The 56614-nt window shown below is 41.0% G+C and carries 62 protein-coding genes and 1 tRNA gene (2 of these 63 only partly in view); 25 read left to right on the top strand and 38 right to left on the bottom strand.

Features of this window, described 5'->3' with window-relative positions; all coding sequences use genetic code 11:
• A protein-coding gene (locus PFZ69_RS14025) for a hypothetical protein (RefSeq protein ID WP_270181693.1) crosses the window boundary here: on the top strand, nucleotides 1-56 show its 3' end. Its footprint begins 88 nt before the window's first position; 56 of the gene's 144 nt are visible here — the last part of the coding sequence; its start codon lies beyond the left edge, outside the window; it ends in the stop codon at nucleotides 54-56.
• A 66-nt stretch (nucleotides 57-122) separates the two neighbouring features.
• Here the strand turns inward: PFZ69_RS14025 and PFZ69_RS14020 are convergent, their stop codons facing one another.
• Together PFZ69_RS14020 and PFZ69_RS14015 are read right to left on the bottom strand one after the other, a co-directional pair.
• Complete coding sequence (locus PFZ69_RS14020; protein WP_270181692.1) at nucleotides 123-503, bottom strand: VOC family protein; 381 nt, start codon at nucleotides 501-503, stop codon at nucleotides 123-125.
• Nucleotides 496-2358, bottom strand: coding sequence for a PAS domain-containing sensor histidine kinase (locus tag PFZ69_RS14015; protein WP_270181691.1), 1863 nt, complete (start codon nucleotides 2356-2358; stop codon nucleotides 496-498). The genes PFZ69_RS14020 and PFZ69_RS14015 overlap by 8 nt, the downstream gene beginning before the upstream one ends.
• A gap of 123 nt (nucleotides 2359-2481) precedes the next feature.
• On the opposite strand from PFZ69_RS14015, the gene PFZ69_RS14010 reads away from it, so the two are divergent.
• Both PFZ69_RS14010 and PFZ69_RS14005 read left to right on the top strand, forming a co-directional pair.
• Nucleotides 2482-3285, top strand: coding sequence for a hypothetical protein (locus PFZ69_RS14010; RefSeq protein ID WP_270181690.1), 804 nt, complete (start codon nucleotides 2482-2484; stop codon nucleotides 3283-3285).
• Between the two features lie 15 nt (nucleotides 3286-3300).
• Entirely contained in the window at nucleotides 3301-3579 is a 279-nt protein-coding gene (locus PFZ69_RS14005; RefSeq protein ID WP_270181689.1) for a DUF3892 domain-containing protein, read from the top strand.
• A gap of 45 nt (nucleotides 3580-3624) precedes the next feature.
• On the opposite strand, the gene PFZ69_RS14000 is transcribed toward PFZ69_RS14005, so the two are convergent.
• Nucleotides 3625-3699 (bottom strand) — tRNA-Val (locus PFZ69_RS14000).
• A gap of 104 nt (nucleotides 3700-3803) precedes the next feature.
• A complete protein-coding gene (locus tag PFZ69_RS13995; RefSeq protein WP_270181688.1) occupies nucleotides 3804-4358 on the bottom strand; it encodes a phosphatidylglycerophosphatase A family protein in 555 nt (184 codons plus the stop codon).
• 115 nt (nucleotides 4359-4473) lie between these two features.
• Between PFZ69_RS13995 and PFZ69_RS13990 the strand changes: the two genes are divergently transcribed.
• From PFZ69_RS13990 to PFZ69_RS13975, 4 genes are all read left to right on the top strand, one after another.
• Nucleotides 4474-5196: an alpha/beta hydrolase gene (locus PFZ69_RS13990; RefSeq protein WP_270181687.1), complete on the top strand. Its 723-nt coding sequence runs from the start codon at nucleotides 4474-4476 to the stop codon at nucleotides 5194-5196.
• A 97-nt stretch (nucleotides 5197-5293) separates the two neighbouring features.
• Complete coding sequence (locus PFZ69_RS13985) at nucleotides 5294-5809, top strand: YjcG family protein (RefSeq protein ID WP_270181686.1); 516 nt, start codon at nucleotides 5294-5296, stop codon at nucleotides 5807-5809.
• Complete coding sequence (locus PFZ69_RS13980; RefSeq protein WP_270181685.1) at nucleotides 5809-6231, top strand: GNAT family N-acetyltransferase; 423 nt, start codon at nucleotides 5809-5811, stop codon at nucleotides 6229-6231. The genes PFZ69_RS13985 and PFZ69_RS13980 overlap by 1 nt, the downstream gene beginning before the upstream one ends.
• A 112-nt stretch (nucleotides 6232-6343) precedes the next feature.
• Nucleotides 6344-7033 (top strand): DUF421 domain-containing protein, encoded by a 690-nt coding sequence (locus PFZ69_RS13975; RefSeq protein ID WP_270181684.1) that lies wholly within the window; start codon nucleotides 6344-6346, stop codon nucleotides 7031-7033.
• 25 nt (nucleotides 7034-7058) lie between these two features.
• On the opposite strand, the gene PFZ69_RS13970 is transcribed toward PFZ69_RS13975, so the two are convergent.
• The 3 genes from PFZ69_RS13970 to PFZ69_RS13960 all read right to left on the bottom strand — a co-directional run bounded on the left by PFZ69_RS13970 (nucleotide 7059) and on the right by PFZ69_RS13960 (nucleotide 9702).
• Nucleotides 7059-7334 carry a hypothetical protein gene (locus PFZ69_RS13970; protein WP_270181683.1) on the bottom strand — a complete coding sequence of 92 codons (276 nt, stop codon included), beginning with the start codon at nucleotides 7332-7334 and terminating at the stop codon, nucleotides 7059-7061.
• A 95-nt stretch (nucleotides 7335-7429) separates the two neighbouring features.
• Nucleotides 7430-8428 (bottom strand): hypothetical protein, encoded by a 999-nt coding sequence (locus tag PFZ69_RS13965; RefSeq protein ID WP_270181682.1) that lies wholly within the window; start codon nucleotides 8426-8428, stop codon nucleotides 7430-7432.
• Between the two features lie 95 nt (nucleotides 8429-8523).
• The gene (locus PFZ69_RS13960; RefSeq protein ID WP_270181681.1) at nucleotides 8524-9702 is read right to left on the bottom strand and encodes a hypothetical protein; all 1179 of its coding nucleotides are present in this window, start codon (nucleotides 9700-9702) and stop codon (nucleotides 8524-8526) included.
• 146 nt (nucleotides 9703-9848) lie between these two features.
• On the opposite strand from PFZ69_RS13960, the gene PFZ69_RS13955 reads away from it, so the two are divergent.
• A complete protein-coding gene (locus PFZ69_RS13955; RefSeq protein WP_270181680.1) occupies nucleotides 9849-10667 on the top strand; it encodes a hypothetical protein in 819 nt (272 codons plus the stop codon).
• A gap of 74 nt (nucleotides 10668-10741) precedes the next feature.
• Nucleotides 10742-10873, top strand: a complete 132-nt coding sequence (locus PFZ69_RS13950) for a hypothetical protein (protein ID WP_270181679.1) — start codon at nucleotides 10742-10744, stop codon at nucleotides 10871-10873.
• 35 nt (nucleotides 10874-10908) lie between these two features.
• On the opposite strand, the gene PFZ69_RS13945 is transcribed toward PFZ69_RS13950, so the two are convergent.
• Together PFZ69_RS13945 and PFZ69_RS13940 are read right to left on the bottom strand one after the other, a co-directional pair.
• Nucleotides 10909-12174, bottom strand: a complete 1266-nt coding sequence (locus PFZ69_RS13945) for an SLC13 family permease (protein ID WP_270181678.1) — start codon at nucleotides 12172-12174, stop codon at nucleotides 10909-10911.
• A 34-nt stretch (nucleotides 12175-12208) separates the two neighbouring features.
• Nucleotides 12209-12931, bottom strand: coding sequence for a glycosyltransferase (locus PFZ69_RS13940; protein WP_270181677.1), 723 nt, complete (start codon nucleotides 12929-12931; stop codon nucleotides 12209-12211).
• Nucleotides 12932-13122: 191 nt separating this feature from the next.
• On the opposite strand from PFZ69_RS13940, the gene PFZ69_RS13935 reads away from it, so the two are divergent.
• Nucleotides 13123-13869 (top strand): sulfotransferase domain-containing protein, encoded by a 747-nt coding sequence (locus PFZ69_RS13935; protein WP_270181676.1) that lies wholly within the window; start codon nucleotides 13123-13125, stop codon nucleotides 13867-13869.
• Between the two features lie 38 nt (nucleotides 13870-13907).
• Here PFZ69_RS13935 and PFZ69_RS13930 read toward each other — a convergent pair whose 3' ends face one another.
• The 10 genes from PFZ69_RS13930 to PFZ69_RS13885 all read right to left on the bottom strand — a co-directional run bounded on the left by PFZ69_RS13930 (nucleotide 13908) and on the right by PFZ69_RS13885 (nucleotide 23149).
• Nucleotides 13908-14882, bottom strand: coding sequence for a glycosyltransferase (locus PFZ69_RS13930; RefSeq protein ID WP_270181675.1), 975 nt, complete (start codon nucleotides 14880-14882; stop codon nucleotides 13908-13910).
• A gap of 80 nt (nucleotides 14883-14962) precedes the next feature.
• Complete coding sequence (locus PFZ69_RS13925; RefSeq protein ID WP_270181674.1) at nucleotides 14963-16168, bottom strand: glycosyltransferase family 2 protein; 1206 nt, start codon at nucleotides 16166-16168, stop codon at nucleotides 14963-14965.
• A gap of 24 nt (nucleotides 16169-16192) precedes the next feature.
• The gene (locus tag PFZ69_RS13920; protein ID WP_270181673.1) at nucleotides 16193-16927 is read right to left on the bottom strand and encodes a glycosyltransferase; all 735 of its coding nucleotides are present in this window, start codon (nucleotides 16925-16927) and stop codon (nucleotides 16193-16195) included.
• 149 nt (nucleotides 16928-17076) lie between these two features.
• On the bottom strand, nucleotides 17077-17850 hold the full coding sequence (locus PFZ69_RS13915) for a sulfotransferase domain-containing protein (RefSeq protein WP_270181672.1): 774 nt from the start codon (nucleotides 17848-17850) through the stop codon (nucleotides 17077-17079).
• Nucleotides 17851-17887: 37 nt separating this feature from the next.
• Nucleotides 17888-18781 (bottom strand): NAD-dependent epimerase/dehydratase family protein, encoded by an 894-nt coding sequence (locus PFZ69_RS13910; RefSeq protein ID WP_270181671.1) that lies wholly within the window; start codon nucleotides 18779-18781, stop codon nucleotides 17888-17890.
• Nucleotides 18774-19598: a dTDP-4-dehydrorhamnose reductase family protein gene (locus PFZ69_RS13905; RefSeq protein ID WP_270181670.1), complete on the bottom strand. Its 825-nt coding sequence runs from the start codon at nucleotides 19596-19598 to the stop codon at nucleotides 18774-18776. Before PFZ69_RS13905 ends, PFZ69_RS13910 begins: the two co-directional genes overlap by 8 nt.
• Nucleotides 19595-20584 (bottom strand): polysaccharide biosynthesis protein, encoded by a 990-nt coding sequence (locus PFZ69_RS13900; RefSeq protein WP_270182050.1) that lies wholly within the window; start codon nucleotides 20582-20584, stop codon nucleotides 19595-19597. Before PFZ69_RS13900 ends, PFZ69_RS13905 begins: the two co-directional genes overlap by 4 nt.
• The gene (gene wecB / locus PFZ69_RS13895) at nucleotides 20571-21668 is read right to left on the bottom strand and encodes a non-hydrolyzing UDP-N-acetylglucosamine 2-epimerase (RefSeq protein ID WP_270181669.1); all 1098 of its coding nucleotides are present in this window, start codon (nucleotides 21666-21668) and stop codon (nucleotides 20571-20573) included. Before wecB ends, PFZ69_RS13900 begins: the two co-directional genes overlap by 14 nt.
• Nucleotides 21669-21912: 244 nt before the next feature.
• Complete coding sequence (locus PFZ69_RS13890) at nucleotides 21913-22851, bottom strand: glycosyltransferase (RefSeq protein WP_270181668.1); 939 nt, start codon at nucleotides 22849-22851, stop codon at nucleotides 21913-21915.
• 67 nt (nucleotides 22852-22918) lie between these two features.
• Entirely contained in the window at nucleotides 22919-23149 is a 231-nt protein-coding gene (locus PFZ69_RS13885) for a hypothetical protein (RefSeq protein WP_270181667.1), read from the bottom strand.
• A gap of 251 nt (nucleotides 23150-23400) precedes the next feature.
• Here PFZ69_RS13885 and PFZ69_RS13880 point away from each other — a divergent pair, with 251 nt between their 5' ends.
• The gene (locus PFZ69_RS13880) at nucleotides 23401-23739 is read left to right on the top strand and encodes a hypothetical protein (protein WP_270181666.1); all 339 of its coding nucleotides are present in this window, start codon (nucleotides 23401-23403) and stop codon (nucleotides 23737-23739) included.
• Nucleotides 23740-23837: 98 nt separating this feature from the next.
• Here the strand turns inward: PFZ69_RS13880 and PFZ69_RS13875 are convergent, their stop codons facing one another.
• A complete protein-coding gene (locus PFZ69_RS13875) occupies nucleotides 23838-24635 on the bottom strand; it encodes a UTP--glucose-1-phosphate uridylyltransferase (protein WP_270181665.1) in 798 nt (265 codons plus the stop codon).
• A 199-nt stretch (nucleotides 24636-24834) separates the two neighbouring features.
• Here PFZ69_RS13875 and PFZ69_RS13870 point away from each other — a divergent pair, with 199 nt between their 5' ends.
• The 3 genes from PFZ69_RS13870 to PFZ69_RS13860 are packed head-to-tail and all read left to right on the top strand — an operon-like array spanning nucleotide 24835 to nucleotide 28399.
• Entirely contained in the window at nucleotides 24835-26115 is a 1281-nt protein-coding gene (locus PFZ69_RS13870) for a UDP-glucose dehydrogenase family protein (RefSeq protein ID WP_270181664.1), read from the top strand.
• Nucleotides 26112-27059, top strand: coding sequence for an NAD-dependent epimerase/dehydratase family protein (locus PFZ69_RS13865; protein WP_270181663.1), 948 nt, complete (start codon nucleotides 26112-26114; stop codon nucleotides 27057-27059). Before PFZ69_RS13870 ends, PFZ69_RS13865 begins: the two co-directional genes overlap by 4 nt.
• A 5-nt stretch (nucleotides 27060-27064) precedes the next feature.
• Nucleotides 27065-28399, top strand: a complete 1335-nt coding sequence (locus PFZ69_RS13860) for a glycosyltransferase family 4 protein (RefSeq protein ID WP_270181662.1) — start codon at nucleotides 27065-27067, stop codon at nucleotides 28397-28399.
• A gap of 28 nt (nucleotides 28400-28427) precedes the next feature.
• Here PFZ69_RS13860 and PFZ69_RS13855 read toward each other — a convergent pair whose 3' ends face one another.
• The 4 genes from PFZ69_RS13855 to PFZ69_RS13840 form a co-directional block, all read right to left on the bottom strand.
• Entirely contained in the window at nucleotides 28428-28697 is a 270-nt protein-coding gene (locus PFZ69_RS13855) for a hypothetical protein (RefSeq protein WP_270181661.1), read from the bottom strand.
• Nucleotides 28698-28827: 130 nt separating this feature from the next.
• On the bottom strand, nucleotides 28828-29670 hold the full coding sequence (locus tag PFZ69_RS13850) for a hypothetical protein (protein WP_270181660.1): 843 nt from the start codon (nucleotides 29668-29670) through the stop codon (nucleotides 28828-28830).
• Entirely contained in the window at nucleotides 29636-30718 is a 1083-nt protein-coding gene (locus tag PFZ69_RS13845) for a CotS family spore coat protein (protein WP_442865186.1), read from the bottom strand. The genes PFZ69_RS13850 and PFZ69_RS13845 overlap by 35 nt, the downstream gene beginning before the upstream one ends.
• Nucleotides 30719-30888: 170 nt before the next feature.
• A complete protein-coding gene (locus tag PFZ69_RS13840; protein WP_270181658.1) occupies nucleotides 30889-32028 on the bottom strand; it encodes a glycosyltransferase family 4 protein in 1140 nt (379 codons plus the stop codon).
• A 415-nt stretch (nucleotides 32029-32443) separates the two neighbouring features.
• Between PFZ69_RS13840 and PFZ69_RS13835 the strand changes: the two genes are divergently transcribed.
• A complete protein-coding gene (locus tag PFZ69_RS13835) occupies nucleotides 32444-33502 on the top strand; it encodes a CotS family spore coat protein (protein ID WP_270182049.1) in 1059 nt (352 codons plus the stop codon).
• A gap of 33 nt (nucleotides 33503-33535) precedes the next feature.
• On the opposite strand, the gene fabI is transcribed toward PFZ69_RS13835, so the two are convergent.
• The 4 genes from fabI to mgtE form a co-directional block, all read right to left on the bottom strand.
• Nucleotides 33536-34312 carry an enoyl-ACP reductase FabI gene (gene fabI, locus PFZ69_RS13830; protein WP_270181657.1) on the bottom strand — a complete coding sequence of 259 codons (777 nt, stop codon included), beginning with the start codon at nucleotides 34310-34312 and terminating at the stop codon, nucleotides 33536-33538.
• Between the two features lie 92 nt (nucleotides 34313-34404).
• The gene (locus PFZ69_RS13825) at nucleotides 34405-34554 is read right to left on the bottom strand and encodes a hypothetical protein (RefSeq protein ID WP_270182071.1); all 150 of its coding nucleotides are present in this window, start codon (nucleotides 34552-34554) and stop codon (nucleotides 34405-34407) included.
• An 89-nt stretch (nucleotides 34555-34643) separates the two neighbouring features.
• Nucleotides 34644-36491, bottom strand: coding sequence for a monovalent cation:proton antiporter family protein (locus PFZ69_RS13820; protein WP_270181656.1), 1848 nt, complete (start codon nucleotides 36489-36491; stop codon nucleotides 34644-34646).
• 33 nt (nucleotides 36492-36524) lie between these two features.
• Entirely contained in the window at nucleotides 36525-37865 is a 1341-nt protein-coding gene (mgtE, locus tag PFZ69_RS13815; RefSeq protein ID WP_442865185.1) for a magnesium transporter, read from the bottom strand.
• Nucleotides 37866-38162: 297 nt separating this feature from the next.
• On the opposite strand from mgtE, the gene PFZ69_RS13810 reads away from it, so the two are divergent.
• Both PFZ69_RS13810 and prpE read left to right on the top strand, forming a co-directional pair.
• Nucleotides 38163-39347, top strand: coding sequence for an FtsW/RodA/SpoVE family cell cycle protein (locus PFZ69_RS13810; RefSeq protein WP_270181654.1), 1185 nt, complete (start codon nucleotides 38163-38165; stop codon nucleotides 39345-39347).
• A 91-nt stretch (nucleotides 39348-39438) separates the two neighbouring features.
• Complete coding sequence (gene prpE, locus PFZ69_RS13805) at nucleotides 39439-40173, top strand: bis(5'-nucleosyl)-tetraphosphatase PrpE (protein ID WP_270181653.1); 735 nt, start codon at nucleotides 39439-39441, stop codon at nucleotides 40171-40173.
• Here the strand turns inward: prpE and PFZ69_RS13800 are convergent.
• From PFZ69_RS13800 to PFZ69_RS13785, 4 genes are all read right to left on the bottom strand, one after another.
• Nucleotides 40145-41050: an RluA family pseudouridine synthase gene (locus tag PFZ69_RS13800; RefSeq protein WP_270181652.1), complete on the bottom strand. Its 906-nt coding sequence runs from the start codon at nucleotides 41048-41050 to the stop codon at nucleotides 40145-40147. The two genes, prpE and PFZ69_RS13800, sit on opposite strands and share 29 nt — an antisense overlap.
• Nucleotides 41051-41119: 69 nt before the next feature.
• On the bottom strand, nucleotides 41120-41917 hold the full coding sequence (locus PFZ69_RS13795) for an NAD kinase (protein ID WP_270181651.1): 798 nt from the start codon (nucleotides 41915-41917) through the stop codon (nucleotides 41120-41122).
• Between the two features lie 19 nt (nucleotides 41918-41936).
• Nucleotides 41937-42569 (bottom strand): GTP pyrophosphokinase, encoded by a 633-nt coding sequence (locus tag PFZ69_RS13790; RefSeq protein WP_270181650.1) that lies wholly within the window; start codon nucleotides 42567-42569, stop codon nucleotides 41937-41939.
• 23 nt (nucleotides 42570-42592) lie between these two features.
• Entirely contained in the window at nucleotides 42593-42976 is a 384-nt protein-coding gene (locus PFZ69_RS13785; RefSeq protein WP_270181649.1) for a hypothetical protein, read from the bottom strand.
• Nucleotides 42977-43122: 146 nt separating this feature from the next.
• Here PFZ69_RS13785 and PFZ69_RS13780 point away from each other — a divergent pair, with 146 nt between their 5' ends.
• The 4 genes from PFZ69_RS13780 (at nucleotide 43123) to PFZ69_RS13765 (ending at nucleotide 45383) form a co-directional block, all read left to right on the top strand.
• Nucleotides 43123-43701, top strand: a complete 579-nt coding sequence (locus tag PFZ69_RS13780; RefSeq protein ID WP_270181648.1) for a CYTH domain-containing protein — start codon at nucleotides 43123-43125, stop codon at nucleotides 43699-43701.
• Nucleotides 43702-43813: 112 nt separating this feature from the next.
• Nucleotides 43814-44209: a globin domain-containing protein gene (locus PFZ69_RS13775; RefSeq protein ID WP_270181647.1), complete on the top strand. Its 396-nt coding sequence runs from the start codon at nucleotides 43814-43816 to the stop codon at nucleotides 44207-44209.
• Between the two features lie 89 nt (nucleotides 44210-44298).
• Nucleotides 44299-45126 carry a ClpXP adapter SpxH family protein gene (locus tag PFZ69_RS13770; RefSeq protein WP_270182048.1) on the top strand — a complete coding sequence of 276 codons (828 nt, stop codon included), beginning with the start codon at nucleotides 44299-44301 and terminating at the stop codon, nucleotides 45124-45126.
• Between the two features lie 83 nt (nucleotides 45127-45209).
• A complete protein-coding gene (locus tag PFZ69_RS13765; protein WP_270181646.1) occupies nucleotides 45210-45383 on the top strand; it encodes a hypothetical protein in 174 nt (57 codons plus the stop codon).
• Between the two features lie 389 nt (nucleotides 45384-45772).
• Here PFZ69_RS13765 and pepF read toward each other — a convergent pair whose 3' ends face one another.
• The 3 genes from pepF to mecA form a co-directional block, all read right to left on the bottom strand.
• Nucleotides 45773-47587, bottom strand: coding sequence for an oligoendopeptidase F (gene pepF / locus PFZ69_RS13760; protein WP_270181645.1), 1815 nt, complete (start codon nucleotides 47585-47587; stop codon nucleotides 45773-45775).
• Between the two features lie 94 nt (nucleotides 47588-47681).
• Nucleotides 47682-48854 carry a competence protein CoiA gene (locus PFZ69_RS13755; RefSeq protein ID WP_270181644.1) on the bottom strand — a complete coding sequence of 391 codons (1173 nt, stop codon included), beginning with the start codon at nucleotides 48852-48854 and terminating at the stop codon, nucleotides 47682-47684.
• Nucleotides 48855-48963: 109 nt separating this feature from the next.
• Nucleotides 48964-49644 carry an adaptor protein MecA gene (gene mecA / locus PFZ69_RS13750; protein WP_270181643.1) on the bottom strand — a complete coding sequence of 227 codons (681 nt, stop codon included), beginning with the start codon at nucleotides 49642-49644 and terminating at the stop codon, nucleotides 48964-48966.
• Between the two features lie 268 nt (nucleotides 49645-49912).
• On the opposite strand from mecA, the gene PFZ69_RS13745 reads away from it, so the two are divergent.
• A complete protein-coding gene (locus tag PFZ69_RS13745) occupies nucleotides 49913-50587 on the top strand; it encodes a TerC family protein (protein WP_333489742.1) in 675 nt (224 codons plus the stop codon).
• A gap of 36 nt (nucleotides 50588-50623) precedes the next feature.
• On the opposite strand, the gene spxA is transcribed toward PFZ69_RS13745, so the two are convergent.
• A complete protein-coding gene (spxA, locus tag PFZ69_RS13740; protein WP_270181642.1) occupies nucleotides 50624-51022 on the bottom strand; it encodes a transcriptional regulator SpxA in 399 nt (132 codons plus the stop codon).
• A gap of 284 nt (nucleotides 51023-51306) precedes the next feature.
• Between spxA and PFZ69_RS13735 the strand changes: the two genes are divergently transcribed.
• On the top strand, nucleotides 51307-52509 hold the full coding sequence (locus PFZ69_RS13735; RefSeq protein ID WP_270181641.1) for an efflux RND transporter periplasmic adaptor subunit: 1203 nt from the start codon (nucleotides 51307-51309) through the stop codon (nucleotides 52507-52509).
• An 11-nt stretch (nucleotides 52510-52520) separates the two neighbouring features.
• Nucleotides 52521-55586, top strand: a complete 3066-nt coding sequence (locus tag PFZ69_RS13730) for an efflux RND transporter permease subunit (protein WP_270181640.1) — start codon at nucleotides 52521-52523, stop codon at nucleotides 55584-55586.
• A gap of 30 nt (nucleotides 55587-55616) precedes the next feature.
• Here PFZ69_RS13730 and PFZ69_RS13725 read toward each other — a convergent pair whose 3' ends face one another.
• Nucleotides 55617-55745 carry a hypothetical protein gene (locus tag PFZ69_RS13725; RefSeq protein WP_270181639.1) on the bottom strand — a complete coding sequence of 43 codons (129 nt, stop codon included), beginning with the start codon at nucleotides 55743-55745 and terminating at the stop codon, nucleotides 55617-55619.
• 32 nt (nucleotides 55746-55777) lie between these two features.
• Entirely contained in the window at nucleotides 55778-56341 is a 564-nt protein-coding gene (locus PFZ69_RS13720; RefSeq protein ID WP_270181638.1) for a GNAT family N-acetyltransferase, read from the bottom strand.
• A gap of 155 nt (nucleotides 56342-56496) precedes the next feature.
• On the opposite strand from PFZ69_RS13720, the gene PFZ69_RS13715 reads away from it, so the two are divergent.
• Nucleotides 56497-56614 carry the 5' portion of a hypothetical protein gene (locus tag PFZ69_RS13715; protein ID WP_270181637.1) on the top strand. Its footprint extends 59 nt past the window's final position, so 118 of the gene's 177 nt are visible here — the first part of the coding sequence; its start codon is at nucleotides 56497-56499; the stop codon falls past the right edge of the window.

The following is a 56614-nucleotide window of genomic DNA, read 5'->3' as shown; positions in this document are numbered from 1 at the left end:
AAGAAGCCCAAAAAGCAGCTAATCCTCAGCGAGAGCATAGCGAATTTAAAAAATAGTTTATCAATAAAAATAAGCCCTAGGTTTGGGAGCTTCTTATCGCTCCCAAACCTAGGGCTCTTTTTCTATTGCTCTGTATTTAGTTCAATTAAATTTCCATCAGGGTCTGCAACAAAAATCTGCGCGAATCCGCTTCTGCTCGTAGGATTTTCATAAAAAGGTACACTTTTCTTCTTCAACCATTCTACGCAAGCACTATAGTCTTTAACCCGTAGAGCAAAGTGACCTACTTTTGAATCGAGTTCACTCGAATGTCTGAGAGAACTCGAAGATGGATACTCAATTAAGTGAAGCTGTCGATCTCCTATCGCATACCATGCTCCTTTAAAACCAAAATCAGGACGATCAATCTCCTCTAGGCATAATATATCTTTATAAAACTCGTTAGCTTTCTCGAGGTTCGTAACAGATATGCTTACATGATGAATCGTTACCGCTTCAATCATAGTTTCTCTCCTTTTTCTGGCGTCGATCTTCTATTTCTTGTCGAGCTTGTTTGCTGTCTAAGGGCAAACCGATAACAAATCGAGTTCCGATATTATCTTTACTTGTAACCGTGATCGATCCACCGTGCTCTTCTATTACTTTGTAACTCACCATCAAACCTAGCCCCGTGCCTTTTTCGGCAGTGTTATAGTATGGTTCACCTAACTTATGAATGATTTGATGTGGAATTCCGGTTCCTTCATCAGCAACTTCAATCATGATGTCTTGATCCATGGAGAGCGTCACTAATAATGTTCCTCCATTCACCATGGATTCGATTCCATTTTCAATAATATTGTATAGGGCTTGTCTTATATGTGATTTGATACAAACACAATATATACTGGTATTTGTTCTCGTGATGATTTCAACATGATGTTCCATTGCCTTATTTGAAAGGCTGGAGATGATGCTATCTAGCAGATCGACCATATTTACTTCTTCGTATGAAACCAATTCACGTTTAGATAATAGAAGGAACTCATTGACGAACTCTTCTACTTCTTTCATCTCAGTTCCTACTACGTTTAGAAGATCTTGATTCACTGAATCGTTCCCTTTAAGTAGCTGTAAAAACGCTTTGATCGACGAAAGGGGATTACGTATTTCATGTGCGACTCCTGCTGCAAGTTCTGACAAGACATTGCTTGTTTCTGTCCTTTTCGCAATTTCTTCTGATCGTTTAATCTTTGTTACATCGCGCACGATAACGAGGTGGTGGTTCGGATAGATATTGTAACTCACTGTGAAGCTATAAGTATGGACGCTTTCTGTTACGGGGTTCCATCGCTTGCCTTCGCCATTCCGCCCATTAGCAGCATGATAGTCCCACGTAATATCACAGTCACCTCTTATATCGTCATAGTGAGAACCAACCACATCATCTTTTTCAAAGTTGGCCATTTCTACAAAAGCGCGATTCACATCTTTAATCAATCCACCATGATGGATGATCGCCATGCCGTCCATCGCCCCTTCAAACAGCCTGCGGAAGCGTTCTTCACTTTCCTTAATCTCCACAATCATTGCTTTCGTTTCAGTAATATCTCTATAGATAGTCATGTAAAGGTCACCATGAATACTTTTCTTTGAGGTGAACTCTAAAAACTTCTTTTCTCCACCAGCTATCGTAAATTCTAACTCCGCACGAATTTCTCCCTTTTCTTCAAGCTCCTGTTGAAACAATTTTCCTGTAGATACGCTTTTACCTTCTAGGAAATCGAAAATATTGTACTTCCTGATTGTTTCAGACGTTAAGTTAAACATCTTGCATGCAGCAGGGTTCGCATCAACGATCATGCGATCTTTATTCCAAATCAAGATGCCATCGAGGGCATGATCAAAAATACTATTGAACTTTTCTTTGTTTTCCATTAATTCTTCGAATAATGCACGTTCTGAAGATATGTCTCGAATGATCGATAAATTTAAATCCTTGTACGCGCTAGACGTTATCGAAAGTTCGATAAACTTCTCCTTGCCATTTCCCAAAACAATCGGAAACTGGCTTCTAACATATCCAAACCTTTTAAGGTCCGTCATCATCTTCTCAAAGTCATCTTTACATTCAGATCGAATATGATGACCGATCTTCATGTTTAAGATGTCTTCTCTCTCTAGTTCGAAAATGTCACAGCAAGCCTGATTAATTTCGACCAACCCATTATCCTGGTCGAATAACGTGATCCCATCTTTCGAAGAACTAAAAATATGAGATAGTTTTTTGCTCTTTTCAACTAACTCACTTCGAAGATCGCTTTCATTTTGAATCGAGTTTTCACTTGTACTTAGAAAAAACAAATCGTTTCGTCTCATAAGCGTTCCCCTTTTAGTATCTTTGCAACGATTATATCATGCTCCTCTAAAGAGTCGTATAAATAAAAGAATACTCTCCCACGTATTGTGCAAAATAATGGGGATTCGACAAGGGGGATGATTATGAAATTTCTTGTTTCGATGTTAATTTTATTAAGCCTCATTTTACACCCAATCGATCGAACATACGCTATCCCTCCGTTAGACAATAAAGTACAGCTCATCCCTTGGAAAGAAGTAGAGAAAATCATTCCTAGAAAGGCAGTATTTTCGATTACGGATGTAGAAACGGGTAAGTCTTTTGACGTTCAGCGCAGAGCTGGAAGTGATCACGCGGATGTACAACCGTTAACACATAAAGATACAAAGATCATGAAGGCGATTTATCGAAAATGGAGCTGGAAACGGAGAGCTGTCATCGTTACGATCGATGGGAAACAGATCGCTGGCTCAATGAACGGCATGCCTCATGGAGCTGGAGCATTGCAAAATGGATTCAACGGCCACTTCTGTTTACATTTCTTGAACAGTTCCACACACAGATCTTCAGAACCTGATCCAGCTCACCATCTTATGGTCTTAAAAGCAGCAGGTAAGATCGATGACTACCTCGGTAAAAAAAGTCCAGAAGAAATTGTTGATGTCGCGATGATCGCGATTAACAATACGGATAAAACGTTGTTAGAAAAGGTTGTTGTGAATGAGGACAGTAAGAAACTATTTAAGCTGTACGTTACGAATTGGAACATTGAATCGATACAAAAGAATAAGGGTAATCCATTCGTTCGTGAGATAAAAACAAAAGTTGAAGTATACATTTCGGATGCAGGTACAATCACAACAGTAATTAGTCTCAATGCTAAACGAGATCCGCTCACTAGCAAATGGAAGATCGATACGGAGCCTTTACTCAACATGATCGATTAGAAAGGAGAATGGCACATGGATCGTTACGAGAAAGCGTTTGAAACCTACAGGCAGCAAAATGCTGTAGAACAAACCGGAACATACATCTCAGCAGTAAGAAAGAATGAAGATGGTGATCTTATTGCTTTTAAAACCAATACTGGTGAGGAGTTAGATTATATACAAGCACTTGAGGCTGCGAAGAGCGGTAAGTTAAGCGGGGTTGATGTTTTTCATAAATACGGTCGGGATATTATACGCAGTGAGCCAGACGGAATTAAAGAAAACAATTTCGATAATCTACCAGAGTTTTAAGAAAAAAGCGCGACCTCTATGAGGTCGCGCTGGTTAGGTTATGTATGGTGATCCGTACTGGATTTGAACCAGTGACCCCTTGCCTGTCAAGCAAGTGCTCTCCCGCTGAGCTAACGGATCAGTTCTTTAAGGACATTTATTAATATACATGACTGAATAAAGAACTGTCAATACTTTCCGTGAATAAAAATTGGAGAAGTCCCACATTTGGGACTCCTCTAAAATCAACCGATCCGCTCTTCTTGATCTCTCTTCTCACGCTCTTCTTTGTCCAATGCTTCCTCTCGGTCACGAAGTCTGTGAGCGAGACGACTAGAAGCGTTTGAAGCGATGCTAGCCACTAGGTCATCCAAAAATGTATGAACTCCGTTTCCAGACTTTGTATCGAGCTTCTCAATAATTCCAATCTTTTGTTTATCTAAATGACCATAGGTCGTAACAGCGATACTTCCATATCCGAACACCGCACCTAGCGCGATTGTTTCATCGACTCCGAACAACCCTTCGTCCATTTCGACGATGGACTGCAAAGGCTCTGAAAGTTTCCCCTGTTCAGCAAGCTTATCGAGTTCGATGCCAACGAGTACAGCATGCTGAATTTCACGTTTCATCAGAACCGCTTCAACGCTCTCTATACAGTCTTCCATCGATAGATCATCTACATAAGGAGATTGCATTTTAAACACAATATCAGCAATATCCTGAATCGATACGCCACGCTCTTTTAATAATGCTCTTGTTGCAGCTTCTACTTCACGACTATGTATCCTTTTCTTCATGTTAGTTCTCCTCTCTATGTCCCCCAAAAGCAAGTATGTTAGAATCATTATATCACTACGAAAAATTAGAATGTCAAATAAAACTAACTTTCACTACTGCACAGGAGGCTTTGAAATGAACAGAGGAACATACCAGGACACTTCACTATATAGCGAACATTTACAAGAAGAAATCCCACTCCAAATTTATTTGCCATATAACTATTCTCCACTCTATAAATATTCGTTTTTGATCGCGAATGATGGTAGCGATTACTTTAAGCTAGGTCGCCTTGGTCGAACGGCAGATGAGCTGATCGAAAATGATGAAATCGAAGAACTGATCATTGTAGGAATTCCATACAAAAGCGTGGAAGACCGCAGAAAAAAATATCACCCAGATGGCGAACAAAGTGAAGCCTACCTACGCTTCTTAGTCAATGAATTAGTACCGTTTCTCGATGAAGAATACGCGACCTTCCACTTAGGTTATGGGCGTGCTTTAATAGGAGACTCGCTTGCTGCAACGGTTGCATTACGTGCCGGGCTCGAATATCCGAGAACGTTTGGTAAAGCGATTCTTCACTCGCCATACGTTGATGACGAATTGAAAGAGAAAGTCGCAACCTTTAAAGACCCTGAACTTCTTTCGATCTATCATGTGATTGGTACTGAAGAAACAGAAGTACCTACGACTGATGGACAGAAGAAAAATTTCATCGACCCAAACAGAGAATTGAGTAAAATCATTAAAGAAAAAGACTTTGACTATTTCTATGATGAATTCGAAGGTGGCCACCTTTGGAAACACTGGCAGCCAGATATGAAACGCGCGCTTCTTCATATGTTCAAGCTGTAAACGACATTACCATTTCTTATTTTTGAATTTTTGGTATAATTAACAGTGGAAATGAATAAGTCACGTCCAGAGCAAATTTAATGGGAGGGATTATACTATGAAATACGGCATTGCAATATTCCCGTCAAAGAAACTACAAGACATCGCAAACTCATACAGAAAACGTTACGATCCACATTATGCACTTATCCCGCCACACCTAACGATAAGAGAAGCATTCGAAGCGACAGAGGAAGAAATTAAGGAGATTACACCAGAGCTCCACAGAATTTCTGACGAATCAAAACCTTTTACGATGAACGTTTATAAAATTGGATCGTTTCATCCAGTTAACAATGTGATCTATATGAAGGTAAAAGAAAATGACGTGTTAAATGACCTCTATCGTCAGCTTAACCCAGAGGAAGTCAGGACAGATCGTGAATACAACTTCGTTCCTCACATTACGATCGCTCAAAAGCTTTCTGATGATGAACATTCAGATGTGTACGGCAGCCTACGTATGATGGATGTTGATGAAGAGGAAACCATCGACCGTTTTCAACTTCTTTATCAACTTGAGAATGGGTCTTGGACTGTTTATGAAACATTCCACCTCGGTAAAGTTCGCTAATGCTAATTAAAGTAGCGGAAACAAAGAAAGAGATGGATGATGCTTTCAGCGTAAGACATCGCGTCTTCGTTCAGGAACAGAACGTTCCTGAAGATCTTGAGATCGACCAGCACGAAGACGAAGCTACACATCTTGTAGCTTATGATGAGGACACACCTGTTGCGGCAGGGCGCTACCGTATGGTCGGTGACTTTGTAAAAGTCGAGCGAATTTGTGTTCTAAAGGAAGCAAGAGGAACTGGAATTGGCAGGCTCTTGATGAACGAGCTTGAAAATCAGGTTCGTAAAATTGAAACAGCCGGATTGAAGCTCAATTCACAAGTATCAGCGATCGAATTTTATAAATCATTAGGTTATGAAGTGACGTCTGATGAATTTATGGATGCTGGCATCCCTCATGTAACGATGATCAAAGCACTATGACACCGGTTTAAGTCCGGTGTCTTTTTTTATTCTAAGCAGCCTTGACGAAGGGTATTTTCTGAATGATTCGCACATGCTAAGTACGATGGCGTATTAGGAGGGAATGGTAGAGATGGAATATGGGTCAATCTTTATAGAACTCATCGTAGGCTTTCTCGCACTACTCGTGTTAACCAAAATGCTCGGTAAGACACAGATTACTCAGATCACACCGTTTGATTTCATCTCCTCCCTCGTCCTCGGTGAATTGGTCGGTAATGCGATTTATGACAAAGATATTACATACGTAACGATCATTTACACAGTCACACTATGGGGATTGCTTATCTACGTTATCGAATGGATTACTCAAAAGTTTAGAGGAACGAGGAAGCTATTGGAAGGAAGTCCTTCGATCGTAATTCACCATGGTAGAATCAACCGAAAAAACCTTAAGAAGAATAAATTAGATTTGAACCAACTTCAGAACTTACTTAGACAAAAAGGCATTTTTTCCTTAAGAGAAGTTGAATTTGCCATTCTTGAAACGAATGGAAGTATAAGCGTCTTACAGAAATCAGAGTACTCACAGCCTACGAGAGGCGACTTTGACCTTCGTCCAGTGAAAGAACACCTTTCAACGACCTTCATTTCAGATGGTAAGGTCGATTGGGGCAACTTAAAAGAAGCTGGATTTAATGAAGAATGGCTTAATAAAGTACTAAAGAAGCATCATATCGATCACCCTGAAGAAGTTCTCATTCTCGAATGGAAGCAAGATGAAGGTGTATTCCTGCATCCTGTTAGACATGATGATACATAAAAAAAGAGCAGATGATCATCTGCTCTTAAAACCATGAAAAGCCGCCTTGAGGTTGATCGTCATCTTCAGAAGCTTCGTCTTTCCTCTCTTCATCATCACTTTCTACTTCTTCGGCAATTTCTTCAGTAGGTCCAGGACCAAAGAATCCCCATGGATCCCTTCTGTCGTCATCATGACGGTCTTCATGATGATCGTGGTCGTGATGACGTTTCTTACCGTGGTCTTCGATGATCACTTCATCAGCTTTTATGATCACCTTTTCAACACGTATCACTTTTGGCTTTCGTTTTTTCTTAGACATTTCTTGCCCCCTCTTCATCTAGATGTGGTTTCACATTCTTATCGTATGCAACTGGAAGATCGTGAGAGTGGGCGAAAACTCATTTATTCCAATTCTTAATAGCTGATCGCGATTTGATTCGACGTTTTGATCTTATAATCTTGTTCATAAAAGTATACGAATCCCTCTACAATAAAAGGTTCATGAATCTCCGTTCTTAATGGAATTTGAAAATTCTCGATCCCTATTTTGTTGCCAGGAGAAATGGAAACATCACCAAGAGGTGATACCCAGATCTCGCCTCGCTCTCTTGCTTTCGACATCCAGTCGCTATCCATGAACGTCCACTGTGTACCGTTTGTAGCCCCTCTTGTCTCTGCCTGTTCAACCGTTAGAATCTGACCTTTAATTATGGCTGTTTCTGCTGGACGGAATCGAAAACATACAACTGGGTTCTTCAGCGACGACATCCCTTTGTTCGTAATCTGCAAGTCCCCTCTTATGATGAATGACTTTTTATCATTCACAATGATCGAGTAATTTAAGTACGCTAACGCGTTTAGTTTATCTGTACTTTCAGATGTTTCTGTATCCTTTACATCACTTGGCGTTCGATATTTCATACGTCTTTCATAATCTTTTATTTTTGTTTTGAATTGTTGTATTTGTACTTCTTTCTCATTGATATCATTTTGCATCGATGTAAGAAGCTTTTCGTAATTCTTGATCCTACCTTCTGAAACTGCTCCTTGGTATTTCTTTTCTACAGCTTCAAGCTTCATCTTCAGGTCTGTTGTACTCTTTTGTTCTTTGTCGATTTCAGCCTTTGTTCTCTCAAGCTCACCGATTAACTTACGCCGCTCTTCTTCCAATGCTTCAATCTTTAGGTGAGCTTTGTTTACTTCCTTCTCAAATTCCTTTATCTTCCCTTCTTTCGTTTCGAGTGACGCTCTTTTAGCATCGTTTTCGTATTGTAACTCTTCCATTTTAGTTTCGACCAAATGAAGATGATCTTTTACAAATATCAGTTCTTTTTCAAGTTCTAATGATTTTTCTTGAAAGTATTTTGTTCTTGTAATCAACCTGGAATAGCTTAACGTTTCATCCTGTTTCACTTGGCTCACTCCTCTCCCTATTATATGTATGAACCTCGGTCCCCTCTTCATAACAAAAAGGGAGAGATCTCTCTCCCCCTTCACATCCTTCGATCTTAGTGATGTTTCTTGTACTTTATGTCGTCGAAATTAATGCAGTTGTCGATCGTTAAACCGCCTGTTTCAGCTTCGACTACACCAGAGTTGAATACAGTTTCCCCTCTACGGTCGTACAAATGCACTTCGAATTCATTGCCTTCATCAGTATCTACAACAGCTAGCTTGAATTCACATCTGATTCCGTTTTTCATTCTTCCGGATCCATTGATCATGAATTTAACACCTTCGTCTCCACAAGGAACGCAAACGAGTGAATCTTGATCGAATGACTCTGCTGTGAATGAAAAGTCCATCGTGCCATCTTCCATGTTTGAATCATTGAATGTAAATGACATATTGCTTCCAGTCAAGCTGCAATCAGGACAAATATTGAGCTTCATCGAGATATTTCCTTCGTAGTCTCCATTACCAGTAGAACCGCTGGCTTCACCCGCTACAGTACAATCGCAGCTTGGTCTTGGGAAGATATCTGGACATTGTTCAGGGAACGTAATTGGTGGGCACCACTCATCAACATCTTCTGGAGCGATCAGGTCATTATCACGAGGTGAACAGAACTTAGCAAGAACTTCTAGCTTCACCTCTGCTTCAACTTGAATATCTACACAGAAAATAACTTCTAGATCGAATGATTGAGGAACAGGACAGTTTAAGAGAATCGTGCCAGATGGGATGCGTGCGATGATCTTCGTAATGCGGCAATAAAGATCAGTTCCGTCCGGATAGCATAGAACGAAAGATTCTAATACAGATGCATTGCAGCTAACCTCTGTAACCGTCTGACCGTTACGGTCGACTACTCTTACTTTCACATCTGTGGTGAAGAGTAAATCGACGAGTTGTGCGTCCGCATAGCCTCCCCCTGGAAGTACGACGTTCACATCTCGTTTCTCTCCAACCTGTTCGCAAAGAAACTCCTCACAGTGATCGCTATCTGCTAGCGGAAATAATGGTGGCGCTTCAGGCGTTTGTGCAACGATCCTTAGCGGACGGCGACTAGGATCTTCCATTGCAGACTCTATCTGTTCTAACTGATCTTCAGAGAATTGGATGTTCTTTGAAACCATCAGTTGGTCCGTTACCCAGTCGTAAACTTTTTGAACGCGAATACATTCATCTTGCAAACTGTTCGTTGCAGTAGGAATCGTTCGGTTCGGTTTAGGCTTGTGACCCATATAGTTCATTCCTTTCTTCACATTATAGGTTGATTCACTACATATTATGGAATTAGGAGAGAAATGCAACAGTAAAGGCTGCCCAAATTTCTTTTATTGGAAATCTGCTTCTTATTCATTTTAATCCGTCGAAGGAGTGTTTTTATATGGAACAATTCTATTGGAAAGAGAGAGCGATCGGATCCTTAACAAAGGAAGAACGAGAGCACCTCAATCTTCTCATGCCATACTTTGGGCTATCCATCGATGCCCGCTCGAGTAAAGCGTCGAGCGCGTTCACCGGTAAAGTTGTGTGTATCGAGGGGTTACCTGTTGAGCTGTTTGATTCACTAAAAAAAAGTTTATTGCATACTGGAGTTCGGCTAACCACGAATCGACATGAAGCTCAGGACCTACGGATCTTCGTTGAGGTACGTCATAGCGGCTCTCATCCAATTGCACTCAGAGTAAATAATATGAACTACTATTTAAAGCCGCTACAGCTCTCGACGAAAAACGTTCAAGAGCACCTTCACAAACACTTATGGCTTCCAACGTTAAGTGCTACATTACGATTTCGATTTCAACCTTACGTTTCACAACAAATTCCTGAATGGCTTAGCTATGCGATCATACAGTCGTTTTATAGAGAAGAACTTTATCCAATCTCAGCGATCACGTTTCATGAATACCAAACGATCATTAAGAAAGTTCTTCGCCCCATCAATCCTCATTTTGCAAACTACCAATTGAACGAAACTGAAACAGACTGGCCAGACTTACCACCTGAACTTGCTTCTTCCCCTACAAAGAAGCCTATAGAAGCAAAGAAAGGTTTGCTCGAGGAAAAACCGAAATTAAGCCATCAGATCGAACCATTTAAAAACGTAAATGCTAATCAAGACGTCCAAACGTTTAATCCGTTTAAATTCCAAAATAGAGAAAACCGACGATCCATAATAAATCCATTTCAAAAAAAGCGTTAAATGCCTATACTCCGTCCTCCTCTAATGAATAAACTAGATCAAACCATCGATCGTATTTTAATAGGAGGATGACAATGTTAAAGAAAGATATACAGGAATTATTTAATCAAGCGAAACGCCGTCCTCGCGGTAAATCGCAACCGCCAGCACCAAAGAAATCAGGGTGTAAATCATGTGGGAAAGTGACATGGAAACCAAATAGATAAGTAAAGCCACCTACCATGGTTATGGAAGGTGGCTTTTATATGAGCGGCCAAAAAAGAGGGATCAAATAAAGCGTCGTGCACATGACGATGATTTTCACTGGCAAACCAGCTTTCATAAAATCGACGAATCGATACTTTCCTTCTTCATAAACTATTAGGTTCGTTTGATAGCCGAAAGGAGTTAAAAAGCTAGCTGAGGCAGCAATCGCGATCGCAATTGCATATGGTTCAACATTGAATCCTAGTTGTTCCGTCATATAGAGTGCGATTGGAAAAACGAGAGCAGCTGCAGCGTTATTCGTAATCATCTCTGTAACGACTGAGGCTAAGATATAGATTGCAACGAGTAAAGGAAAGGGGCCATACTCACTCAATGGTAAGATAAATGTTTCTGTCATCATGAGAGCAGCACCAGACTTTTCAAGTGCCACCGCAATCCCTAGAGCAGATCCAATGATGCTTAACAGCGGCCAGGGGATCGATCGGAACGCTTCTTTGATTGTGATCACTCTGAGAATGAGGAAAAGGATACAGGTGATCATTGCACCGTGAGCCATCGAAATCCACTGCAAACTTACACTAAGAAGCATGGAGAAAAACAAAACATAAATGAGGATTTCTTTTCCCGACATTGTCAGTTTCTTCACCTGAGTTGGAAGTTCTTTTTCTTCATGGTGTATTTCCGGCAGTCGTCGATAGCCGTAAATACTCATGTAGAGAATCACTGCTATCGCGCTTGGTACACCGACTAGGGCTAATTCGAACATTGAAAACCCTTCATACCCATTTTGTACGAGCATGGAATGAATCAAAAGGTTCGTCGAAGTTCCAATCAGTGTACACATTCCGCCTAGAATAGCTGCATAAGACACTGAGATGAGAAATTTTGATGGATAAGAGTTTTTGGCGATCGACCACTTTTTAACGATTGGGGTGATCAGAAGAACGAGCGGTATATTGTTAAGGAAGCTAGACATTGCGGAAACGATCGCCATGATCTTCATCGTGCTTTTTGATTCATTATCAGCTGACCTCGAAATCATACTTGTTAAGGTTTCCACAACGCTGGTCCTCTGAATGGCAGTGATGATTACGAATAATGCTCCAACCGTGATGACACTCTGATTAATAAATCCTGATATGGCTTCCATTGGAGAGAGCACTCCGATTAGAAGTAGAATGAAGACAACTGAAACAAACGCAATGTGAGCCCTTACCCACTCGAACATCAAAATGATAAACATGATGAAAATGATGCTGATCGTGATAAATCCATAGATGCTCATCATTTCAACTGACACACTCTCCTATTAAAAATTTTTTATGTTCAGCCATCTACAGTCTTCTTCCTTTGATTTCGTCTACAATTTTCCGATTCATGTTTCGAAGATGTCTTTTCCGAACGGTTTGAATTTCTTTTCGAATGGCTGCAGCATGTTTCTTCGTTCCCATTTCATCATGGACTCTATAGCGTACGAGAGGCTGATCTAAATACTTGAAGTCGTATTTTTGCACGATTCTTAACCATAAATCATAATCATGCGTGAAGGGAAGGCTTTCATCAAACACTCCGAGTTCTTCGAATAGTGACATCTTAAGCATCACCGTACATCCATTGATTGGGCAGTTCACCTTGATCTTTCTATAAAAGAGTAGATTAGTTGGAAAGTAAACACCGATCGGGCCAGTGACGACAGCACTCGATTGATTCATCAGGACGTAAGATGAGTAGCTGACTGAGGCATTCGTTCTTTTCATAAACTCAACTTGCTTTCGTACTTTATCGGCTTCATAACAATCATCTGAACTTAACCAGCAAAAATAAGCCCCCGTTGCTGCTTTGATTCCAGCGTTCAGCGCACTTGCAGTTCCACCGTTTTCTTTTTTTATATACGTGATCGAACGCAGATATTTCTTAACTTTTTCTTCATGTTTCGTAGAACCATCGTTCACAACGATGATTTCAATATTTTCATAGGTTTGGTTCAGCGCACTCTGTATCGCCTGATCTACGTATGCGCAGTTATAGAATGGAATGATGATCGAAACCTTTTCCAACGGTCTCCCCCCTGGATTTCATAGTCATATTAAATTATGCAATTGCTTCCAATTTGTATTGGACATTCCTCTATTTTATGGATTATGTATGCGATGAACCAAACCTCTTCTTATTCAAAGAGACCAACTTGTAGGTACTGCATAAGATGAAGGTGTGAAAGTATTAGAAAAAAGCAGAGAGGATTTTTGCTTTGACGAATAGAAACCCATTTTTTGCGAACTCCATTGCTAAGAGCGGAACACACTTAATGAAACAACTCCTAGAGGGACACCCAGAGCTTACGCACAAAGCATTCATCTATCCTGGTCATCTTCAACAACTCGAGGAGCATCGAAAAACGCTCTCCTCACTTCCAATAAACTCATTTGCAAACGGTCACCTCTTCCATTCGGATGAGTATACAGCCCTTTTTAAGGAACTGGAACTTAAACAGCTCTTTTTGTATCGAGACCCTCGAGATATCGTCGTGTCTTACGGTTATTTCTTCATGCAATTTCCCGACCACCCTTATCGAAGATACTTCCAAGATCATAAGTTGTCGATCAAAGAGAGATTTCTAATTTTCATAAACGGAGCAACTAATGATTTAATCAAGAGGCCTAATATTAGAGATTGGTACCAGAAGTTCGCAGGATGGTTGAATGAACCGAATGTTCTTCCAATCTCTTACGAATCACTTGTAGAATCAAAAGAATCTCAGTTACAGCAATTAGAAAGAATAGTACGCTTCTTTCAGTTAGAACTTCACCAAGACGTAATAAAAACGCGAGTCAATCAGATGCAATCGAATGTAGATCCTAAAAAATCAGTCACATTTCGGAAAGGGCAATCAGGAAATTGGAGGCAAGAGTTTGATAAAGAGGTGAAGGACGCCTTTAAAGCGGTAGCAGGAGATCTTCTCATTCAATTAGGTTACGAGAACGATAAGAGCTGGTAATGAAAAAAAGGGGGACCTCTCCCCCAATTAGCAAGCGATTATTTCTTAAAAGCGATCAACGCCTGTTCGAACAGATTCACACTTCGCTGCCATGTCCATTTCGCAGCTTCTTTCTGTCCCTCAACCATGAATTTGTTTCGAAGGTTCGGCTGCTGAATCAAGGTCGATACATCTCGAAACAAGTTATTTTCATGCCGGTAAGATAACAGGCAGTTCTCCCCGCTTCTGCAATAGTCCATGTTTCCACCAGAGTAAACCGTTGCAAGTGCCGCACCACACTTCATGGCTTCTAATCCTGGAAGAGAGGCGGTGTCGTAAGTAGACGAGCTCACGAATATGTCCGCTTGATTCAAGAATAGATTGAGCTGTTGATCATTTTGCGGAGTTAACGATTGAAACAGTTGATTTGCATGCATTTGCCTCAACCACCGTGATGAGTTTAATTCTGAAGGTGGTGTGATCAAATTTATTTTCAAATCAGGGTACGTTTGTTTCAACCGAGTGAAAACAGAAATCAAATACTCTTGCTCTCTATGCCAGGAATAGCCTCCTTCTGGTATTCGAAGGATGCCGCTCACCTCTAACTTCTTGTTGTTTCGGATGTTCATATTCCTGAACACATCACTGACTCCGACAGGTACAATTTTGCCTTCAATCCCATGATTTAAGTTGATGAGCTGTTTTTGCCAGTTTGAGAGAACAATAAGGTTCTTACTAATGTGATAGCTTTTAAAAGACGCTTCATGATCATCTAGAAAAACCGGTTCATAGCAGAGGCTAATCCGAACATGAATTCCTTTCCCTTCCTGACTCGCTTGCTGACACACGTTCGTAAGTGTGTAGAAGTTCGAAACAATCACGTCGCTTACTGGAAAATCATCTGATTTGATCCCTGTACCCTTTGTCCTGATAACCGTTACTTTGTTCGGATATTCGATAACGCCGCCAGGAGGCATAACAAAAGAAACGTCATGCCCCTTGTTTGCCAAACCATTGGCTAGTTCAACCAACATCCTTTGTGCCCCTCCCTTACAGAGAGTTAATGCAGCAAATGTAATTTTCATAGCATTGTTTTCCTTTCACTCAATTTGTCTTACAGCTTCTTTAAGCGATCAAAGCACTCTAGAAAACGCGTAAACTCTTTTTTGTTCCCCACTGTTTGAAGTTCTTCATGCAACGCTGCAACTTGTTCTTCACTCAGATGTTTAGGAATCAATTCTGTTAACGGTTCATTAAAAGCACGTCGCTTTCCGATACCTCTCAACATCTCATGAAACACTTTCTTCGTTAGCGAATAATCGTTCGGGTACGTTTCACATAGCTTGTGGTAATCTATCAATATTTGATTCACTTCATGCAAATTGAAAGGAACTGGTAAAAACGTAAGGCTAATGATCATACATTCGATCGACCGATACGTTTCTTGAAATCGGTAGTAGTTCTTTTTTGAATCGTCAGTATTATGAATCGAAACAGGATGTTCCTGGTGATAACTCACAAGCCTTGGATCCGTAACGTATTTAGCGCCTTTTTTATACAGTCTGAAGCCCATCTCGCAATCATCCCACCCATAGCCTGGGTATTCAGAGAACAGCCCTACCCGATCGAGCATTCCTTTAGAAACAGAAACATGTCCGGTTCCAAATAACTGCCACGGAATACGGTAGTCTTGTAATTGATAACCGTAATTGTTGATTAAAATACGTTTATAAAATTCTTCGTAATGTGTAGGCATAGTCATGGATTGGTACGATTGATTTATGATATCTGCTCGAGTGATCAAGGGTTTTCGTCCTTTGTTCACCTCGAACTCCTTAAACTTTTTTACCAGTATTGGATTACATTTTGCTAGTTCATAACACTCTTCGATCTGTTCAGGTGTGAAGTCATTAAATAGTACAGAGTACAGTCGTTTTATAAAAATGATTCCTGTTACGACCGCATTTTTAATTTCTTTGTGATAGGTGTGATGGATCGTCAAAAAATCCGGTCTCACCAGTATTTCTGCGTCAAGAAAGATAATAACTTTTCCTTTCGCTTCCATAAGACCTTTATTTCGTGCAGCCGCTCTTCCGATATTTCCGCCACAATCGATGTACTTCAGATCGAATGTAAACGAATGACGATTCATGATTTGAGCTGTTTCATCCGTAGAACCATCATCGATCAAAATCACCTCGACCTTAGATAAATCAAACGTTTGATTCTGGAGGGAGTAAAGCGTGAATAAATTTTGAGGAAATTTATTATAGGTCGGGATAATGATACTGATCTCTTTCTCAGTCTTGCTGCCATGCATGGAATCACCTCGCTCTCATAACCTTCATGTTTCTAGAATTCTTCTTTGCTCTTCTATAATCAGTTCATCGAGCATTCGTTCATACCGTTTTTTTAATGACGCGATTTCATTTTGTTGTTCATCACTATGGACAACGGATCCCATCTTCCTATGCTTTCGATAGTATAGTAAGGTTTCTTCCATACTTTCGATTCGTGCATATCTTGCCATCCTCATCCACATATCATAATCCTGGGTGTATTTCAGCTTCGGGTTAAACATTCCAGTTTTCTCAAATAGCGCTTTCTTAACCAATACTGTACTTCCATTGATTGGACAGTTGTTTTGTAAATGCTTTAAAAAAGCCAGCCTTGTTTTTAACCTTGTCCCTACATGCTCTCTAAAAACAACATTGTTCTCATCGATCAAGCTGAAGTTTGTATAGACGAGATCCGCTCCTGAGTGCTTCATGTGCGAAACTTGTTTTGCTATCTTGTCTGGTAAAAATAGATCATCTGAGCTTAACCATGCGATGAATTCACCTGTAGCTAAACCGACCCCTCGATTAAGTGCAGTCGCTGTGCCTCCATTACGTTTATAAACGTATTTTACAAGAGGGAGATAAGGGTCGATCAGCTGTTTGTGCATGGAAGAACCATCGTCTACCACAATGATTTCTATATGTTGATACGTTTGATTCAGTGCACTTTCAATCGCTTGATTAACGTACTCACAGTTATAAAATGGAATGATGATACTAACTTTCGGACGATCACTCACTGGATCCCTCCTCATATTTAAGTCGTTAACGTGTAAACTATCTTACCTATCACTAGTTTATGAATAAGACGAAACGCCGACTAGATACACACCCACAACTTTCCATAAACCAACTAAAAAACGGCACTTGTCTACCATGCCGTTTTTGATTACCAATCTGGAGTTTTTTCATATCCTAACGATGTTAAAAGGGTACCACTCTCTTTTTTAAATAGACTCTTTAAATCAGAATCGAACTCGCCTTGCCAGCCGCCTATCGTACCTTTTCGAAACGTTGGTGATGTAGAAGGGTCGATGTTCTTAAGCATATTTCCTACCATCCAAGATCGCGATTTAGGAACAGAATCGTCTTTCCATAGAAATTTAACGAGATGATGAAGAACGAGAATTCGATTTCGTTCTGATGAAATTAAGTCTTCAAACCGGATCGTAAAAACATTCGGACGGTCCTTCCATTTAGAAAAACTTGTATACCATTCTTCAATGTTCGGCTGATAAGGCTTTTGAGGCGTGATCGGTTGACCACCTTCAATTAAGAACTTCATGCGATCACGATGGGTAAATCCTTTTTGTGTGAATGTTTCGTAGAGTGGGTGTATTTCTAAAGTAGGAATAAAATACGCATAAGAAACAACAACGTCTCGCGGGTCTCTCATGACAAATATCTTCTTCATATTCAACTTCGTAAAAAACGCATCCCATTCATCCGAACAGAACAAATGACCATTCACAAACTCATTTTTTTCTAGATTCTCTGTTCTAGAAAGCTGTAGCTTCGGTTGATTATTGAAGTGACCAAACATCCCTTTATCAGGGAAGTGTTTCATTCCAGGGATGCCAAGCAGAATTTGCTTAAGCAAATGTGTGCCGCTCTTTGGAATTGAAATCATGATAAAAGGATCTAATTCATTTGTTTTAGACAATGTCGTTCCTCACTTTCTCGTAGTAAAATACTATGGCTCACGCCTGCTCAAGGTTTCTATAGTACTCTAGAGAATCTTCTAGACTCTGGCGAAGGGAGTATGTCGGATTCCAACCAAGGTTTTTAATGTTCGACACATCCATCGGAATAACAGTTCCATTCTCACCAAGTTTCTTGTCGACTACGAAATGAGATACCTCTGTTAACGTCTCAAGCTCCCTCACTACCTCTTGCAGTGCGACAAGTCTTCCAGTAGCAAGATCGTATGTTCGTGTCCTTTCTCCTGTAACGAATAACTTCTCATAAGCACTTACCACATCACGGACGTCAAGGAAATCCCTTTTCACCTGTAGATTCGAAACAGAAAACGCCTCGGACGTAAGGTTTCGTTCCATATCTACGATGTGTTTCGTAAGCAGTGCACATATCCCAGAAGAATTTCCTGGACCTATTAGGTTTGTTGGCTTAGCTAATACAACGTGAAGGTTATACAATTCTGCCAAGTGAAGAGCGACCTGCGACTGCATCGTTTTACTCAGCGCATAAGGGTGGCTGGGTTTTCCTTTAGCAGGATCATATTGAAGTGCAGAGCCAACCATCACGACTTTTGTCGAAGGCTTCGTAGTTCGTATCGCATCGAGCAAATAAACCGTCGATAACACATTTGCTTCTAACGTACTCACCGGATTTTCCCATGACGTCTGAACTGCGTTTACCCCTGCGAGGTGGAGCACATATGTTGGCTGTTCTTCTTTTATCAAACGATCGATAGCATTCTTGTCTGTTAAATCACACTGGACCGAACGCAAACCTTCTAAGCAAGTGTTTCGAACGACAGCAGTAACCTTCAGATCAGTCTTAAGAAAGTGTCTGCACGCATGCTGTCCCGTAAAACCAGACGCGCCCGTGATTAGAATGGAGTCATCACTCATCTTCCATCCAATCCTTAAGTTCCTTTAGCATCGATTCATAATTAGGAGGTGTATAAATAAAGTCTTTCCGCGTATTCACGATCGTACGATCTAGCACGACTTCTTCATCAGGTGTGATGCGTACGTCATCTTTATTAAATGCATTTTTGAACAAGTGTAGGAGCTCGTATTTCGATACCTTCTCACCAACGCATAGATGATAGAGTCCTGTTACGTTGTTCAAAAGCAAACAGTCGATCGCCTTCGCTAGCTCAAGCGTTGTTACGCCATTCCACATCATGTTCTTATACCCTTTTATTTCTCCTTTTTGCTGCATAAACCACAGTAGCAATCCGATACCGTCCTTCTTCAGTTCTGGACCCACGATTGAAGTTCGGATCGTTAACGCACTGTCATCGTTCACCTCGCCCATTGCTTTTGTTTTTGCGTAAACAGACGTTCCATCCTTGGAATCAAACTCTGTATAATCACCCTTCTCACCTGAAAATACACAGTCTGTGCTGATATGAACAAGCTTCCCGCCATACCGCTTCGTTAACTTTGCAAGCTGATGAGGGAGTAAGCTGTTGACTTGGAAGGCTTCTGTTTTATTTCGCTCGGCGTGCTGATTCAAGATTCCAATCGCGTTGATCACGATGTCCGGTTTCATCTGATCGATCAACTCTTCTACCTGGCTCGGTATGAGTACGTCTAAATAGATTCCACCACTATTGCTGTCCCGGCAAGTATAGGAGACATCCCAGCCGTCTTTTCGCTGGAAATAATCCACGATCATATGCCCGGCCATTCCTTTTCCACCTAAGACAAGTAGCTTCATGAGATGAATCCACCTTTTTGAAGGAGATTCTTCAACTCATCTCTCGACATCAAATTCTCGCTAGAATTATAGTTTTCTAGTTCTACTTGCTTAAAGTCAGCGTAATATTCCTGAAGCCCGTCTACTGTAATTGATGGTAAGATCACGAAGTATTCTTTGTCGTAATACACCGTGCTCTGACTTTCATACTCTGAAAATAGTAACTCGTGCAACTTTTCGCCTGGTCGTATGCCAAGTACTTCGATGTCTACATTTTCCTTACCAGACGCTTCGATCAGCACATCTGCAAGGTCTACAATCTTACATGTAGGCATCTTCATAACGAAAATCTCGCCACCCTTGCTTTCGTACGTTGCTTTGAAAAGAAGCTTGATCGCATCTTCAAGCGTTAAGAAAAATCGTGTCATCCTCATATCTGTTATACCGATTTTACCGTGTTCTTCTATCTGGTTCTTAAATACATGGATAACGCTCCCGTTCGTGCCTAACACGTTCCCGCCACGCACGCATACGAACGTTGTATTCGATTTGAGAACATTCGCATGAATGATCAAACGCTCACCCATCGCTTTTGTGAATCCGTAAAAGTTCGATGGATTCGCTGCTTTATCCGTCGAAATATAGATTACTTTTTCAACGTTATTAAGAATAGCCGCATCGATTACGTTTTGGGTCCCAATGACATTTGTCTTCATCGCTTCTAAAGGTTGATCCTCACATACCGGAACATGCTTAAGAGCTGCAAGATGAAAAACAAAGTCTACCCCTTTCGTTGCCTCGATTAGACCGTCCTTTTCCTTAATATCTCCTATAATAAATTTAAGCTTTTTCTCTTGATGAAAAGCTCGTTTCATCGCGACTTGACTGGACTCATTTCTCGAGAAAACTCTTATTTCGCTCGGCTGTTTTTCAAGCAATTGCTTTACAAGTTCATTTCCCCATGATCCAGTTCCCCCAGTTACCAGTATCGTTTTATTGTGGAACAACATGTAGCCCTCCCATTAAAAATTTCACCACTTTATCTGAAACTGCATCATCTGCATAGCCTTCTGGAAGATCCCATTCCGAAGGTTGATTCACCATCACGTTCACTGCTCGCAAAATATTCATCGCATTTAAACCTGAAACAATGTTGCTTCCACATGCAACGGTTTCTGGACGTTCCGTTGTTTTTCGTATCGTTACTGTAGGAATATAGAACAAACAACATTCTTCCTGGACAGTACCGCTATCTGTTAGAACACACTTTGCATTCTGTTCAAGCTTCACGAAGTCAAAAAATCCGAACGGTTCATGAAATTCGATGAGGGGATCTAATTCGATGCCATTCAATTGTGACAAACGTGATCTTGTACGCGGGTGAACACTACAAATCATCCGTTTACCATGTGTTTTAACAACATGATTCATTCCTTGAAGGATTTCTTTGAGGTTCTCATCATAATCAACGTTTTCAGCCCGATGAGCCGTAACTAGGAAATAATCCTTTTTTGTCAGGTTAAGATCCTCAAGAATTGAGCTTTCATTGATCTTAGCTTGATTATGTTTCAACACTTCATTGATCGGATTTCCAGAAACATAAACCCGATTGGTCGCAATGCCTTCCCGTAAGAGGTTTTCTTTACTTTGAGGCGTATACGGAAGATTGAATGTTGAGATCGCATCGATGACACGTCGGTTTTTCTCTTCAGGTACAGACCAATCAAAGCATCGGTTTCCAGCTTCCATGTGCACGACAGGAATTCCCATCCGCTCTGCTAAAATGGCACTTAACGCACTGTTTGTATCTCCTAACACAAGAACCTTATCAGGCATTTCTTTTTTAAATATGATTTCAAGCTCTCGATACATGGTCGCGAGCTGTTCTCCTAGCGATTGTTGCTGATTAAATAACATATAATCAGGCTCTCTTATACCGAGCTCCTTAAAAAAGATGCTGCTGAGGGTTTTCGTGAAGTTTTGCCCTGTATGGATAAGTACATGCTTATCTGCTAGATGATCGAGCTTATCGATGATCAAGCTCAACCGTATGATTTCAGGTCTAGTACCTAAAACGGTAATGATTTTCATGGTTCCTTCCCCTCCTGCTAGATTTCTAGGACAGCTTACTGATAGGTTATGTAAGTTATTAACAGTTTGATATGGTTAGCACACTATATTTGTAAAAAAACGGCATTCCGTTTAACACGATAAATTGAAACCAATGAAAATCTATTATTCTAGGAAGTATTTCTGTAGTTCAGTTATGGTCACAGGCTTTTGAATCGGAAAATCGACAAATCTTAACACAACAAAAAGACACTGAAGTGTGTCCTTACCTTCGCGTCTTTTCTTTATCTATGATCACTTTTTCGATGTGTTCCATCAGCTCATCTGCTCGTTTCGATGTGGAATGATTCGCAATCACCATCTGATGACCTGCTCTTGCTATTTGAAGTCGTTCTTTTTCATGTTTCAAATAATACGAAGCTTTCTGAAGCACATTCTGTTCATGAACAGCCACAAAGGTTTTCCCATCAACGAACCCGAGATCTGTTAATTCTTTCGATGAGGAAGCTAAAAGTAGACTATTGCATGCTGGCACTTCAAAATATTTTAGTACTGGATAATGGTAGATCGAGTCACACGTAAAAAACATCTTCGCACGATTTAATTCCATTGCGTAAGCTTCCCCTGCTAAATGACCTTTGCCAATTCGTTTATATCCAGGATGTTCATAGTATTTAAAATTCGTCGTAGCCTTCAATTGGTTGTACATACTCGCACGCAGTGGATAGAAGCTTGGAAACAATGCACCAAGCATTAAATAATCAGTACTTTTACCTAGCTTATAATCTTTGAAGATCGATGTGTCGACATGATGAGGAAACCAAATGAAGCGATCCTGAAATTCCGGATACCATTTTAAAAACGCATCTCGATAGTGAGCAAAGATTACAGACACGTTCCCTTTCTCGATAAACCGTTTACGGTGCTGCTTTTTATAATGAAGGTCATGCATAAAGATTCCGACCGGTATGTCTGTTTCATTTATTCTTCTTATAAAAGGGCAATAAGTAGGATGTAGATCGTTCATCAGAATGAAATCTGGACGTACTTGAATCTTAGCTAGAATGTCAGGTAACAATCCATGATCATGCCAAAAGATGACGTTTGCGCGTTTTTGTAATTCTCTCACCAAATAATAACTGCTGCGCTCTACATGCTTTGATAAATCTTTTGTAATAAATAAGATCGTTCGTTTCCGGACCATCCGTTCACACCCTTTCTTTCTAGCAGAATATAAAAAAGGTTTCACAGTTGTGAAACCTTCAAGAAAATTATAGTTCTAGTGAAACGATTTGATCTGTACATACCAGAATTTCATTAGCCTGTCCGGAAGCCCCTACAGGAGTAAAGATGACATAGTCAAAACCGATTTCCTTAATCATGACACCTGCAAGATCTGGTGTTCCATCACTATTTTGCGTTTCAGTCACATGCACCATCGTAAAGACTGTATTCGAGTTTTTGTACTGATACAATTTGGAATTCAATACTCTCAAACCCATACGATATCTCCTCTCAAAATAAATTCTAGGTTTATTCAACCTACTTTAATATAAATATGTATCCAAAAAATGGTTGTTTGGACAAATATCATTTTTTCAAAAAATAATTTATTTAACACGTAAAAACAAGGTGTTAGATAACTATTTTGTAAATAAATGGTTGTATTGCTCATACACTTTGTACCAACTTCTAATACATTATTGTAAGCCTGAAAATTGTCAGGTTGATCTTTCGATAAGGAGGAAATGATATGAGAAGAAGTCTTTTTGACGATACATGTTGTGGTTCTGTAAGACCTACTTCACATTGCAAAGGTTGTGTATGTGATGTGTTGCGCCGCATGGCTAACGGAAACAACTGTGATATTTGGGAAGATACAATGACTGAAGTGTATTTACTTCCTAAAGGTCAAACAGGATATATGTATATGAGTGGTGCAGAAAATCCTACAACATTCACTTTTATGGGGTTTGAATCGCACAGCTGTTGCGCAAGGTTCCGTTACACACCAGTAGATGCCGCAGGAACACCTAGAACAGTTATCATCGACTGTAGCACGCTTGCTGGTATTTCTCGCGCTGCAAACTGAGAATAATAGATTTTCCTCATCCATGAAGGTTGCTGAAAAGCAGCCTTTTTTAATTTGAAAAAAGCCTCTAATCAATAGAAGCTTTTCATTCTTTTCACTCATGTTCGATAAATAGCCTGAATCAACTTGATATACTCCTCTTCTTTCCCAATATCAAACCGTTCACCTGAAGAAATTCTGGCGAGGCATCGCTCTTCTGTAAGAATATCCTTTATTGCATCTGTCAGTTGAATTTCGCCCCCTTTACCAGGATTCAGCTTATTCAACTTTTCATAGATGTTCTTGGTAAATATATATCTTCCTGTTACTGCGAGATTTGAAGGCGGATTGGAAGCAGGTTTTTCTACTAGATCTGAAATCTCGTAAATTCCTTCAGACGTTTGCTTTCCTTTTATTACTCCATAGTCTTTAAGGTGCTGTTCTGCTACCTCTTTCACTGCGATCACATTTGCTCGGCTCTTATTATATACCTCGATCAACTCAGATAGAGCTGGCGTTCCAAGGAAGATGTCATCTGGAAGTAGTACAGCAAATGGGTCTTCACCAGTAAACGACTTTGCGAGAGAGATCGCATCACCCAACCCCTTTGCATGAGACTGCCTTACATATTGGATGGAGACGTTTGGGACCTCCGTTTTCTTTAATAAGTGTGTTTTATTTACACGCTCTAGAAACGCTTCAAGTTCTAATGAGTGATCAAAGTAATCCATGATAAGGTTTTTTGTTCGAGAGATGATGATCAATATTTCTTCTATACCAGAAGCAACTGCTTCTTCTACTACATAGTGGATCGCCGGTTTACCACAGATTGGGAACATCTCTTTTGGTATTACTTTTGTAATCGGTAGGCTTCTTGTACCATAACCGGCTGCAGGAATCACTGCTTTCTTTATCATACGTGCTCCCCTTCCTCTGTTCTCTATTTTAATACTTTATTCAAGGGTTAAAACACAGTAACTTGTCTTTTGAAAAACAGGCGAATAAGCATTACGGATGAATGCCTATTTATTACCAACTCATGCAATTTCATCACACCAACGCCTTCAAGCCTAATACGATATAAAGTAATGTGATTGTTATTGGAGGGAACACCGGATGGATATATGTATCGTTGGTGCAGGCTATGTTGGTCTAACGACAGCCGTTTTGCTTGCTGAACTTGGACACAACGTCCATTGCATCGATAAAGATATCGATAAGATCGAGAAATTAAACCAAGGGATTTGCCCTATACACGAGCCGGAGCTCGAGGATTTAATAAAAAAGAACACCAAGAATGGACGTTTGATCTTCTCTGATGATCGTGAAGCATGTATGCTTCATTCTCCTACCATACTCATCGCTGTCGGTACCCCGCCGAAGCCGAACGGCGATTCTGATTTAACAGCTTTTAAGAAAGTGTTCCAACACATCTCGCAAAAAATCTCCACACACAAAACGATCATTATTAAAAGCACCGTCCCTCCTGGTACAAATGAGTGGGCACACAACTACCTCATCGAGAAAGGAGTCGACCAAAACCTGTTCGATGTCGTCTCGAACCCTGAATTTTTAAGAGAGGGCTCTGCCATTTACGATTCGTTTCATCCGGATAAAATTGTGATTGGCTCGAGATCTGCAAAAGCAAGAAAACGGGTGAAAGAACTATACGCACAGTTATCAGCTCCCGTTATCGAGACGACCTTAGCAGGAGCTGAGATGATGAAATACGCATCGAACGCATTTCTTGCTACAAAAATTTCGTTCATCAATGAATTCGCAAGAGTTTGCGACAAGTATCACGTCGATGTTACTGACGTAGCCTCGTCACTAGGAATCGATCCGAGAATCGGACCGCACTTTTTACAGTCCGGACTTGGTTATGGCGGTTCGTGTTTTCCAAAAGACCTCGATGCACTTTGTTATGCTGCAAGAAAGAAGCGGATTTCAACTCAGCTATTAAAGGCTGTAAAGCAAGTTAACAGTGAACAGGTCGATTACTACATCAGGAAGTTAGAAAAGAAATTACGAGGACTAGAAGGAAAGCGAATTTCAGTTTGGGGGCTTTCTTTTAAACCTAATACAGATGATATACGTGATTCGCAATCGATAAAACTCTGCGAAAAACTCATAAAAAGCGGGTGTTCAGTCTTTGCATTCGATCCAGAAGCACATGCTGAAAACCTATTTATCCATCAAACGAACGATATGTATGATGCGCTATCAGGTTCAGACGCGTTAATCGTTGCAACCGACTGGGCACTATTCAAATCACCTGATTGGGAACGAGTGAGGAACGAATTGAAAGGAAGGATTGTATTGGATGGTCGGAACTTTCTTGATCCAGAAGAAGTAAAACATGCTGGTTTAACTTATCTTGGGGTTGGTCGAGCATGACGATTCTCGTAACGGGTGCTGCCGGCTTTGTTGGCTCGCACCTATGTGAGCAGCTTCTTAATACGTCCGAAACCGACGTGATTGGAATCGACCTGGACATCGAGGGAAATGAAACCAAGATAAGAAACATAAAGCAGCTGCTCAAACGACCAAAATTCAAGCTCTACGACATTGACCTTTTAAAGCAAGACCTCTCAGGGTTGTTAAAAAATGTGGATGTGATCTACCACCTTGCTGGGATACCTGGTGTAAGATCAAGTTTCGGCAGCGACTTTGAACGCTACATCCTCAACAATGGCCTGGTCACTCAAAAACTACTAGAAGCAAGTAGAAATCACTCAATCACAAAATTCATCTATGTCTCCACCTCCTCAGTCTATGGGGAGAAGGTTGGAAAGGTTTCAGAAGATATGAAAACGGTTCCCCTCTCACCCTACGGAGTAACAAAGCTCACAGGAGAACAGCTTTGTCATATTTATCATCTCTATTTCGGGGTGCCTGTCGTCATTTTGCGTTACTTCACAGTGTATGGCCCAAGACAACGCCCTGATATGGCATTCCATCGATTCATCAAGCAAATGCTGCAAGATAAGCCGATTACAGTTTACGGAAACGGGCTTCAATCAAGAGATTTCACCTATGTGAGCGACTGTGTACAAGCGACGGCAGCTGTAAAAGATGCAGACAACGTCGTTGGGGAAACGATCAACATAGGTGGAAAAGAACGTGCTACCGTCCTAGATGTGATTTCCATACTAGAAGAACTTCTCTCTAAGAAAGCCAAGATCAATTTCGTACCGAAAGCAACAGGTGAGCCGATGCACACATGGGCTGATATTTCAAAAGCTGAAAACCTGTTAAACTATCGACCAAGCGTGTTGCTAAGGGAAGGGTTAATGAATGAAATTATAGATTTAACCAAGTTATACGGTAGAAAGGATTGAGGATAGTGAATATCGCCTACGTTTGCACAGAGAAACTTCCATCTCCCGCTGTAAAAGGTGGGGCGATTCAGATGATGATCGATGGGGTGCTTCCTTATCTCACAGAACACCACTCCATGACCGTTTTCTCTGTTCAAGACCCAGAATTACCTGACTATGAAGAGATAGATTCCGTTACGTATATACGAGTCCCTCGTGAAAATTACAGCGAAAATGTTGCAGAAGTACTTACTGAGATGACACCTTTTGACCTCATCCATGTTTTTAACAGACCCAAAGCTGTTATTCTGTATAAGAGCGTCATGCCAGAAAGCCAGATTGTACTGAGTCTTCATAACGATATGTTTAAAGAGCGGAAACTAAGTGATGAAGAAGGCATGAAAGCGATCGAGTGCGCATCCCAAATCATGACAGTCAGCAATTATATTAGAGGAACGATATTAAATCGGTTTCCAGAAGCCGATGAGAAGATTCAAGTCGTCTATTCTGGTGTCGATCTAACCCAGTTTCAACCTTCGTGGACGGAAGAGGGAAACAAGATCAAACAAAAGTTAAAACAGAAGTACCAACTAACGAACCGAAAAGTGATCCTGTTCATCGGAAGACTCAGTAAGACAAAAGGACCACATCTTTTGATCAAAGCGATGCCAGCCATTTTAAAAGAACACCCCGACGCGGTACTCGTTATTTGTGGAGGAAAATGGTTTAGCGACAACCGTTTGAATGAATACGTCTCATACCTCTACAAACTTGCTAAACCGTTAGGAGATCATGTGCTCTTTACAAAATATATTCCTCACGAGGACATACCAAGAACCTTCTTACTCGGTGATGTTTTTGTCTGCAGTTCACAGTGGCAGGAGCCCCTCGCTCGTGTCCATTATGAAGCGATGGCAGCTGGTGTTCCACTCATCACAACGAAACGAGGAGGAAATGCTGAGGTTGTAACGCATATGCACAATGGTCTTGTTGTAGGAGCATACCGGCAACCCTCATCTTTCGCAAGGGCAGTATGTGACTTGTTAAACCACCCTGAGAAAGCGATAGAATTGAGCTTAAATGGACGTAAAGTAGTAGAAGCGAATCATACGTTTCAACACGTCGCAAACCGCTTAGAACGCGTATATCGTAAGGCATGTCCTTTAGAAACCATTCTACCCGCCATAGAACAATCGCTTGAACCAGTTGAGGAAGATGAGGTAGTTGAGGAAGTTGAAGATTTTGACGATGACACGTTTATATTTCCTGAACGTTCATCTACCCCTGTACAAGAAACGAGGCAGTCTAAATTAGAGGAACCCTGGATCTTCGATAGAACTTACAGACAAAAAAAGAAATAGAACCGGTCGTGACCGGTTCTATTTCTTTTTACTCGTCTTCTTCGTCCTCTTCGTCAAACTCTTCTTCCTCTTCATCATCAAGGATTTGAGTATCTTCAATAGCTGCTGCTTCCTCTTCTTCCTCTTCTTCCTCTGCTACTTCCTCTTCCTCTTCCTCGTCATCGTCTAAGTCAAACTCGAATGAGAGCTCTTCTCCACTCACCATTTCAAACGCTAGTTCCACTTCTTCGACTTCTCCTCCTGCAAGCATTTCTTGCAGCTTTTTCAATACTTCTTCGTGCTTATCGTGATGCGCCATCATAATTCCCCTTTTTCGTTAATTTGCATTGTATTCTCGTTAAAGAATTCTTTATAGGGTATGAGCATTTTGATTTTTTGTATAGGACAAATGGTGCGATTTACCTTCCACTGATGAACCTATTTTTCGATCAAGCTGGTACCCAGATTGAAGAAGCCTTCATTGGGCTATCGATTACTCTCACTTTCTTTACGCATTTTTCATCTTCATCTTCATCTTCATCTTCATCTTCATCTTCATCTTCATCTTCGTCATCGTCTTCATCTTCGTCCTCATCATCTTCATCTTCATCTTCGTCTTCGTCTTCATCTTCGTCTTCTTTAATCACGTGTCCTTCTAATTTGACCTCTTCTTCAATCGGTAACTCATCCTCTACTTCTTCAACCTCTAGCTCATCGGTTACATCTTCAGTCGTTTCCTCAACCTCCAGCACGTCTTCAACTTCTAACTCCTCATCTTCTACAATAGGTTCTTCACAGCCACAATCTTCTTGGAAGAATGATTGCTGATTCATAACTGGGCAACGATATCTGCTTTTACCTAAATTACGAGGTCGACCGATCGTTCTCACCGTAAGTGCATACTTCTCTTCAACTTCTCCATGTGTCTCTTCTGCTACCGGGGCTTCTTCAACGTTCTGTACAACTTCTTCTATCTCGCTTAATTCCATAGTCGGTTCTTCTATTGGAGCACTACTAGTTTCAGGCTCCTCACTAACACTTTCGGGGCTAAGCTCTTCTGAAGAAACAAGGGGTATGTTGATCGTTCCATCGCCTGGAGGCAATTCTTTCAAGTTTGTCGTTGGAATCGGAGGTGTATGAAGTGAAGATGTGGTGTCTACTTCTAACTCCGCTTGCCCATCAAGGATTTTTTCATATTCCGCATAACTCCACCCCATCGAACCAGGAGGAGAGAATCGAAACTCTTCAAGCTCTAACTTAGGAATCGCTTTCTGCTGTGAAACTTGTTCCATCGCTTATGACACCTCCTTTTATTCCTTTGAAAATTCCATCAAAATTCGATAGAAACTCTTCCTTTGAATTTTCTACAGCGATAATGTTCTGAATGTGCATCAAATATTTTTCATCTGACCAGGATCTTTTCTGACTGAGATAGTATTTATGAGCGATGGCACAGAATAAATGAGGAAATTTCAAATCTGTCCATAGGACCCGATATTGCCCTTCTGTTAGGGGATGGACCTGGTCATAATGGATGAGCATCTCCTCTGCTAGCTCATGATCCCAAACCGCAAGCTTCTTCATTACTTTATTCATCAGAATACGAATATCTCGAGATGGTAAATCAGCATTCACTGAATGAAGATCTCTCATGAAGGCAGCCCCATCTTTCTCGATCAAACGAGCCATCGTGAAATCTTGCTGACAGAACATTTTTGACTCAAAAACTTCATTCGTCCATGAAGAAAAGTTTGGATTGTCTAGTTCAGCTAAAGCTTCTTTTGCACGGGCGAGCATCAAATCGACCTGTTGTAAAAACAGAATTGAGAATTGATCCGTTGTGTAGTCGTTCGCAAGCTTTTTATAGCCTTCTAACTCTTGAATCTTCCAGCGATATAGCTTATGCCACTTGTCTATTCGACTTCGCTTCTTGCTTCCTTCAGGTTGAACGTATCCTTTCGAGGCATTGTGGAATTGTCCGATAAACGCCATCGTTTTCTTCGTCTGTTCTTTATCGTAATACAGCATCGTTTCGCCTTCTACATCTTCATACAGAACATAAGCATGGTCTTCACCCGCAAGGATCAATCCATTGTTTCGAGTTCGAATCAACTTTGCGATCGGCATGCCTTTTTCTTGGAGATGCCAATGTGCACCTGCAATGTAAAGCATCCGATCGGGTCTGATGAACTCTTGCCTCAACATCATCGTTCCTTGCTTCGTATGCACACGCCATTTTGTTCGTCCTTGTCTACTGAAGATCAAATGAACCGCTGTCGGTTCAACGGGATAATAACGGAGTACCTGGTTCAATTCAGCAAGATTGGCTGTTTCATGCACAAGAGAATAATCTCCGTCGTCAGCTAGATCTTCCATGTCTTCATTCAAATCATCGATCTCTTCACCGTCTATGTCTTCACTTACGTCTTCAGCCTCTTCAGCATGTTCCAAATCTTCTAACTCCTGCTCAAGATTCCTTTCTTCTTCCACGATCGTTTCCCTCTCTTCCTCTACCGTCTAGAAGCAGCTTCATAAACGGATTTTAAGTTAGACGCTACTCGATTCCAGCCAAACTTCTCCTCGACATACGCACGGCCAAATTTACCGTAGCGATCTCGAGTTCCTTCACTTGAAAGAAACTTGCCAATCATATCTGCATAGGCAGTAGGCTCATCAAATTGATGGATCACGTTCCCGTTCTTTCCCTCCACAATCACTTCGGGGTTGCCTCCACGGTCACTTGTTAATACAGGTAATCCAGCAGCCATCGCTTCGTAATGAACACGTGCGAGCGGCTCTTGCCACTGTGAACAACATACGAAAACATCCGCCATCGAGTAGAGCTTTGGAATGTCCTTCGGCTCAACAAATTTAATGAACGTAATGTTGTCAGGATACATGGCACCTAGTGTATAAAGGTGCTTTACATAGTTGTTTACATCGTTCTCACCAAACCATTTAGATCCAATGAAAACCATGTGTGCATCTGGATGTTGTTCGATAATTTTTGGCAGCGCATGAAGCAGAATATGAGGCCCTTTTACTTTACTCAGCCTTCCGACGAACAAGATGACCTTCTTATTTTCAATATTCAATTGAGACTTGATCGAATTCCTTAGTTCTCTGCCTTTCGATGTCCATCTCGGGTGATAGGTGTTTAAGTCCACACCAGAATAAACCGTTTGCACTTTTCCTCGCGCTGAAGGAAAACGATCTGTGATCGTTCGCCCGATATAATCACTCACCGTAACGATTTTCGAAACGAGGGAGATACACGTCTCTCCTTCTTCGTCCTCCATCTTTCCTTGTGCAAACATTTCATTATGCACGCTCAAGATAAACTTACTCGTAGGTGACGCCTTCTTTAATTGTTCGATCCAAGCTGGACGATTACAAACATGGATAACGTCGAACCTGTTATCACTGATCTCTTGGATAAGCCCTTCTAAATAATCTTCCTGATTGATGCGAATGTACTGCACTCCATTGCTTTTTTCTCTTGATTCCAAATTCACATCATCGATCGATATGACAGTCACATCATGATGATTTGCTAGAAGTTTTGAAACGGCTTCTAAATAAATTTGAATCGCACCGCCCCGTATTGCTGGAACAGGCAACTTCTCTGTTGCGACTAAGGCTATTTTCATGTTCACCCTCCTTTAATTCTTTAAGACTCCGTATGCGAACGTCTGATGACGTTGATAAGTTTTAGAACGTTAAGCAGAAGACCACTTAAAATTCTGTTTATAAGCATGATACGGAGGAAAAGGAAGGTTGTGCGAAATCCTATACCTAAAACATAAAAAGGGCTTTACCACCTGTTAAATATACCTATTTTTCAATAGATTGGTCGAAAATGGTGACATGACTATCTCATTCTCCATAACGTATTAGGAACAGATATGATAGGTAGGTGAACTTATGGAAACTTGGCACAATAAAGATGGAGCCTCAGAAGAATTCAGAGGATCCAATCAGGTAGTGTTTCGTTCTTCAGACATTGCCGATGAAAGTGATGTTGAGGTAACCATCGACGCGCCCGTAAGCGATTCGTTTCACAGCATGGATTTAAGCAACCTTGTTGATCCAGAAGAGGAAGAAGCCGGTACAGAACTTACACCAGAAATGCAGGAAAAGCTAACGAAGCTTGCGGAACTTTTACTCCCTAATTGGGAATTTAACGTATTGAGTATCGAAGTTATACAAGGCGGACAGATGGCTCTTGTATGGAAGTTTATGACTGACGAAGGACCTAAGTGTTTAAAGAGGATACATCGTCCTGAAAAGAAAGCACTCTTTTCCATTCATGCGCAGGATTATTTAGCAAAGAAGGGTATGCGCGTGCCTGGAATCATTCCAAATAAAGATGGCAGTCTTTATACAAAACATGGTCCATTCCTGTTTGTTGTATATGAATGGATTGAAGGTAGACCGTTTAACTTGACCGTTCCAGAAGACTTGCAGTGGATGATGAGAGGACTTGGGGACTATCATACACAGTCAGTTGGCTATGTTCCCCCTCCTGCAACACCAATCTTCTCTAAACTTGGTAAATGGCCTAAGCACTACATTAAGAGATGCCAGCAGATGGAAACTTGGAAACTGATCGCAAAACGTTTTCCAGAAGACCCTTTTTGCCAGCTTTATTTAGCAGAGATCGATCCATTCATCGTGAAAGGAAGAGAAATTTTAGACCAACTCCGTGCTTCTCATTATCCTGAATGGGTAGCGGCTTGTAAGAAGAAACCAAGTCTATGTCACCAGGATTACGGAACTGGAAACACACTTCTTTCAGAAGAACAGATCTGGATCATTGACCTTGATACAACTACCTTCGACTTGCCGATTCGAGATTTGCGTAAAGTAATCATTCCACTGATGGGCGATACGGGTGTATGGGATCATCAGCTGTTTGAACTGATGTTAGCCGCATATGAAGAAGTTGCACCGTTAACTCCAGAACAAAAGAATGTGATGTATATCGACATGCTATTCCCTTATGAACTTTACGAAACGGTCAGCGAGCGGTTTGGAAGAAAGAATGACATTATGCCAGAGGAATTGATGGCAGCGTTTGAATATGAAAAACGCAAAACAGAACAGCTTTCTCAGCTGCTATAAGAAAACGCCCCGGCATGTGCCGAGGCGTTTCCCTTATGTTGCGATAATGTTGTAGCCGCTATCGACGTGAATCATTTCTCCGGTGATACCACCTGAAAGATCACTCATCAAGAAGAGTGCAGTATTTCCTACATCTTCTTTCGTTACTGTTCGACGAAGAGGTGATTTCTCTTCAATTTCTTTTAAGACAGAGTTGAAGTCTCCGATGCCTTTTGCAGCAAGGGTACGAATTGGTCCAGCTGAAATGGCATTTACGCGAATGCCATCTTTTCCAAGGTCATTCGCAAGGTACTTCATGCTTGCGTCTAGTGAGGCTTTTGCAACACCCATCACATTATAGTTGTTCACGACACGTTCTCCACCAAGATACGTCATCGTTAAGATGCTTCCACCTTCTGTCATCAACGGACGAGCAGCCTTTGATACAGCTGTCAGTGAGTATGAGCTGATGTTGTGAGCAAGCATAAAGCCTTCTCTCGTTGTTTCAAGGTACTCTCCCTTTAGCTCCTCTGTTTTCGCAAACGCAATACAATGCGCTAGTCCATGAATCACACCGACTTCTTCTTTGATCTTTGCAAAAGTCGACTCGATCTCATGATCGTCTGTTATGTCACAAGGTAAAATAACAGAATCATCACGATCAAGCGTAGCAGCAAGATCGCGTACGTTTTTCTCTAAACGGTCGCCAGCATATGTAAAAACAAGTCTTGCTCCAGCGTTACTTAGTGCTTGAGCAATTCCCCAAGCGATGCTGCGTTTATTCGCAACACCCATTACGACGTATGTACGATTTTCAAGAGACAGGTTCATATCCATGCTCCTCCTCGATTTTTTATTATTAGTTCTTAGCACCACGTGCTAATTATAACATGTTTGATGGAACCTGTACCATGTAGAATTCATTACCCTTTGCTCGTTTCGATATTTCTTTTTTCATAACCGCAATGAGGGCATACAAAGATAATGTTCTGATTAGATTGAGCGGTAATCGTATGTTCTAGTTCACTCTTCTTATGACAAGCCGGACACACAACTTCAAGTTCAGGGTTCATATCCATGACCTCCTTCAACTGCTAGTAGTATCACCTCGAAGGAATTTTCTATACGAAAAAAAGCCCCGGCATGATGCCGGGAGCCTTTCCTAATAACTCAATAATGTTCTTACTTCTTCTACACTCTCACTGCTACCTGTTACGATCAAACGATCACCAATCCGTAGTTCCGTGTCTCCGTGTGGTACGATCGAGTCTTTACCGCGGAAAATACGAACGATGATCGTATCTCCTAAGTAAGGGAAGTTGCGGAGTGGCACGCCGTTATATTCAACATTGTTCATATTGATCTGGTAAAGCGCATTTTCTTCTTTAGTGAAGATATTTACGACTCCAGGTGACTCAATCAGAGCTTTGAGTAACGCTTTTGTAGAGAAGAATACTGAGAACACATCGATGTTCAGATCACGTAATTGATCAGCGACTTCAGTTAATTCAATTCTCGCAATGACACGTTCAGTTCCATACTCTCTAGCGAATACAGCGATATCTGCGTTCGTTTCATCGTCACCTGTTGAAATCAATAGGATATCTGCATCGAATACTTCACTGTTTCGGAGCGTATCGATACGATAATCAGAAAGTTCAGTAACGCTGAAGTGACTACTTTGCTTATCTGAGTCAACCTTCTCTTGCTTCGTATGATAAATCGACGTTTGATAATTCGCAGGATTCAGCTCTAAGGAAATCGGTAGCGTGATCTGGTTTGCACCAATAATCGCAAGCTTTTTAGCGTTGGATCGTTCTTCAGGTTTCGGCATTACTTTCCTAAACAAGATCGGTGCAACGATACAGCTGATGACGGCTACTAATATCAAAGCAGAAGACAATTGTTCATCGATGATATCGATTCGTTCCCCGATTTCTGCTGCAGCGATTACGAGAGAAAGCGTTGACGTTAATAGAATTCCACTTCCGAGGACCGTTTTGATGTCATACCATCTTTTTAGCACTAATACTGGAACTAGCTTTGAAATAAATAGTGCAAGCAATAGTAATGGAATCAAGACAAGTACTCTAGGGTCTTGGAACAATGACCAAACATCTAGCTCGACCCCTACCATCACAAAGAAGATTGGGATCAAAAAGCCATATCCAAATGAGTCGAGCTTTTGTACAAGTTCTGTATTTGGTGATAGAAGCGATACGAGTGCTCCTGCCAAGAATGCACCAAGGATATTTTCCGCTCCAACCGTTTCTGAAATACCAACAAGTACGATAATTAGTGTAAATACTGCTCTCGTTCCAATCTGTATCGTCCCTTTTGACATCGTTTCAATAAAGGAAAGATGTCTGAAATAAGCACCCATGAAATACAGAAGGATACCCGCTCCAAATAGAACTAACAAGAGCCACATGTTTCCTTCTCCACCTGAATGAAGAGAAACAAAGATCGCTAACAAGATCATCGTAGCAAGGTCAGCGATGACAGCTATCAAAAGAATCGTTTGTCCGATACTCGTTTTAAGCACATTTGCATCTTTTAATGTTGGCACAACGACGCCAAGCGAGATCGTCGAGATGATTAACGTCATGAAAAAGGCATTGTCTGTATAGCCGAGAACGACGAATAATATAGATAATCCATACGACACAAGAAATACGAAGACGAAGACGATGAATGAAACCAGAACACGGTTCGGTTCGATTTTTCCAGTCGGCAGCTTCACTTTCTTCTTTTTACTGGCAAACACAGAGAAATCGATCTCAAGTCCACTTAAGAACATTAAGAAGATGAACCCAAGCGTTGAAAGTGTGTCTAGCCAGGTATCCGCTTCGACCAAATTGAATCCACTCTGCCCGATAATGATACCAGCGATAATTTCAGCTACTACTACAGGAAGAATGTTCAACTTAAATCTGTGTAGAATGAATGGAATTAAAAATGCAATAACAACTACAATAACTAAGGATGATACTGATGCGCCGTGTTCCATGTCTTTCCTCCTTCAAACCCCAACGATATCCTACTAAATGAGATAGCTCATAAATGCAGTAGCCATACCAAAGTAGATGAGAATACTGATAATATCGTTGATCGTCGTAATGAACGGCCCTGAGGCCACTGCAGGGTCAATGTTTAATTTATGCATAAGTAGTGGTACAAGCGCACCTGCAAGCGTTGCGACTATCAGAGTACATAATAGCGAAAATCCAACTAAAATTCCAAGAAAAAAGGTTCCTTGCCATAAGAAAATAATAATTGTTACAAGGATCCCGCATGTTGCTCCCGTTATCAATCCTGTACCAGCTTCTCGTAAAATTAAGTTCCATTTACTATGTTCTTCAAAATCCCCTGTTGCAATCCCTCGGACGACAACTGCTAGTGCCTGTGTACCTGTATTTCCCGCCATCCCTGCGATCAACGGGATAAATACGGCAAGGAGAGCCACTTTATCGAGGGTTTCTTCGAATTGTCCGATTAAACTAGCGGTCATCATACCAAGAAACAATAAGATAACGAGCCAGGGCAATCGTTTTCGTGCTGAAGCAAATGGGTTTCGATCAAGCGTCCCATCGTCTGAGATTGCGGCAAGCTTGGAGTAGTCTTCTGAAGCTTCTTCTTCAATAACATCAACGATATCATCGTGCGTGATGATTCCAAGTAGGTGCTGTTGAAAATCCAGTACGGGTAGCGCGAGGAAGTCATAATCTCTCATCAACCTAGCCGCTTCTTCCTGGTCTTCTCCAACTGAAATCGATACAACACGTTCATTCATGATGTCTTCGATCAGGACATCTTCTTCAGCTATGATCAAATCTCTTAAAGATATGACGCCTACCAGCCTTTTTTGCTGGTCCACTACGAATACATAGTAGATGGTTTCTGCCTCGGGGGCTTCACGTCTAAGAATTTGCATCGCACGTTTCACCGTTTGGTGAGCTCGTATCGAAACAAATTCAGTCGTCATGATACTTCCGGCAGTCTTCTCTTCATAATGAAGCAGTTCTTTGATCTCGTCAGCTGCATCATCGTCCATGATTGTTAAATAACTTGCAATCTGTTCTGGGTTAAGCTCGTTCAAGACGTCAACAGCATCATCGGCATACATCTCAGCAAGCATTTCAGCAGCATATGGAGGTTCCATTTCAGAAATAAAATCTTCCTGCTCTTCTATTTCAAAGTTTTGAAAGATCTCTGCCATTTCTTTTGGAGACAAATACGTATATACCAATAGTCGAACGTCTTCTTCAACAGTAAGGAAGAATTTTGCCTGGTCATAAGGATGTATATCGAGAAATAGGTCACGAAATGCCTCTATTTTTTCTTCAGATAAAGATTCGATAAGGGCATCGTAAATAAGTTGGATCTCTTGTTCTGGATGTGCCACCAAGCACTCCCTCCTTCCTACTCTTTACTAAGCGCGTCATGCGTTATCGTAATAAAATAGACATAAATTGCATGTGAGGTCTTGTTTATTTCTTTAAGTAGCGTACAATCTCATTTATAATATAATAAGTAAAATTACCTTCCTATCTTAGTCGGAACATAGTAATTTTGTCAAAACAAATTCCTTTTTCAGATTTGCAAAAAGAGTTTTTTCAGATAAGATAGGTGATGTGCTTTGAGCACGTCTCCAACGCTTTTCTTTAGAAAGGATTATATCATGAACAATGACAATCAAACACCTTGGCAGCAGATCGATTATACGCTTCTGTTCTTTATCTTTTTACTGATGTGTGTCAGTACAGTTGCCATTTATTCTGCACAAGCTTCACTTCCTGGAGAGTTAAAAAACGTAAACTTCGCTGGAAAACAGCTAACTTGGTATTTCATTGGAGCGTTTGTATTATCACTCACTATGGTCATCGACTTTGATCGTTTCAAACAGCTCTCGTGGTACCTATACGGTTTCGGTATTTTCCTTTTACTACTGCTCATGATCATGCCAGAATACATAGGGAGCTATCAGATTGCCCCAATTCGAAACGGAGCAAAAAGTTGGTTCGTATTACCTGGGCTTGGAAGCGTGCAGCCATCAGAGTTTATGAAGATCTTTATGATCATCACAATCAGTTCTTCTGTCGTGAAGCACCATGAAAAATACGGAGAAAAAACGATTCAAACCGATTTGATCTTACTAGGTAAAATCTTTGCGATCGCTGCTCTTCCACTTGCGATTGTTATGAAACAGCCCGATCTCGGTACCGCGATGGTTTTTACCGCGATCGTCGTAAGTATTACGCTCGTATCAGGCGTTCGATGGCGTTTGCTCGCATTGCTCACGCTAACGGGAGTTGCAGGTATTGCTGCAGTAGTATTCACATTCTTTAAATTCCCAACCTTTTTCAAAAGTTACATTCTAGATGAATACCAGCTTGCCCGTTTTTATGGCTGGCTCGCACCAGAAGAATATACGGATGCAGGCTATCAAGCAACGAAAGCAATCCTAGCCATCGGGTCAGGAAAGCTTGAAGGAAAAGGCTATGCAGATGGTACCGTCTACTTCCCTGAAGCCCATACCGACTTCATTTTTGCAGTGATCGGTGAAGAGTTTGGTTTCATTGGAGCGAGTATCACCATCTCGATCTTCTTCCTTCTCATTTACCGCATGATTCATACTGCATTAGAAAGCAATGAATCGTTCGGTAGCTATTTATGTGCCGGTGTAATCGGTATGTTGACTTTCCAAGTATTTCAAAACATCGGTATGACCGTACGATTATTACCGATTACTGGAATCCCTCTTCCTTTTGTAAGTTACGGAGGAAGTGCCTTGCTCACATATATGATTGCAGTTGGACTTGTATTGAACGTTAGATCACGAACAAAAACATACATGTTTGAATAACCTGCCCAAGCGGCAGGTTATTTTTACATCACTTTCAAGAATGTGAACCATGAAAGTAGGGAATGGATAATCGCATAAAGGAGGAAGTACAATGTTCGATATTATTGGTGACATACACGGCTGTTATGATGAATTCGTATCCCTTACTCATCAGTTAGGCTACGAATGGAACAACGAGACCCCTATTCATCCTGAAAACAGAAAGCTTGTCTTCCTCGGAGACCTAACGGATAGAGGTCCACAATCCCTAAACGTTATTGAAGTCGTAACAAAGCTCGTTGAAAACCAAAATGCCTATTATTGCCCCGGCAATCATTGTAATAAGCTCTACCGCTACATGATCGGTAGAAACGTCCAGCAAAAGCATGGGTTAGAAACAACCGTAGAGGAACTTTCACAGCTATCAAGTGCAAGGAGAGAAGACATCATCGACAAGTTTACTACTCTCTATGAAGAGTCTCCTCTCTATTTAACACTCGATAATGGAAGTCTCATTGTCGCGCACGCAGGGCTGCCAGAAAAGTATATCGGCCAATCTGGAAAAAAGGTTAAAACCTTTGTTTTGTATGGAGATGTGACGGGAGAAACCCACGCGAACGGCATGCCTGTAAGAAGAGATTGGGCAGCTACTTACAAGGCTTCCCCTCTCATCGTGTATGGTCATACGCCTGTTGAGGAGCCACGATGGATCAACAGAACCGTCAATATCGATACAGGTTGCGTGTTTGGAGGTAAGTTAACAGCACTTCAATATCCTGAACTCACAACCTTTTCCGTTCCTTCTTCCTTACCACTTGTTAAAGAGAAGTTCCGCGCATTTCCATAACATTTCTCATATCTTCTTCCAATTCAGCAGTAAACGTAAGTGTTTTTTCAAGAAAGGGGTGATAGAACGCAATGCTCTTACTATGAAGAGCTTGTCGGTTTATCTCTCCTTTTTCTCCGCCGTAAAGATCATCTCCTAATAAAGGATGACCGATCGAAGACAAGTGGACTCGGATTTGATGTGTCCTTCCGGTTAATAACTTGATTTCAAGGAGGCTTTTTGTAGAACTCGCTCGAATCGTTCGATAGTGAGTAACGGCTCTCTGTCCATCCTCTCTTACAGCCCTCTCGATGATGCTGCCTTCTTTTCGACCAATCGGTTGATCGATCACACCATCTTTTTGTTCAATAACCCCATGAATGATTGCATAATACGTTCGCTTCATCGTTTTGTTTTTTTGTTGTCGCGAAAGCAGGTCGTGCGCGTAGCGATGTTTTGCAAAGAGAACGAGACCGGATGTGTCACGATCGAGTCGATTGACCGCGTGTACGGTTCTGTTTAAATCATGCTTTTGATAGTAAGCGAGTACACCTTGAGCAAGGGAGCTTTCTGAATGCCTAGATGGAATCGTAGGCAGGTTTGACGGCTTATTGATAAGTAAGAAATGTTCATCTTCAAACGTAATCCTTAAATTCATCTCGATCGGCTTCATGGTCTCACTAACCTTTTCTTCTGGAAACGTTAATGAAACGAGATCTCCTGTATGCAAAGTCGTCCGAACATTCCTAATTTCTCCGTTCACCCGAATGCTGCCACCTTTAAACTTAATATCCGTCAGCATACTTCTTGAAAGGCTTTTCTCTCTTAACAAAAATTCTCTCACTAAAGTTCCGTCGTTGCGTTCTTCTACCTTCCAGTTAAACTGTAAGCCGCTCATGATGCACCACCTCCTTTACTAGATAGAAAAGCAGTCCAGCTCTTCAGATGAACTGGACTGCTTCTGTACTTATTCATCATCGACGAACGATTCCTTCACGCGCTTCCAGAATGGGAAAGGTCTAAACCTAGCAAACCGGATCTTTTCTTCTGCAACACGATATTGAATCGATTTGACATCTTTTTGAAGTAAGAAAAGGTGGTCGACCGTAATCTGAAAATCCACGTCATTAACAGGTCTTAATAAACAAGTGTGATGCTGAGGCAAAACGAGCGGTGAGCCAACCGTTCGAAATACCCGATTATTGATCGATGCCATCTCGGAGAGCTGAATCGACGGCAGGGCTGGATGAATAATCGCTCCACCAAGCGCTTTGTTATAAGCTGTGCTCCCTGAAGGAGTAGAAATACAAAGGCCGTCTCCTCTAAATGTTTCAAAAAGATCACCTTTGATATCAACATTCATTACTAGTGAGCCCTCGACGCTTTTTACCGTACATTCGTTCAAAGCGAGATACCTATTTTCTTTCGAGCTATCAAGGTAACGAACCGTTACTTCAAGAAGAGGGTATTCAACGATTTGGAATGGCGTCCTCGCAATATGAATCACAAGTTTCTCAACTTCCTCAGGCACCCAATCTGCATAAAACCCAAGGTGTCCAGTATGTACACCGACAAATGCGGTATCGTCCAATCGATCTTGATAATGATGAAAAGCATGCAGCAACGTGCCATCTCCACCAACAGAGATCACGATATCTGGTTCTGCTTCATCGTACTCTAGATCAAAATCACGCAAATAGTTCTTTATGCGCTGCTGTAGCTGATTCGACGTTTGATCCCCTTTCGACTTTATAGCAAATTTCACTTTCGGCACCTCATCTACTTTAGTTTTCTTTCTCTTCCTTTTCTTTCTTTTGCATAAACACTTTTTGGGCTTCTTTTATTTCTCCCCTAATCTCCGACATTTCATCATCTAACCTTGAGGCGGCTTCTGCTGCTCGTTGAAGTCGCCTTTGGATGTTGCTCGGAATCTTCTTATTATATTTGTAGTTAAGGGAGTGCTCAATCGTTGCCCAAAAGTTCATTGCGAGCGTACGGATCTGAATTTCAACGAGAAGCATCTGTTCACCGTGAATCGTTTGAACAGGGTAACGGACTACGACATGATAAGAGCGGTACCCGCTCTCTTTTTGATTCGTTACATAATCACGCTCTTCAACGATTTCAAAATCTTTTCTGTTGCGTAAATGCTGAATCACACGGTTAATATCTTCAACGAACTGACACATCACGCGTAACCCAGCGATATCATGCATCTCTTCCTGTAGCTTATTCGTTGGAATATCTTTTCTTTTCGCTTTATCCATAATACTTGGAATCGGCTTTACTCTTCCTGTAACAAATTCTACAGGCGTATGATCATCCGCCTTTTCAAACTGATCTCTGATGCCTTTAAGCTTCACCTTCAGCTCGTTTACAGCCTGCTTATATGGCGCCAAAAACTCTTCCCAATTCATCCTACCACCACCAACGACAATATCTATGAAGTAGCTGTTAGAAATACGCTCTCAACAGCTTCATTCATTTCATTTCCATAGTTAGAATTCCCTTTGATATTCTCAACTAAATAAGCGAGCTCTTCTTTTATTTCGACAAGCTCGAGCTTATCCCCTGTCTCATCGACTAGCAAAACAGGTAAATCTTTATCTAGAATGCCTTTTAAAGAAGACCACACGTCCTTGTTAAAACGAATATATGTATACCCTTCATCACCATCAAGTAGATAAACAAATGAGAGGTTGTCTGAATCTACAAGCATATTCCCAGTTGCAGAATAACTAGTTAGATCCACTTTCTCATCGATATAAAAGATTGTATTCTCCTCGTTCATTTCTCCTCTTGTTACCTGGTATTGTAATGCCACAAATACCTCTCCTTCCTTGCAAATGCTATATGTACCACCATATAGTTTATCATATCGAATGGGGTGATTTCAGTTGTGTTGTCCTAAACACCTACTTATGACATAATTTCGATAGATAAGATATTTCCTTAATGGAGGCTCAACAAATGGCTCAAGAAATCGAGATCGAATTTAAAAATATGCTAACCGAAGAAGAATATGACGCATTATTAGCTTCCTATGAGCTATCACATGACGATATAAAAACACAAACAAACGATTACTTTGATTCTGATCAATTTATTCTTCGGGACAAAGGCGCAGCCCTACGTGTAAGGAAAAAGAAAAATAGGCTTGTACTTACCTTGAAAGAGCCAGCACAACAGGGATTATTAGAGACGCATCAAAATATCACTGAAGAAACATTTCAATCGATCAAAGAAACTGGACAATTACCAAACGGAGAAGTGTACCAACAAGTAGCGAAGCTCGGTCTTGCTGAAAACCTTTTCCATCTCGGGTCATTAACGACTCATCGTGCAGAAGTGAAGCTTCCTACTGGCCTCCTCGTTCTAGATCACAGTGAATATCTTGGATGTGAAGATTACGAATTGGAATTTGAAGTGACCGATTTTGAAGAAGGAGAACGTGCTTTCTACCAATTATTAGAAAAACATGGAATCGAAATTAGAAAGGCTAAGAACAAAATACAGCGATTCTTCATTGAAAAACAGAAGCAACTGTAGCGCTTCTGTTTTTTTATGGGAATCATTGCAAACCAGATTATTTGCTGTTACATATAGAGGTTGCTAAAATAAAACTGTAATAAGGTTCTAATTTCCAAAGGGGAAGAGCAATATGAAACAAAACATGTATGATTTAATTGGACGTTCAAAGTTAGATGAACTTGTGAACGCGTTCTATAACAGAGTTTCACAACATCCGAAACTTAAACCGATCTTTCCTGCTGACTTGGACGAGACAGCACGAAAGCAAAAACAATTTTTAACACAATTTCTAGGAGGTCCTCCTCTATATTCTGAAGAACATGGGCATCCTATGTTAAGAGCAAGACATCTACCATTTGAAATCACACCAGAACGAGCTACAGCCTGGCTAACTTGTATGGAAGATGCTATGGACGAAGTTGAATTAGAGATTGAACTTAAAGAACATTTATTAAACAGACTTACATTCACAGCCCACCATATGGTCAACACGGGTAATCCGGAAGAGAAAGGAGAATCGAATTGACACCGAAAGAGACAGGTTCCTTTTGCGATTCTTACAATCCAAACGGAGATACCGACACTTGTTCAACGCTATCCCAGAAAAGCAAGCCGATCGAGATCTACTCTTTCGTCGATCCGTTATGCCCTGATTGCTGGGGTCTTGAACCCGTCATAAAAAAGCTCCATCTTGAATATGGACATACATTTCGAATAAGGCACCTTGTGGGTGGTAATGTTGAAACGTTCAATTCCTTTAAAAGGAAAACAGAAGGCATTAAAACCCACGCAGATGTTGCGAAACGCTGGGAGCGCACTGCTACACGATCTGGCATGTCATGCGATGGGGACCTCTGGTTTGAGGATCCGATCGATACACCTTACATCGCTTCGATCGCAATCAAAGCAGCAGAGCTTCAAGGAAAGCTGCAGGGTCTTCGATTCCTTCGTAAAATGAGAGAACTTCTCTTCATCGAAAAGCAGAACATGACGAAAGAAGAGAACCTCGTCAATGCAGCTAAAGATACTGGCCTAGATGTGGAAGAGTTTAAAAAAGACCTCCACTCTCAAGCATCGATCAGAGCCTTTCAATGTGACTTGAAGATATCAGCTGAAATGGAAGTGAATGAACTTCCAACACTCGTTTTCTTTAACGAAAACATTGAAGAAGAAGGGCTGAAGATTACGGGTCTTTACGATTACGAAGTGTACGTTAGCATTTTACATGAAATGCTGAAAAAAGAACCGGAACCTGAGCCTCTACCTTCCATCGAACATTTCTTGCAGCGTTATCAGTTCGTTGCAACGAAAGAGGTTGCAGTTGTTTATGATTTGAGCCTTGAAGAAGCAAATGCCGAAATGAAAAAACTCGCACTGAAACAAAAAGCCGCACAAGTACCAGTGAAACATGGTTGCTTCTGGCGATCGACTTCTCAATCTTAAGGAACGGGGAAAATTCCCTCGTTCCTTTTTTACGGTCTAAAAACAAAAAGGTTTCATATTTATTTTATTGAGGAGGAGAAAGTATGTCTTATACTGTACTATTCGGTCTGATACTTGTGGCTTTGAGTTTTGGAGTTTTTTTAATGGGGCTTCTTAAGTTCATCCCTTCGATCGTAGGGATTCTTCTTCTGTTTTTCTCAATTTTATTTACAGTAAGCATGTTCAACAAGCGCAACCAATTTAAAGGCTTTCACTAAAAAACCCGCCTGTAGTTAGGCGGGTTTAGTACTGATAAAGTGGGGATTTCCGCTCCAGGATACTCGCTTTCCGCGAGGCGGGCGGTGAGCCTCCTCGGCTTCGCCTGTGGGGTCTCACCTGTCCCGCTGATCCCACAGGAGTTGAGTATCCTTCCGCTCCAATCCTAATATAAGTTTTATTGGAAGCGTAAACTTCCTAAAGAAGCCGGAAAGAAAAACCTTTTTTTCATAATAGATTCAAATGTTTCATTCGATTTGAAATTAATTTTGTGAAGTGAATAACTCTTCCTTCATGTGATTAACGGAGTTCATCCATAGAAAGACAGACCATAATACACTAGATTTTTGAACAAGCAAAAACCCGCCTGTAGTTAGGCGGGTTTGCATTGTTATGAGAAGAGCAGGTTTTCCATTTCATCTAGGATGGATTCAAACACATCTAAAGCGTCGCTGATCGGTTTTGATGATGTCATATCTACACCAGCTTTTTTCAATACTTCGATCGGATAGTCAGAGCTTCCCGCTTTTAAGAAGTCAATATAGCGTGAAACAGCTGGCTCGCCTTCATCAAGGATTTGCTTTGATAAGGATGCCGCTGCACTAAATCCTGTGGCATATTGGAATACATAATAGTTGTAGTAGAAATGTGGGATCCTTGCCCATTCAAGTGCAATATCTTCATCGATCACTAGGTTTTCACCGAAATACTTTTTGTTCAACTCATAATACAACTTTGAAAGCAGGTCTGGAGTCAATGGCTCGCCTTCTTGAGCTTTCTTATGGATCATGTGCTCGAATTCAGCAAACATCGTTTGACGGAACACAGTTCCACGGAATCCTTCAAGATAATGATTTAACAAATACAGCTTTTCTTGCTTATCTGTTGTATTTTTTAATAAGTAGTCATTCAGAAGAGATTCATTCGTCGTCGACGCCACTTCTGCTACAAAGATCGAATAATTAGCGTATGGATATGGCTGGTTCTCTCTCGTGTAATAAGAGTGTACGGAATGACCAAACTCATGTGCAAGCGTGAAAAGATTGTTCACGTTATCTTGCCAGTTCATCAAAATATATGGTCGCGTACCATAGCTGCCGGATGAATACGCTCCGCTGCGCTTCCCAACGTTTTCTTGAACGTCTACCCAGCGATTTTCAAAGCCTTCTTTTAAGATGTTTTCATATTCTTCGCCTAGTGGCGTTAATCCCTTTAAAATATAATCCTTCGCTTCCTCATACTTCACTTCCATCTTTACATCTGGAACTAAAGGTGTATAGAGATCATACATATGAAGTTCATCTAATCCTAACGCTTTTTTACGAATATCTACGTAACGATGCAACAAATCTAAGCGACTATTTACGGTTTTGACGAGATTATCATACACTTCTTCAGGAATATTGTTATTGTCGAGTGCTGCTTGACGAGCAGAATCGTAGTTACGAACGGATGCATAGTAGTTATCACGCTTGACCGTTCCACTCAGCGTACTCGCGAATGTGTTTTTAAATTTATCATACGTATCATAGACGGCTTTAAAGGCATCCTTCCTTACTCTACGGTCACTGCTTTCAAGGAAACGGATCAATCTACCATGAGTGACTTCAACCTCATCACCTTTCTCATCTTCAATCGTAGGGAATTTCATATCAGCATTGTTTAACATCCCGAACGTGTTGCTCGAACTATTCGTAACATCACTAATGCCAGCGAGAATCGCTTCTTCTTCTTTTGAAAGAACATGTGGACGCTGACGGTTAATTTCGTCGAGTGCTTGAGCATACAACTGAAGATCTTTGTTTTCTTTCAAATAAGTTTCGATTTCCTTCTCAGGGATACTTAAGATTTCTGGTACTACGAACGCAAGCGCGCTGCTGACTTGTGTCGCAAGATTTGATGCTCGATCATTCAAACCTTGATACGTTGAGTTTGTCGTATCCTGGTCGTACCTCATGTGTGCGTATGTAAAAAGCTTTCCTAGTTTTTTGGTAATTTCATCTTGCTTTTGTAGTCCAGCATAAAGCGTATCAGCTGATTCGCTCAGTTTCCCTTTATACGTTTCCATCTCAGGGATTAGCGCTTTAATTTCTTTGAATTCTTCTTCCCATTTCTGATCATTCTCATAAATCGCTTCTAAATCCCACGTATCTTCTACCGGAATATCTTCACGTTTTGGTAATGCATTTTTTGTTTTGTTCTCCATCTATCAGACACCTCCATCATATTTTCATATACATTAATTATCCTATCATATTTCTCTTATTATTCTTACATTTTCGCTCGACAATACTCGCATGTTAGCTAAGATTTGAAAGTACTCTTTCATCTGATTTTAAAGCGATTTCGACAGAATGATGCATGGCGGGTTGATGTATTTTTTCATACCGATCTCCTCTTTTTTTGAGGACGGATAACGTGATGAGTTGCGAGAGGTAACCTCTTAAAGAGAGTTCGATCCCTTCTTCGAATGATTGGGTTCGTACTTTGATAATGCCACGAGAAATGAGTTCTTTAAAGGAATTAGAAAGATGATGAAGTGTAAACGTTGATTTGGGACGTAGGTTTTGAAGGAAAACTAACGAAATCCAAGATTGCCATAAATACGCTGGGGTTTCGATCCAATAATTTGAGGATGAGGGGATGCCTGCTTCTGAAGGGAACAGTCTGAGTGTCCCTCCTTTTTTGTATAAAAGTTTCCTCATATAAAAATAGGCATAACTTTTTTCGCCATGAGGATTCATTCGCCAGATTCGTTTTTGTTTAAGCCAGATCCAATTGATATGAGAGTGAGAGAGTGTTGTTACGTGAGGCTGAAAAAGAGAAGTGATCGAGGTGGTTTCAAGAGAGATTATTTGTGAAGTACAAACGATTTTTGTAGGGGTCAAACTATACTGGGGTACAACGAGGGAGAATAGTTTTTCAAATGGACAGTAATAAAAGAGAATTGGTGTATGGTTTATCATTTTAACAGCTGCCCACTCCATGGAACTTACCGAGTGGATAAAACGATACTTACTTCTGAGTCGACTCTTACCTAAGATCCACCATACGTCGAGCCCACTTTGATAATAACTGTCTGAGCGGTGCTGTAAGAGGGCTTCTTCTATGGATGAGCATTGGTACTCGATAGCAAGGTTACGTGACTTTAAAAAGAGATCTGGCCGTTTTCGAGGCTCTGGTAGATATGTCTCTACTTCAACGTCAGCGTGCTCATTTCTTAACCAGCGGTAAAGCTGTTCTTTGCCCGAAAGATGATAGCTAGACTCAACCTCCCACGGATCAACACAAGGGGCATGGGCACGGTGGGCAAAATGCCAAACTTTTTTCTGACCGAGTCTCATGACGACTGATCCATTACAACTTGGGCAGTAAAAGTCAGTAGTCTTACGAAGCTTTATCAGAGAATCTAACCCCTCTTTGTTCTCAGCAAAATTCAAGATTGATCCAACGCTTGATACAGCTTTTAACATCTGTTCACCTCGATTTTAATTAGATGCGATAGTATTCTCTTCTCTCTCACAATTTTCCTCTTTTTATAAAAATAAAAAAAGCCGATTTCTTATTGAAATCGGCAATGGTTTATAAGAGTGGGAAGTGAACACGGAGCTGTTCAAGAGCCTGTTCAGAGAGAATTTCCTTACCGTATTCTTGCATCCTGTGAACTGTTAGATCTGACTCATATCCGTACTCTAACAACTGGCTCAAGCGGTTATCCTGATCATCTTCGCTCAATGCTTCGTCAAAAACAACGTGGAGGTAATATCTGTCTTCGAAATTGTACAGCCCGTTTTCAACTCCATCTGCATCAAATCCATGAGCTAAAGAGATGACATCTTCAAAATCTTTAAATCCAATTGTGAAGGTGAGTTCTTCTTCTTCAAGCTGTTCTGCTTCCTCTGTCTCATGACTACTTTGAATCGTGAATTTGTCGTCTAAAATTTTATCAATATTCTCATCGATTGGAAGATCCAATTGTTTATCTTCAGAGATCGGTAATTCAAGTTTAGAGCCGTCGTTAGACATCTGCGCACGTGTAACGATGATTTCCAAACCTTTTTCTAAGGCCTGTACTTGTATCCAGAGCGGACCTTCCAGTGAAAATTGCTCTCGCTGATGCGCTTCATCCATCATTTCCCAGAACAGCTCTTCTCCTCTTTCTCGATCGTACCAAATTTCTTCTCGATCAAATCCTCTATTTTCAATGTCCCTATACGTGATAAAGAATTTTAATGTATTTGCGTTGACTCGTTCTATTTCCATCCGTTTTCTCTCCCTCCTGTTTGTTTAACCGGAAGGCTATTCCCTCTGGGATACTCCTTATTGTTTCATTCCCTCAAGCGATTAAACCAAACCGCTTTTCTCTTGTAATACCATTCTATGATAAAACTTCAAAGAATGGAAATAAAAAAACGTTTGTTTTTCACTCATATTACAGCATATACACGATATAAATATTTATGTGTATAGCTTGCCCCTGTATGCTCCTGTCATGATTGTAAAATTTAACTAAATCCGGGAGTTGGCGCCATTGTTCGAAACAGAAATCATCACTTCGATTTTGTTCATTATCGGTATCGATATCGTACTCGGAGGTGATAATGCAGTCGTCATTGCTCTTGCCTGTCGAAATTTGCCTGAATCCAACAGAGGTAAAGCGATTTTAATCGGTACAGCACTCGCTGTAGGTCTAAGAATAGCACTAACCATTGTTGCCGTCTATTTATTGACTCTTCCTTACTTGTTGATCATCGGAAGTCTGTTCTTACTTCTGATATCACTCAAGCTTCTGAAGGATGATGAGAGCACAGAAACGATCGACTCTAAGTTTTCCTTCTGGGGTGCGATCAGGACGATTGTCATTGCTGACCTGATCATGGGGCTTGATAATGTTCTCGCTATTGCAGGAGCAGCCCACGGAAAGCTGTATCTGGTCGTCTTCGGCTTACTGATCTCTATCCCCATCATCGTATGGGGGAGCAGAATGATTCTACATGCTCTAAACCGCTTCCCTTTTCTCATTTACGTTGGAGCGGGGATACTCGCATTAACTGCAGGAAAAATGTTAACGAATGCTCCTGAACTCAAAGCATTTTATTACACGTACCCGTCTTTAGAATATCCTACCCACTGGTTATTCTTATTAATAATTATCATCGGAGGATGGTATTATAAAAGGAAAGCTAACAAAACGGTTCGTAACTAAAAAAACTTCTACAGGAATCTCCTGTAGAAGTTTTTATTAATTTACAAGACGCTGTGTAGCTTCTTGAAGTTGAAATGTACGAACTTTACGTGGAAGGAATCGACGAATTTCATCTTCGTTGTAACCCACTTGTAGACGCTTCTCATCTAAAATGATTGGACGACGAAGCAATCCAGGGTATTCACTAATTAGCTCAAACAATTCCTGAAGTGAAACGTTGTCTAAATTCAAGCCCAATTCCTGGAATGTTTTTGAGCGAGTTGATATAATTTCATCTGTTCCGTCCTCAGTCATACGAAGAATTTCTTTAACCTCTTCAATCGTGAGGGGTTCAGCAAATATGTTACGTTCTGTGAATGAAATGTCGTGCTCCTGTAGCCATGCTTTTGCTTTTCGACAAGATGTGCAGCTTGGAGATGTATAGAGTGTTACCATAAGGATTGGCTCCTTTCTATAAATGAACATTATTCTTTATTTAGAAACATTATCTTCTCACAATTTATATTATACTACACTGTGAAAAAAATAACTAGGGTGATGACAAAAGTTACAATTTAGTTGTACAATTCTTATACATGTAATCCTGATTCTATCTTCTACTTCCCCCATCGTTGCCCTTCTAAACATAAATTGTTTCAAAATGTTTTATTTTATTTAAGCACCACACTTTTCCACATGATAGTATTCGTACAAGAGACACTACTTTTGAGGTGAACATAATGAAGAAAGCGATTTATTTAGCAGGAGTGCTTGTACTCACAAGCGCATGTACCACTCCTGAAATAACGAGTACCGAAACAAAGGATCAACCGATCCCTGTAGAGGTTGCAGACGTTAAGAAGACCGAATTATCTGATGAGCTTGAATTAACAGGACAAGCTATCCCTGGCACTACGATTCCACTCGTAGCTCCTTCTCCTTTAGAAATCGTCGAACTGAACGTTAAAGTAGGAAGTTCTGTTGAAAAAGGGGATCTCATCGCAACGTTGGATGATACAGCTGCAAGGCGAAACGTTGCCAACCTTTCAAATGCAGTCGATGAACTTGAAAAAGCAGTTTCCCAAGCAAAACAATTATCAAGTGAAGCAGAGAAAAATGCGAAAGAGTTAAAAGCGATGCAAGAAGAATTGAACGCATCGTTAGAGCGATCTCAAACACTACTTAACCAAATCGATACGGAAGAAGTAACTGCTTCAGACGTTTTGAAAGAAAGTTTAGAAGTCGCGATTAAGCAAGCGGAGCTATCGCAAGCTGCAGCCTCTCTCCCGTCTATGTCGGCTGGAAACGTCACTCAGCTCGAGTCTCAGCTTGCTGAAACACGCGCAAGTCTGAACCAGGCTAGAGATGTTCTTAATGCCACAACGATCGAGTCACCGATCACAGGCGTTATCTCTCAAATCAACGCAGAGGAAAATGCCACTGCAGTCCCTAATTCTCCACTCGCTGTCGTGGTCAATATGGACCCGGTCGTGGCATCATTTCAAGTAAACAGCTTTCAAATCAGCAAACTTTCTAAAGGGCAGAAAGTCTCCATTACTTTCGATGGAATCGATGGTTCCTTTTCTGGAGAACTTAGCGAAATTCCACCGACAGCAAATGAACAAACCGGCTCATTTGTGATCGATATCGAACTTGAAAACAAAGACAATAAAATCAAAGGCGGCATGAAAGCAACGGCTTTTATTAAAACGGATGTGGTCGAAGATGCGCTGGTTGTACCAAAAGAATCGATTGTATATGGAGAAGACGACACCTACGTCTTTGTCTCACAAGGAAAGAAAGTGAAAAAAGTTTCGGTCAAATTAGGTGCAGAATCTAATGAGACTATCCAAATAACAGATGGGCTAACAACTGAAGATGATGTCGTTACGAATGGTAAAGACCGTCTATCTGAATCATCTGAAATACAGGTACAGAATTGAGTTGAAACGAAATGAATATTGCTAAACTTTCTGTTTTTCGTCCGATCGCTATGGGAATGGTCATCGTTTTCATTCTCATCATCGGTACGGTTTCCTTACGAAATATGCCTGTTGACCTTTTTCCGGATTTAACTTTCCCCGTTGCAGCCGTAACGGTTACATATGAAGGCGCAGGACCTGAAGAAGTAGAAAACCTACTCGCATCTCCTTTAGAAAACGTGATGGGTACGCTTCCAAACGTTGAAAGCATCTCATCCATCTCCCGAAACGGCGGCGCATTGATATTGGTCTCGTTTGAATGGGGGACAGATATGGATTTTGCCACCCTCAATATGCGTGAGCAAATCGATGCTGTCCGGGATTCACTTCCTTCAGATGTTCCGATTCCGAAAGTGTTACGGTTCAATCCTAGTGACATCCCTATCATGCAGTTAGGTGTTGCAGGATCTGAAGAAGAACTAACCGATATCAAACAAACGATTGAAGATCAGATTAAGCCTGCACTCGATTCCGTACCTGGCGTTGCAGCCGTTACGATAGAAGGGCAGTTAGAAAAAGAAATTCGACTTACAGCTGATCCAGACAGACTCAGTCAATATGGCGTTACGCTAACGAACCTTCAACAGCTCATCGGGTCAGAAAACCTGAATATCCCGAGTGGCTCGATCGAAACTGAGAATAAGAACCTTCCGCTTCGGGTCACCGGGGAATTTGAATCTGTGGATGACTTGAAAAATTTATCGGTCCCAACTGAAAATGGTCCGGTCAAATTGAATCAACTCGTAACGATTGAAGAAACAATGAAGCCTTCCGCACAGGAAAGCTATTTAAACGGAGAACCAGCGATAGGCTTCTCCATACAGAAACAGTCTGGCTCTAACACGGTTCAAGTTGTTAGTCAGATCAATGAAAAGTTAGAGGAAATCGAGCCCTCCCTTCCTTCTGATATGGAGATCAAGACTGTTTTTGATCAGGCAAAATTTATTAACCAATCCATTCGCGCCGTTGTTTGGAACATCATCATCGGGAGTATTCTTGCAGCAGCTGTGCTCTATCTCTTCTTAAGAAACATACGAAGCACTCTCATCATCGGCCTCTCGATTCCAATCTCCATCGTAGGCGCATTCATCTTGATGTATTTTTCAGGTCAAACGATCAACTTACTTACACTCGGTGGATTAGCCCTTGGGGTCGGTATGATGGTGGATAACTCGATCGTCATACTCGAGAATATTTACAGGTTAAGGCAAGAAGGAAAATCGATAAAAGATGCAGCTGTAGAAGGTACGAAAGAAGTAGGAAGTGCGATCATAGCATCAACGACCACCACTGTTGTCGTATTTTTACCGATCGTATTCGTTACTGGCCTAGCAGCGCAGCTCTTTAAGCCATTAGCACTCGCAGTGACGTTTTCTCTTCTTGCATCGTTGTTTACAGCATTGATCATCGTACCGTTACTATCGTCTCTCTTAATGAACCGAAACTCATCAAAATCAGGGTTTCAACTGAGATTCGAACGATTGAACGGATGGTACAAACGCTTGTTAGATAAATCTCTAAGGCACCCAAAGAAAACAGTTGGGTTAACGATTGGCTTATTGGTCTTATCCGCTGCAGGAACACCGTTTATCGGCACAGAATTCTTACCTGCTCAAGACCAGAGCTTCGTGAATATTTCTGCAAAGCTACCAGCAGGAAGTTCACTAGATGCGACAACCAATGTAACAGAAGAAATCGATAACGTATTAGAAGAAATACCAGAAGTAAAGCTTTCATACCTTACGGCTGGTGGTACAGATAATTTCAGCGTTGGCGCAGGCAGCCAAACGAACCGGGCCACATACAGTGTATTGCTCGTCCCGATCAATGAACGAAACTCGTCTGACCTCGAGGTTGCTGAAAAGATTCGAACTCAGCTGAAAGACATTCCGAACGCAGAAATTATGGTTTCGGCAAGTGATTCTGGTTTCAATGCGGATCCGATCGCGATCAACATTATCGGACCAGACCTAGATGTCTTGAAAGAACTATCAGAAGATGTCGTCAAGAGTATCTCAGAAGTTGACGGCGTCAGGGAGCCTACCTCTAGTATCGAGTCGAACAACCCTGAAGTACAAATCTTGATCGATCGAGAAAAAGCAGCGAGCTATGGTGTAGGAAGTACTCAAATTTCAACTGCCATTTCGAACGCAACTCAAGGGTTAGTAGCAAGTAACCTTGCAAGAGATGGAAAACAGCTTGATATCCGGTTAACGGTAGAAGAAAAGTATACCGATTCTCTAGATTCGCTTTCGAGCTTATTGATCGAAACGCAAACGGGGCAAAAGATTCCTTTATCTGCAGTGGCTGAGATCAAGCGAGGATTGGGCCCATCTGAAATTACTCGAAGTGATCGGTTACGACAGGTCGAGATAACGGCAAGCCTCTTAAACCGAGATCTAGGGACCGTAACAGACGAGATCCGAGAGAAGCTAGTCGAAGACGTGCCTCTTCCAAGCAATGCGTACAAAATTACCTTTGGTGGACAGGACGAACAGATGAACGATGCTTTCTTCAAACTTTCAGGGGCACTAGCGCTCGCCATCTTGCTAGTCTATATGGTAATGGCAGGTCAGTTTGAATCATTCCTTTACCCATTTATCATCATGTTCTCTGTTCCTTTAACGGCTATTGGAATCATCGTAGGCTTGCTCATTACGTTCCAGCCCCTTGGAGTCGGTTCACTCGTCGGAATGCTGATATTAACCGGGATCGTCGTAAACAACGCGATCGTACTAGTGGATTACATCAACCAGCTGCGCGCAACTGGGAAGGACACGAAGTCAGCTATCCTAGAAGCTGGTCCTGTTCGACTACGACCGATTCTAATGACGGCTCTCACAACGATACTTGGTCTCGTACCACTCTCTCTTGGATTTGGAGAAGGTACTGAGATTCAACAACCAATGGCGATCGTCATCGTATTTGGATTAACTGTTGCAACGTTTATTACATTGATTTTCATACCTGTCGTTTATTACTTGATCGATATGAGAAAACAAAAACGTATTGATAAAAAGCGAGAAACAGCAGAATAATAAAAAGGAAAGCCGAGTGGCTTTCCTTTTTTATGCTGACGTTTTTGTATTTGAGGCAGGTGACTTTGCAGGACGTGGATTCCATTTATTCACACGTTTTTTCAACATATCCTTAAGCATCTCACGCTTCTTTTTCTTTTTCTTATCCCGGTTTTTCATAGAAGCTTCCTCCTCGTTGAAAAACAGTCTTCTCAGTCCTCTACAAGCTCTTTGTCAACTTTCAAACTTAGTACTTCATCTACTGGCATGTACGATTCGCCGTATAATTGCTTATCCTTATAAGTATGAATTTCTTGGTACGTATGCTTCATCGCTTCAAATATTTCTTTCTCACCTGCTTCTTCAGGTGACCAGTACAGTATTTCCATTTCATTAATTTCATTTGTTGCGAGTGAACGTCTCCGGTAACCGATCGATTTAGCGTGTTTAAATCCTTCACGTTTATAAAAGCGCTGTCTTTTCTCTGTATCGGTATCTTCGTAATCTACAGGTTCAACTTCTAGAATAATCGGCTTATTCTTTTCTTTTAATCCATTGATCAGCTTTTTCCCAAGTCCCTGACCTCTGGCATCACCGGAAACAAAGATATAATCCACAAAGATGAAATCTGGCAAGTTTGCATACATTAGTACATGATTTGGCCCCTCATCCTTGATGTAAGTGTCGCTTTTTTCTTCAAGCAACAGGTCCATATGTTCCTTTGATTTCATTTCTTGAATTGGAAAATATTGCTTCAATTTCTCATACCAGTTCATTGATCTACTCCTTTTAGTAAATTGATCACTATTAGTATAACATATTTATACAGTTGTGGCTGAGACTTGACAGGGCTTGCAAACAATAATATTCCCTCTTTTCAAAAAACTAAACATTCGCTAAACTGATAAAAACAGGACTTGGAGGGATCGAAATGCCTCTTATCGTAGAGTTCACATTGTTCGCTTTGTCCATTATCGGTTTAACTGCATTCCTCGCCATCATCATGCATGCATTCGGAACAAACTTTTCTAAACAGAGCAAATCATTCA

This window comes from Alkalihalobacillus sp. CinArs1 (assembly GCF_947387515.1).
Classification (GTDB): domain Bacteria; phylum Bacillota; class Bacilli; order Bacillales; family Guptibacillaceae; genus Guptibacillus.
The sequence above is the reverse complement of the archived record's forward strand: the minus strand, read 5'-3'. Positions and strand labels throughout refer to the sequence as shown.

Bases quoted from the DNA above. Each gene is read 5' to 3' on its own strand.
- PFZ69_RS14020 (WP_270181692.1), bottom strand. From the start codon at position 503: ATGATTGAAGCGGTAACGATTCATCATGTAAGCATATCTGTTACGAAC.
- PFZ69_RS14015 (WP_270181691.1), bottom strand. From the start codon at position 2,358: ATGAGACGAAACGATTTGTTTTTTCTAAGTACAAGTGAAAACTCGATT.
- PFZ69_RS14010 (WP_270181690.1), top strand. From the start codon at position 2,482: ATGAAATTTCTTGTTTCGATGTTAATTTTATTAAGCCTCATTTTACAC.
- PFZ69_RS14005 (WP_270181689.1), top strand. From the start codon at position 3,301: ATGGATCGTTACGAGAAAGCGTTTGAAACCTACAGGCAGCAAAATGCT.
- PFZ69_RS13995 (WP_270181688.1), bottom strand. From the start codon at position 4,358: ATGAAGAAAAGGATACATAGTCGTGAAGTAGAAGCTGCAACAAGAGCA.
- PFZ69_RS13990 (WP_270181687.1), top strand. From the start codon at position 4,474: ATGAACAGAGGAACATACCAGGACACTTCACTATATAGCGAACATTTA.
- PFZ69_RS13985 (WP_270181686.1), top strand. From the start codon at position 5,294: ATGAAATACGGCATTGCAATATTCCCGTCAAAGAAACTACAAGACATC.
- PFZ69_RS13980 (WP_270181685.1), top strand. From the start codon at position 5,809: ATGCTAATTAAAGTAGCGGAAACAAAGAAAGAGATGGATGATGCTTTC.
- PFZ69_RS13975 (WP_270181684.1), top strand. From the start codon at position 6,344: ATGGAATATGGGTCAATCTTTATAGAACTCATCGTAGGCTTTCTCGCA.
- PFZ69_RS13970 (WP_270181683.1), bottom strand. From the start codon at position 7,334: ATGTCTAAGAAAAAACGAAAGCCAAAAGTGATACGTGTTGAAAAGGTG.
- PFZ69_RS13960 (WP_270181681.1), bottom strand. From the start codon at position 9,702: ATGGGTCACAAGCCTAAACCGAACCGAACGATTCCTACTGCAACGAAC.
- PFZ69_RS13955 (WP_270181680.1), top strand. From the start codon at position 9,849: ATGGAACAATTCTATTGGAAAGAGAGAGCGATCGGATCCTTAACAAAG.
- PFZ69_RS13950 (WP_270181679.1), top strand. From the start codon at position 10,742: ATGTTAAAGAAAGATATACAGGAATTATTTAATCAAGCGAAACGCCGT.
- PFZ69_RS13930 (WP_270181675.1), bottom strand. From the start codon at position 14,882: ATGTTGGTTGAACTAGCCAATGGTTTGGCAAACAAGGGGCATGACGTT.
- PFZ69_RS13925 (WP_270181674.1), bottom strand. From the start codon at position 16,168: ATGCATGGCAGCAAGACTGAGAAAGAGATCAGTATCATTATCCCGACC.
- PFZ69_RS13910 (WP_270181671.1), bottom strand. From the start codon at position 18,781: ATGAGTGATGACTCCATTCTAATCACGGGCGCGTCTGGTTTTACGGGA.
- PFZ69_RS13905 (WP_270181670.1), bottom strand. From the start codon at position 19,598: ATGAAGCTACTTGTCTTAGGTGGAAAAGGAATGGCCGGGCATATGATC.
- wecB (WP_270181669.1), bottom strand. From the start codon at position 21,668: ATGAAAATCATTACCGTTTTAGGTACTAGACCTGAAATCATACGGTTG.
- PFZ69_RS13890 (WP_270181668.1), bottom strand. From the start codon at position 22,851: ATGGTCCGGAAACGAACGATCTTATTTATTACAAAAGATTTATCAAAG.
- PFZ69_RS13885 (WP_270181667.1), bottom strand. From the start codon at position 23,149: ATGGGTTTGAGAGTATTGAATTCCAAATTGTATCAGTACAAAAACTCG.
- PFZ69_RS13880 (WP_270181666.1), top strand. From the start codon at position 23,401: ATGAGAAGAAGTCTTTTTGACGATACATGTTGTGGTTCTGTAAGACCT.
- PFZ69_RS13875 (WP_270181665.1), bottom strand. From the start codon at position 24,635: ATGATAAAGAAAGCAGTGATTCCTGCAGCCGGTTATGGTACAAGAAGC.
- PFZ69_RS13870 (WP_270181664.1), top strand. From the start codon at position 24,835: ATGGATATATGTATCGTTGGTGCAGGCTATGTTGGTCTAACGACAGCC.
- PFZ69_RS13865 (WP_270181663.1), top strand. From the start codon at position 26,112: ATGACGATTCTCGTAACGGGTGCTGCCGGCTTTGTTGGCTCGCACCTA.
- PFZ69_RS13855 (WP_270181661.1), bottom strand. From the start codon at position 28,697: ATGGCGCATCACGATAAGCACGAAGAAGTATTGAAAAAGCTGCAAGAA.
- PFZ69_RS13850 (WP_270181660.1), bottom strand. From the start codon at position 29,670: ATGGAACAAGTTTCACAGCAGAAAGCGATTCCTAAGTTAGAGCTTGAA.
- PFZ69_RS13840 (WP_270181658.1), bottom strand. From the start codon at position 32,028: ATGAAAATAGCCTTAGTCGCAACAGAGAAGTTGCCTGTTCCAGCAATA.
- PFZ69_RS13835 (WP_270182049.1), top strand. From the start codon at position 32,444: ATGGATTTAAGCAACCTTGTTGATCCAGAAGAGGAAGAAGCCGGTACA.
- fabI (WP_270181657.1), bottom strand. From the start codon at position 34,312: ATGAACCTGTCTCTTGAAAATCGTACATACGTCGTAATGGGTGTTGCG.
- PFZ69_RS13825 (WP_270182071.1), bottom strand. From the start codon at position 34,554: ATGAACCCTGAACTTGAAGTTGTGTGTCCGGCTTGTCATAAGAAGAGT.
- PFZ69_RS13820 (WP_270181656.1), bottom strand. From the start codon at position 36,491: ATGGAACACGGCGCATCAGTATCATCCTTAGTTATTGTAGTTGTTATT.
- PFZ69_RS13810 (WP_270181654.1), top strand. From the start codon at position 38,163: ATGAACAATGACAATCAAACACCTTGGCAGCAGATCGATTATACGCTT.
- prpE (WP_270181653.1), top strand. From the start codon at position 39,439: ATGTTCGATATTATTGGTGACATACACGGCTGTTATGATGAATTCGTA.
- PFZ69_RS13800 (WP_270181652.1), bottom strand. From the start codon at position 41,050: ATGAGCGGCTTACAGTTTAACTGGAAGGTAGAAGAACGCAACGACGGA.
- PFZ69_RS13790 (WP_270181650.1), bottom strand. From the start codon at position 42,569: ATGAATTGGGAAGAGTTTTTGGCGCCATATAAGCAGGCTGTAAACGAG.
- PFZ69_RS13780 (WP_270181648.1), top strand. From the start codon at position 43,123: ATGGCTCAAGAAATCGAGATCGAATTTAAAAATATGCTAACCGAAGAA.
- PFZ69_RS13775 (WP_270181647.1), top strand. From the start codon at position 43,814: ATGAAACAAAACATGTATGATTTAATTGGACGTTCAAAGTTAGATGAA.
- PFZ69_RS13765 (WP_270181646.1), top strand. From the start codon at position 45,210: ATGTCTTATACTGTACTATTCGGTCTGATACTTGTGGCTTTGAGTTTT.
- pepF (WP_270181645.1), bottom strand. From the start codon at position 47,587: ATGGAGAACAAAACAAAAAATGCATTACCAAAACGTGAAGATATTCCG.
- PFZ69_RS13755 (WP_270181644.1), bottom strand. From the start codon at position 48,854: ATGTTAAAAGCTGTATCAAGCGTTGGATCAATCTTGAATTTTGCTGAG.
- mecA (WP_270181643.1), bottom strand. From the start codon at position 49,644: ATGGAAATAGAACGAGTCAACGCAAATACATTAAAATTCTTTATCACG.
- spxA (WP_270181642.1), bottom strand. From the start codon at position 51,022: ATGGTAACACTCTATACATCTCCAAGCTGCACATCTTGTCGAAAAGCA.
- PFZ69_RS13735 (WP_270181641.1), top strand. From the start codon at position 51,307: ATGAAGAAAGCGATTTATTTAGCAGGAGTGCTTGTACTCACAAGCGCA.
- PFZ69_RS13730 (WP_270181640.1), top strand. From the start codon at position 52,521: ATGAATATTGCTAAACTTTCTGTTTTTCGTCCGATCGCTATGGGAATG.
- PFZ69_RS13725 (WP_270181639.1), bottom strand. From the start codon at position 55,745: ATGAAAAACCGGGATAAGAAAAAGAAAAAGAAGCGTGAGATGCTTAAG.
- PFZ69_RS13720 (WP_270181638.1), bottom strand. From the start codon at position 56,341: ATGAACTGGTATGAGAAATTGAAGCAATATTTTCCAATTCAAGAAATG.